The organism is Rhizobium sp. 22-785-1 (genome assembly GCF_053521965.1).
This window is the reverse complement of the sequence record NZ_JBNWDI010000003.1, coordinates 287764-345434: the sequence shown is the minus strand read 5'-3', so window position 1 is coordinate 345434 and position 57671 is coordinate 287764. Positions and strand designations below refer to the sequence as shown.

General features: G+C 56.2%; 52 protein-coding genes (1 of these 52 running past the window's edge). 29 read left to right on the top strand and 23 right to left on the bottom strand.

Features of this window, described 5'->3' with window-relative positions:
* Positions 1-161: 161 nt before the first annotated feature.
* Both ACQZ5M_RS09200 and ACQZ5M_RS09195 read left to right on the top strand, forming a co-directional pair.
* A complete protein-coding gene (locus ACQZ5M_RS09200) occupies positions 162-1214 on the top strand; it encodes a sugar phosphate isomerase/epimerase family protein (RefSeq protein WP_296017448.1) in 1053 nt (350 codons plus the stop codon).
* A gap of 24 nt (positions 1215-1238) precedes the next feature.
* Entirely contained in the window at positions 1239-2426 is a 1188-nt protein-coding gene (locus tag ACQZ5M_RS09195) for a Gfo/Idh/MocA family protein (RefSeq protein WP_449079545.1), read from the top strand.
* A 126-nt stretch (positions 2427-2552) separates the two neighbouring features.
* Here ACQZ5M_RS09195 and ACQZ5M_RS09190 read toward each other — a convergent pair whose 3' ends face one another.
* Positions 2553-2750: a hypothetical protein gene (locus ACQZ5M_RS09190; protein WP_062441777.1), complete on the bottom strand. Its 198-nt coding sequence runs from the start codon at positions 2748-2750 to the stop codon at positions 2553-2555.
* Between the two features lie 288 nt (positions 2751-3038).
* On the opposite strand from ACQZ5M_RS09190, the gene ACQZ5M_RS09185 reads away from it, so the two are divergent.
* Entirely contained in the window at positions 3039-3668 is a 630-nt protein-coding gene (locus tag ACQZ5M_RS09185; RefSeq protein WP_296098175.1) for an outer membrane protein, read from the top strand.
* Positions 3669-3735: 67 nt separating this feature from the next.
* Here the strand turns inward: ACQZ5M_RS09185 and ACQZ5M_RS09180 are convergent, their stop codons facing one another.
* Entirely contained in the window at positions 3736-4050 is a 315-nt protein-coding gene (locus tag ACQZ5M_RS09180) for a BA14K family protein (protein WP_449079544.1), read from the bottom strand.
* A gap of 584 nt (positions 4051-4634) precedes the next feature.
* Between ACQZ5M_RS09180 and ACQZ5M_RS09175 the strand changes: the two genes are divergently transcribed.
* From ACQZ5M_RS09175 to ACQZ5M_RS09155, 5 genes are all read left to right on the top strand, one after another.
* Positions 4635-6185 carry a cryptochrome/photolyase family protein gene (locus tag ACQZ5M_RS09175; protein WP_296017442.1) on the top strand — a complete coding sequence of 517 codons (1551 nt, stop codon included), beginning with the start codon at positions 4635-4637 and terminating at the stop codon, positions 6183-6185.
* Positions 6186-6200: 15 nt separating this feature from the next.
* Entirely contained in the window at positions 6201-6890 is a 690-nt protein-coding gene (locus ACQZ5M_RS09170) for an SDR family NAD(P)-dependent oxidoreductase (RefSeq protein WP_296017627.1), read from the top strand.
* A gap of 302 nt (positions 6891-7192) precedes the next feature.
* The gene (locus tag ACQZ5M_RS09165; RefSeq protein WP_296017441.1) at positions 7193-7417 is read left to right on the top strand and encodes a hypothetical protein; all 225 of its coding nucleotides are present in this window, start codon (positions 7193-7195) and stop codon (positions 7415-7417) included.
* Positions 7418-7595: 178 nt separating this feature from the next.
* Positions 7596-8597, top strand: coding sequence for a glycosyltransferase family 2 protein (locus tag ACQZ5M_RS09160; RefSeq protein WP_296017439.1), 1002 nt, complete (start codon positions 7596-7598; stop codon positions 8595-8597).
* A complete protein-coding gene (locus ACQZ5M_RS09155; protein ID WP_449079543.1) occupies positions 8597-10762 on the top strand; it encodes a glycoside hydrolase in 2166 nt (721 codons plus the stop codon). The genes ACQZ5M_RS09160 and ACQZ5M_RS09155 overlap by 1 nt, the downstream gene beginning before the upstream one ends.
* A 125-nt stretch (positions 10763-10887) precedes the next feature.
* Here the strand turns inward: ACQZ5M_RS09155 and ACQZ5M_RS09150 are convergent, their stop codons facing one another.
* Entirely contained in the window at positions 10888-11976 is a 1089-nt protein-coding gene (locus ACQZ5M_RS09150) for a hypothetical protein (RefSeq protein ID WP_449079542.1), read from the bottom strand.
* Positions 11973-13262: a lipopolysaccharide biosynthesis protein gene (locus ACQZ5M_RS09145; protein ID WP_296080534.1), complete on the bottom strand. Its 1290-nt coding sequence runs from the start codon at positions 13260-13262 to the stop codon at positions 11973-11975. Before ACQZ5M_RS09145 ends, ACQZ5M_RS09150 begins: the two co-directional genes overlap by 4 nt.
* A 118-nt stretch (positions 13263-13380) precedes the next feature.
* On the opposite strand from ACQZ5M_RS09145, the gene ACQZ5M_RS09140 reads away from it, so the two are divergent.
* The 6 genes from ACQZ5M_RS09140 (at position 13381) to ACQZ5M_RS09115 (ending at position 19997) form a co-directional block, all read left to right on the top strand.
* Complete coding sequence (locus ACQZ5M_RS09140) at positions 13381-14850, top strand: GumC family protein (protein WP_449079541.1); 1470 nt, start codon at positions 13381-13383, stop codon at positions 14848-14850.
* Positions 14850-16199 carry an O-antigen ligase family protein gene (locus tag ACQZ5M_RS09135; protein WP_449079540.1) on the top strand — a complete coding sequence of 450 codons (1350 nt, stop codon included), beginning with the start codon at positions 14850-14852 and terminating at the stop codon, positions 16197-16199. Before ACQZ5M_RS09140 ends, ACQZ5M_RS09135 begins: the two co-directional genes overlap by 1 nt.
* A gap of 61 nt (positions 16200-16260) precedes the next feature.
* A complete protein-coding gene (locus ACQZ5M_RS09130) occupies positions 16261-16941 on the top strand; it encodes a polysaccharide deacetylase family protein (protein ID WP_449079539.1) in 681 nt (226 codons plus the stop codon).
* 9 nt (positions 16942-16950) lie between these two features.
* Complete coding sequence (locus ACQZ5M_RS09125; protein WP_449079538.1) at positions 16951-18252, top strand: glycosyltransferase family 4 protein; 1302 nt, start codon at positions 16951-16953, stop codon at positions 18250-18252.
* A gap of 164 nt (positions 18253-18416) precedes the next feature.
* Positions 18417-19631 (top strand): glycosyltransferase family 4 protein, encoded by a 1215-nt coding sequence (locus ACQZ5M_RS09120; RefSeq protein ID WP_296106485.1) that lies wholly within the window; start codon positions 18417-18419, stop codon positions 19629-19631.
* 114 nt (positions 19632-19745) lie between these two features.
* Positions 19746-19997, top strand: a complete 252-nt coding sequence (locus ACQZ5M_RS09115; RefSeq protein ID WP_296017421.1) for a hypothetical protein — start codon at positions 19746-19748, stop codon at positions 19995-19997.
* A 48-nt stretch (positions 19998-20045) separates the two neighbouring features.
* On the opposite strand, the gene ACQZ5M_RS09110 is transcribed toward ACQZ5M_RS09115, so the two are convergent.
* From ACQZ5M_RS09110 to ACQZ5M_RS09085, 6 genes are all read right to left on the bottom strand, one after another.
* Entirely contained in the window at positions 20046-21182 is a 1137-nt protein-coding gene (locus ACQZ5M_RS09110; protein WP_449079537.1) for a ceramide glucosyltransferase, read from the bottom strand.
* A gap of 170 nt (positions 21183-21352) precedes the next feature.
* Complete coding sequence (locus ACQZ5M_RS09105) at positions 21353-21814, bottom strand: hypothetical protein (RefSeq protein ID WP_449079536.1); 462 nt, start codon at positions 21812-21814, stop codon at positions 21353-21355.
* A 43-nt stretch (positions 21815-21857) separates the two neighbouring features.
* Positions 21858-22724: an SDR family oxidoreductase gene (locus ACQZ5M_RS09100; RefSeq protein ID WP_449079535.1), complete on the bottom strand. Its 867-nt coding sequence runs from the start codon at positions 22722-22724 to the stop codon at positions 21858-21860.
* A 133-nt stretch (positions 22725-22857) separates the two neighbouring features.
* Positions 22858-23364 carry an RNase H family protein gene (locus ACQZ5M_RS09095; RefSeq protein ID WP_449079534.1) on the bottom strand — a complete coding sequence of 169 codons (507 nt, stop codon included), beginning with the start codon at positions 23362-23364 and terminating at the stop codon, positions 22858-22860.
* 394 nt (positions 23365-23758) lie between these two features.
* The gene (locus ACQZ5M_RS09090; protein ID WP_449079533.1) at positions 23759-24046 is read right to left on the bottom strand and encodes a hypothetical protein; all 288 of its coding nucleotides are present in this window, start codon (positions 24044-24046) and stop codon (positions 23759-23761) included.
* A 268-nt stretch (positions 24047-24314) separates the two neighbouring features.
* Positions 24315-25142: an alpha/beta fold hydrolase gene (locus tag ACQZ5M_RS09085; protein ID WP_296106476.1), complete on the bottom strand. Its 828-nt coding sequence runs from the start codon at positions 25140-25142 to the stop codon at positions 24315-24317.
* 213 nt (positions 25143-25355) lie between these two features.
* On the opposite strand from ACQZ5M_RS09085, the gene ACQZ5M_RS09080 reads away from it, so the two are divergent.
* Both ACQZ5M_RS09080 and ACQZ5M_RS09075 read left to right on the top strand, forming a co-directional pair.
* The gene (locus ACQZ5M_RS09080; protein ID WP_449079532.1) at positions 25356-27446 is read left to right on the top strand and encodes a carboxy terminal-processing peptidase; all 2091 of its coding nucleotides are present in this window, start codon (positions 25356-25358) and stop codon (positions 27444-27446) included.
* A 226-nt stretch (positions 27447-27672) separates the two neighbouring features.
* Positions 27673-29082: a sensor domain-containing diguanylate cyclase gene (locus tag ACQZ5M_RS09075; protein WP_449079531.1), complete on the top strand. Its 1410-nt coding sequence runs from the start codon at positions 27673-27675 to the stop codon at positions 29080-29082.
* Positions 29083-29115: 33 nt separating this feature from the next.
* On the opposite strand, the gene ACQZ5M_RS09070 is transcribed toward ACQZ5M_RS09075, so the two are convergent.
* The 7 genes from ACQZ5M_RS09070 to ACQZ5M_RS09040 all read right to left on the bottom strand — a co-directional run bounded on the left by ACQZ5M_RS09070 (position 29116) and on the right by ACQZ5M_RS09040 (position 36741).
* On the bottom strand, positions 29116-29850 hold the full coding sequence (locus ACQZ5M_RS09070; RefSeq protein ID WP_449079530.1) for a copper homeostasis protein CutC: 735 nt from the start codon (positions 29848-29850) through the stop codon (positions 29116-29118).
* Between the two features lie 79 nt (positions 29851-29929).
* On the bottom strand, positions 29930-31168 hold the full coding sequence (locus ACQZ5M_RS09065; RefSeq protein ID WP_449079529.1) for an MFS transporter: 1239 nt from the start codon (positions 31166-31168) through the stop codon (positions 29930-29932).
* Between the two features lie 122 nt (positions 31169-31290).
* Positions 31291-32730: a M81 family metallopeptidase gene (locus ACQZ5M_RS09060; RefSeq protein ID WP_449079528.1), complete on the bottom strand. Its 1440-nt coding sequence runs from the start codon at positions 32728-32730 to the stop codon at positions 31291-31293.
* Positions 32731-32744: 14 nt separating this feature from the next.
* A complete protein-coding gene (locus ACQZ5M_RS09055; protein ID WP_449079527.1) occupies positions 32745-34664 on the bottom strand; it encodes a beta-N-acetylhexosaminidase in 1920 nt (639 codons plus the stop codon).
* A 26-nt stretch (positions 34665-34690) separates the two neighbouring features.
* Positions 34691-35473, bottom strand: a complete 783-nt coding sequence (locus tag ACQZ5M_RS09050) for an SDR family oxidoreductase (protein ID WP_449079526.1) — start codon at positions 35471-35473, stop codon at positions 34691-34693.
* Between the two features lie 4 nt (positions 35474-35477).
* Entirely contained in the window at positions 35478-36344 is an 867-nt protein-coding gene (locus tag ACQZ5M_RS09045) for a MurR/RpiR family transcriptional regulator (protein WP_296039622.1), read from the bottom strand.
* 10 nt (positions 36345-36354) lie between these two features.
* Entirely contained in the window at positions 36355-36741 is a 387-nt protein-coding gene (locus tag ACQZ5M_RS09040; RefSeq protein WP_062424125.1) for a RidA family protein, read from the bottom strand.
* A 113-nt stretch (positions 36742-36854) separates the two neighbouring features.
* Here ACQZ5M_RS09040 and ACQZ5M_RS09035 point away from each other — a divergent pair, with 113 nt between their 5' ends.
* Both ACQZ5M_RS09035 and ACQZ5M_RS09030 read left to right on the top strand, forming a co-directional pair.
* The gene (locus tag ACQZ5M_RS09035; protein WP_296017377.1) at positions 36855-37343 is read left to right on the top strand and encodes a hypothetical protein; all 489 of its coding nucleotides are present in this window, start codon (positions 36855-36857) and stop codon (positions 37341-37343) included.
* A 33-nt stretch (positions 37344-37376) separates the two neighbouring features.
* Complete coding sequence (locus tag ACQZ5M_RS09030) at positions 37377-38852, top strand: M81 family metallopeptidase (RefSeq protein ID WP_449079525.1); 1476 nt, start codon at positions 37377-37379, stop codon at positions 38850-38852.
* Positions 38853-38983: 131 nt separating this feature from the next.
* Here the strand turns inward: ACQZ5M_RS09030 and ACQZ5M_RS09025 are convergent, their stop codons facing one another.
* The 5 genes from ACQZ5M_RS09025 to ACQZ5M_RS09005 all read right to left on the bottom strand — a co-directional run bounded on the left by ACQZ5M_RS09025 (position 38984) and on the right by ACQZ5M_RS09005 (position 44418).
* Positions 38984-40102 carry an ABC transporter ATP-binding protein gene (locus ACQZ5M_RS09025; protein WP_296017624.1) on the bottom strand — a complete coding sequence of 373 codons (1119 nt, stop codon included), beginning with the start codon at positions 40100-40102 and terminating at the stop codon, positions 38984-38986.
* A gap of 123 nt (positions 40103-40225) precedes the next feature.
* On the bottom strand, positions 40226-41389 hold the full coding sequence (locus tag ACQZ5M_RS09020) for an ABC transporter substrate-binding protein (protein ID WP_296106605.1): 1164 nt from the start codon (positions 41387-41389) through the stop codon (positions 40226-40228).
* A 95-nt stretch (positions 41390-41484) separates the two neighbouring features.
* Positions 41485-42345: a carbohydrate ABC transporter permease gene (locus ACQZ5M_RS09015; RefSeq protein WP_296017374.1), complete on the bottom strand. Its 861-nt coding sequence runs from the start codon at positions 42343-42345 to the stop codon at positions 41485-41487.
* Positions 42342-43226 carry a carbohydrate ABC transporter permease gene (locus ACQZ5M_RS09010; RefSeq protein WP_449079524.1) on the bottom strand — a complete coding sequence of 295 codons (885 nt, stop codon included), beginning with the start codon at positions 43224-43226 and terminating at the stop codon, positions 42342-42344. Before ACQZ5M_RS09010 ends, ACQZ5M_RS09015 begins: the two co-directional genes overlap by 4 nt.
* A gap of 13 nt (positions 43227-43239) precedes the next feature.
* On the bottom strand, positions 43240-44418 hold the full coding sequence (locus ACQZ5M_RS09005; protein WP_296080583.1) for a Gfo/Idh/MocA family protein: 1179 nt from the start codon (positions 44416-44418) through the stop codon (positions 43240-43242).
* A gap of 469 nt (positions 44419-44887) precedes the next feature.
* Here ACQZ5M_RS09005 and ACQZ5M_RS09000 point away from each other — a divergent pair, with 469 nt between their 5' ends.
* From ACQZ5M_RS09000 to ACQZ5M_RS08985, 4 genes are read left to right on the top strand one after another with little or no spacing between them, the layout of a single operon-like run.
* Complete coding sequence (locus ACQZ5M_RS09000; protein WP_296017367.1) at positions 44888-45637, top strand: GntR family transcriptional regulator; 750 nt, start codon at positions 44888-44890, stop codon at positions 45635-45637.
* 23 nt (positions 45638-45660) lie between these two features.
* The gene (locus ACQZ5M_RS08995; RefSeq protein ID WP_296039614.1) at positions 45661-46683 is read left to right on the top strand and encodes an SIS domain-containing protein; all 1023 of its coding nucleotides are present in this window, start codon (positions 45661-45663) and stop codon (positions 46681-46683) included.
* Complete coding sequence (nagA, locus tag ACQZ5M_RS08990) at positions 46680-47861, top strand: N-acetylglucosamine-6-phosphate deacetylase (RefSeq protein WP_449079523.1); 1182 nt, start codon at positions 46680-46682, stop codon at positions 47859-47861. The genes ACQZ5M_RS08995 and nagA overlap by 4 nt, the downstream gene beginning before the upstream one ends.
* Positions 47858-48775, top strand: a complete 918-nt coding sequence (locus tag ACQZ5M_RS08985) for an ROK family protein (protein WP_449079522.1) — start codon at positions 47858-47860, stop codon at positions 48773-48775. Before nagA ends, ACQZ5M_RS08985 begins: the two co-directional genes overlap by 4 nt.
* Positions 48776-48817: 42 nt before the next feature.
* Here ACQZ5M_RS08985 and ACQZ5M_RS08980 read toward each other — a convergent pair whose 3' ends face one another.
* A complete protein-coding gene (locus tag ACQZ5M_RS08980) occupies positions 48818-49750 on the bottom strand; it encodes a methylenetetrahydrofolate reductase (RefSeq protein WP_449079520.1) in 933 nt (310 codons plus the stop codon).
* 274 nt (positions 49751-50024) lie between these two features.
* Between ACQZ5M_RS08980 and ACQZ5M_RS08975 the strand changes: the two genes are divergently transcribed.
* The 7 genes from ACQZ5M_RS08975 to ACQZ5M_RS08945 form a co-directional block, all read left to right on the top strand.
* A complete protein-coding gene (locus ACQZ5M_RS08975; protein ID WP_449079519.1) occupies positions 50025-52229 on the top strand; it encodes a putative bifunctional diguanylate cyclase/phosphodiesterase in 2205 nt (734 codons plus the stop codon).
* Positions 52230-52240: 11 nt separating this feature from the next.
* Entirely contained in the window at positions 52241-53182 is a 942-nt protein-coding gene (locus tag ACQZ5M_RS08970) for an amino acid ABC transporter substrate-binding protein (protein WP_449079518.1), read from the top strand.
* Complete coding sequence (locus ACQZ5M_RS08965) at positions 53179-54081, top strand: amino acid ABC transporter substrate-binding protein (RefSeq protein ID WP_449079517.1); 903 nt, start codon at positions 53179-53181, stop codon at positions 54079-54081. The genes ACQZ5M_RS08970 and ACQZ5M_RS08965 overlap by 4 nt, the downstream gene beginning before the upstream one ends.
* An 894-nt stretch (positions 54082-54975) precedes the next feature.
* Positions 54976-55197 carry a hypothetical protein gene (locus ACQZ5M_RS08960; RefSeq protein ID WP_449079516.1) on the top strand — a complete coding sequence of 74 codons (222 nt, stop codon included), beginning with the start codon at positions 54976-54978 and terminating at the stop codon, positions 55195-55197.
* Between the two features lie 40 nt (positions 55198-55237).
* Positions 55238-55798: a DJ-1/PfpI/YhbO family deglycase/protease gene (locus ACQZ5M_RS08955; RefSeq protein ID WP_449079515.1), complete on the top strand. Its 561-nt coding sequence runs from the start codon at positions 55238-55240 to the stop codon at positions 55796-55798.
* A 663-nt stretch (positions 55799-56461) separates the two neighbouring features.
* Positions 56462-57142, top strand: coding sequence for a sugar transferase (locus tag ACQZ5M_RS08950; RefSeq protein ID WP_296098249.1), 681 nt, complete (start codon positions 56462-56464; stop codon positions 57140-57142).
* Positions 57143-57258: 116 nt separating this feature from the next.
* Positions 57259-57671 carry the beginning of a polysaccharide biosynthesis/export family protein gene (locus ACQZ5M_RS08945; RefSeq protein WP_296080244.1) on the top strand. Its footprint extends 856 nt past the window's final position, so only the first 413 of its 1269 coding nucleotides appear in the window; the start codon lies at positions 57259-57261; the stop codon falls past the right edge of the window.

The window sequence follows — 57671 nt, the reverse complement described above, 5'->3', positions numbered from 1 at the left end:
ATAAGCCCGTCCGCTCTAGGAGCACTTGTCGCTTGGGTGCATTTAATAGCGGCGGATGCGACATTCAGGGTTGCACGAAATTCTGGAGCGGTTAGCTTGTCCGCGGTTGTGCGGCGGAGGCTCGGTCCGTTCAACTGTATCGATACAGGAGGAAGTCAGAGATGAAGACGATCAAGGGTCCCGGTTTGTTTCTGGGTCAGTTCGCGGGAGATGCCGCACCCTTCAATAGCTGGGACGCGATCACAAAATGGGCCGCTGAAAAAGGCTATGCCGGCGTTCAGGTGCCAACATGGGCAAGCCAGTTGATTGACCTGAAAAAGGCCGCCGAATCCAAGGATTATTGCGACGAATTCGCCGGCGTTGCACGGCAGAATGGCGTCGAAGTCACGGAACTTTCCACCCATCTTCAGGGCCAGCTGGTCGCGGTACACCCCGCCTATGACGAAGCCTTCGATGGTTTTGCTGCACCCGAAGTGCGCGGCAATCCGAAGGCGCGGCAGGAATGGGCGGTTGAGCAGGTCAAACTTGCGCTGAAGGCGTCACGCAATCTCGGCATCGATGCGCATGCGACATTCTCGGGCGCACTCGCTTGGCCTTTCATCTACCCATGGCCGCAGCGTCCTGCTGGCCTTGTAGAAACGGCGTTCGACGAACTTGCAAGACGCTGGACACCTATCCTGAACTTCGCAGACGAACAGGGCGTCGATGTCTGCTATGAAATTCATCCAGGCGAGGACCTGCATGATGGCGTAACATTCGAGATGTTCCTTGAGCGTGTGAAAAATCACAGCCGCGCCAACATGCTTTACGATCCGTCGCACTACGTGCTGCAGTGCCTGGACTATCTCGACAATATCGACATCTACAAAGACCGCATCAAGATGTTCCACGTCAAGGACGCGGAGTTCAACCCGACGGGACGCCAGGGCGTTTACGGCGGTTACCAAGGTTGGGTCAACCGTGCAGGCCGCTTCCGCTCGCTCGGCGACGGGCAAGTCGATTTCGGTGCCGTCTTCTCCAAAATGGCGGCCAATGATTTTGACGGCTGGGCCGTGGTCGAATGGGAGTGCGCACTAAAACATCCTGAGGACGGAGCACGTGAGGGCGCGGAGTTCGTCAAGGCGCACATCATCCGGGTGACGGAGAAGGCCTTCGACGATTTCGCTTCCAGCGGTACGGATGACGCGGCCAACCGGCGCATGCTCGGCTTGTAACAGAACGATTTCGAGGATTTGAAAATGGCAATTGAAGGAAAAACGACCGACAAGGCGTCCAAGCGTATCCGCCTCGGCATGGTCGGCGGTGGCAGCGGCGCTTTCATTGGCGGCGTTCACCGCATGGCAGCGCGTCTCGACAACCGCTTCGAACTGGTGGCAGGCGCGCTATCGTCGACGCCGGAGAAGTCGAAGGCGTCCGGTCTTGAACTCGGTCTGGATGAAGACCGCTGCTACGGCTCCTATAAGGAAATGGCGCAGAAGGAAGCGGCGCGCGACGATGGTATCGATGCTGTCGCGATCGTTACGCCGAACCATGTGCACTTTCCGGCGGCCAAGGCCTTTCTGGAGCGTGGCATCCACGTCATCTGCGACAAGCCGCTGACCTCCAATCTCGAAGACGCCAGAAAGCTGAAAGAGGTTGCGGACACAGCTGACGCGCTCTTCGTGCTCACACACAACTACACCGGCTACCCCATGGTGCGGCACGCGCGCGAACTGGTGGAAAGCGGCGCGCTTGGCGATATTCGTCTGGTGCAGATGGAGTATCCGCAGGATTGGCTGGCAGAGCCGATCGAACAGACCGGAGCCAAACAGGCGGTGTGGAGAACGGACCCCGCACAGTCTGGTGCTGGCGGCTCCACCGGCGATATCGGCACCCATGCCTACAACCTCGGTTGTTTCATCTCCGGACTTGAGCTCGATGAGCTGGCTGCCGATGTACACACCTTTGTCGAGGGCCGACGTCTTGATGACAATGCGCATGTCATGCTTCGCTTCAAGGCGAAGGACGGCAAACAGGCGGCCAAAGGCCTTTTGTGGTGCAGCCAGGTCGCGGTTGGCCACGAAAACGGATTGAAGGTTCGTGTATACGGTACCAAGGCCGGACTGGAGTGGACCCAGGCCGATCCCAACTATCTGTGGTTCACCAAACTGGGAGAGCCGAAGCAGCTGATCACCCGCGGTGGCGCCGGCGCAGGGGATGCGGCATCCCGTGTCACGCGCATTCCGTCTGGCCACCCGGAAGGTTACTTAGAAGCCTTCGCGACGATCTATTCGGAGGCGGCCAATGCGATTGACGCACGCCGCAACGGTTCTGAACTCGACAAGGCCGTCATCTACCCGACCGTGGACGATGGTGTGAAAGGCGTTGCCTTTGTCGATGCGTGCATTCGTTCGTCCAAGGACAACGGCAACTGGGTCAAGCTCTGACGCGTTCCGCGATTTTTCAGGTTGGTATCTTGACCGACAGTTCTGTGTCGATCGTATCGACCATGTCTAAATACAAAAACCGCCGTGCGACAGCCTCGCACGGCGGTTTGCTGAATTACTATGTCCTCAGGCAGCGCCCGCTGGATCGCCTATTGGCAGGAGTGCGGGGTTGAGGGTCGGATCGTTGGGGTTCTTCGTATCGCCCGGATCCTTCACAGGGGGCACTGGCGGCTTTTCCTGAACTCGGTCGGGAATGCCCGGTGTCGATGTAGGACCACGCGGACTGTCGATCGTGGATTCGTCCAATGGATCACGGTTTGGCATGGTACGCTCCTTCGTTTGGGGTTCTCCAAGTAAACAGAAGCCCGCTCCATTGGTTCCCATTTTGCTTGCGTAGCGCCACTTCGTCCAACGGACGCCAATCGTAATTTTTCGTTAACCCCCTGTTAGCCATGCCGTTAAAGTTTTAGCTAAATTCTAACCAAGTTTCTTTTTCCGCCATACCTTCGCGATTATGTTGACCATAACGGCAATCAGACAGGCGCTGTCTACGGTTGCTTTCGGAATGACGCCTCCCGCTCAGGAGGCACGTGGACTTGTATGGAGTTGATAATGTCCTTTAAATTCAGATCTTATAATGTTGCCGCTGTAGCACTTTTGGCCGCAAGCCCGGTCGTCGCTGCAGACCTCACATCGTCTTATGAGGCACCTCCCGCCTATAACGAGCCTGCAAGCTCGTCCTGGACGGGTGCGTACGCAGGCGGTCATATCGGTGCCGCTATGCCAAGCGCGAACCCTTTCCGTGACGGCAAAGGTTTGGCTCTGGGCGTTCAGGGCGGCTACAACTACGATCTCGGCGGTGCAGTCGTGGGTGGTGAACTTGAGGCGACGCATTTGGGTGATACACGCGTATCTGTCCCGAACGGAAATCTGCGCGAGCGTTGGCGCGTTGCTGCCAAGGCAAAGGCTGGCGTTAAGATGGACGACACGCTAATTTACGGTACCGCTGGTCTAACCGTTACAAGCCTTCGCGACGGCGATAATGTGATCGGTCCCGACGGCATGAAGGAAGGCTACCTTCTCGGCGCAGGTATTGAGCACAAGTTCAATCAGCAGATATCTGGCAAGGTCGAATATAATTACGTTGCAACGAACGATGTTCGGACCTTCTCGGGCTCGACGACATCGCGTACCGACATCAGCGACAACGTTGTTAAGGGCGGTCTTAACTACCACTTCTAAGGTTATTGGCGGTATTGAAACCTGCCAATAAGGTGTCTTCAAGCAGGGCGGGCGAAACGCGCCTGCCTTACTTGGAGTGGCACACGGTCCGTACGCCAGATGCGTTGGCGAAAGTGTTGTCTGATGCTTGGTAGGATGGGTAGCGCGTTGCGCACCAGCGGATATGCTGGACCTCTTCGGCAGAAAGAAGAAGAGCTCCGCTTCCTTTCGTCGCGCCGCCATTGCTGAATGCGGACACGGAAACGTTCGTGCCTTCTTCCGCGGACGCTTCGCTCACATAGGCGGGATTGATAACGCTCAGAGCGAGCGATGGACTATTCGCGGCGCATACAAATGCTGCTGCAAAAAAAACTACGGATTTTATGTTTCCTGATCTTGACATTTTGGAAGTTCCTTTTCCGTATCTCGAAAAAGCAACGTAGCGAAGCCTGCTTTGGTTCCGCTGTTAACGAAGTCTTAGAATTCACGTGGCGGTGATTGTTACTTTCTGCTGCCTTTGCCTTGGTGATTCGAGCGGGGGCCGCCAGTATCAAAACATCAAAAGGCGCATGGGGGCTTAGTCGGTAGCTTTGCTATCACGTCCATGTGGTCGCGACTCTGGACCATCAACGGAGACGACGCGTCAGGCGCGGAGGATTTTTTTGGGGTTCCCATACGCGCATTCAACCCTATTGTCGCTCTTCTCGTCATCGGCTGTATGAATTGTTTGCTGGTGGCAATCGCTCATTCGATACGGTTGTGACATTCTCCAGCCACAAGGATGCGACGCTCGTTTGGGCCGTCTCAATTCTCGTCGGTTTGCCTCGTCTATAGCGGCTTGTTTCTTTTTCGCGTAAAGGTGCCGGTCATTGAGACGACATGAGAGGCAGCACACTTTTTTTAGTGGTGACGAAAGCTAAACTTCTAAAATCAGCCGGTGCCGATTTACATTGGGAACGGGACGTGGCGTCCTGACGTTCTGCGGCGATGAAACAGCGCTATCGTAATCTCATCTTCATCCTTGGCGATCAATTGTCCCACTCCATTTCAAGTCTGGAGGGGGCCGATCCGGGCCGAGATATAATTCTCATGTGCGAGGTGCATGAAGAAACGACTTATGTTCGGCACCATCGCAAGAAGATCGTCCTGATCCTGTCTGCCATGCGCCATTTCGCACAAGAGTTACGCGGTAAAGGATTCGATGTTCGCTACATCGAATTGGATGATGAGGCCAACTCTGGGAGCTTCACGAACGAGCTGAAGCGTGCAGTCAAAGAGACTAAACCGGAAAGAGTAATTGTCACCGAACCAGGCGAGTTTCGGGTATCGCAGGCAATGTCAGAGTGGGAAACGTCCTTCAACTTGCCAGTGGAGATACGCCTCGACAGTCGTTTTCTCTGTTCGAGGGAGGAGTTCGCCAATTGGGCCGAGGGACGGCGCGAGCTGAGGATGGAATTCTTTTACCGCGACATGCGGCGAAAGACAGGACTTCTCATGGAGGGCGATAAGCCGGTGGGAGGACGGTGGAACTTCGATGCAGAAAATCGAAAACCGGCCAAGCCAGATCTCTTCCGTCCGTCTCACTTGCATTTTCCGCCTGACGGCGTGACGCGACAGGTGATGACGTTGATTGATGGGCGCTTTGCCGATCATATGGGTGAGGCGGAGGGCTTTGCATTTGCGGTGACGCAACCGGATGCCGAGCGTGCGGCGGACGGTTTTATTGAGCATTTTTTGCCCAATTTCGGCGAAACGCAGGACGCCATGCTGACCAGCGATCCATTTCTCAACCACTCGCTTTTGTCTTTCTACATCAATCTCGGTCTGCTCGATCCCCTTGATATCTGCCGCAGGGCGGAGCGCGCTTTTCTAGAGGGTGAGGCACCACTCAATGCCGTGGAAGGCTTCATTCGACAGATTATCGGCTGGCGTGAGTATATGCGCGGGATTTACTGGCATTTCATGCCGGACTATGCAGCGCGGAATTTCTTCGACGCATCGCGATCGCTCCCATCCTTTTTCTGGGACGGCAAAACCAAAATGAACTGCCTTTCGACGGTAATCGGCGAAACCATCCAAAATGCCTATGCGCATCATATCCAGCGGTTGATGATTACCGGCAATTTCGCCCTTTTGGCAGGCCTCGACCCACATGCCGTGCATCAATGGTATCTGGAGGTGTATGCGGATGCCTTTGAGTGGGTTGAACTGCCGAATGTGATTGGAATGAGCCAGTTTGCCGATGGCGGTTTGCTTGGGTCAAAGCCCTACGCCGCGAGCGGCGCCTATATTTCCCGCATGTCGGACTACTGCGAAACCTGTCATTACGATGTGCGCAAAAAGACGGAAGAGGGCGCGTGCCCGTTCAATTCGCTGTACTGGGATTTCCTCGATAGAAACAGCGAGAAGCTTGGCGGAAACCGGCGGCTCGCTCAGCCCTATGCGACGTGGCGGCGGATGAAGGGCGAGCAACACAAGGCTTACAAGTCCGCTGCGCGAGCATTCTTGAAGAAACTCGATGACGCAGAACCTGTTTAGGAGTTCACGATGGTCATGACTTCGCTTCCCGAGGGGTTTCGGGCACTTGTTATCGGTTCAAGCGGCGGAATAGGTTCCGCTGTGTCCGAGGCATTGCGCCAGTATGGTCGCTGTGCCGAGATCGCTACCCTCTCGCGCTCCGAAGATGGCCTCGACATTACTGATGAGGCAAGTGTTCGGGATGCCGCTGCGCAATTGGAAGGCGAGTTTCATCTTATATTTTGTGCCACCGGCGCTCTCACCATCGACGGCGTCGGGCCTGAAAAGGCGCTTAAGCAACTTCATCCAGACGCGATGATGAAACAGTTTGCGCTGAACGCGCTTGGCCCTGCGCTCATCCTGAAACACTTCGCTACGAAGATGGTAAAACGCGAACGCGGTCTGATCGCGTTTTTATCCGCACGTGTGGGTTCTATAGGTGACAATCATCTTGGTGGCTGGATATCGTACCGTGCATCCAAGGCGGCCCTGAACCAGATCATTCGCACCGCCTCTATTGAATTTGCTCGCACCCACTCACAATCGGTGCTGGCCGCTCTCCACCCAGGAACGGTTGCAACCGGTCTCAGCGAAGACTACTCAAGCGGCCGCGAGCGTTTTCGCCCAGAGGAGAGCGCGGCCAAGATGTTGGCGGTTCTTGACGGGCTTCAGCCGGAGCAGAGCGGCAATTTTTTCGCCTATGACGGATCGAGCATCGAGTGGTAGGGTCTGGGTAGCTAAGGGGTTTCTGCGTTCGCAAATCCTCCCCGCCTTACCTCGTTAATCCGATGCCGTTCGTCGGAGGTCGTCTTGCGGCGTGGCGAGTGCGCCATGCGTAGGCGGCATCGCTGTCATGACTTGCGTCTTGCAATCCGCGCCCCCATCTTCCCACTTTGAATTCCAATCGAACAATGCGTAAAGGCCGATGCGTCCGCAAGGACGGATTGAGCGCGCGCTCGCGGAGGTGGACCATGCAGTCGGCACCAAAATCCTTGCCCGAAATGAATTATGGTGAGAGACAGGCCATAATGAGCACTATAACGGAAGCTCTTTCCGATGCGGCAGAGCATGCAGAAGAAGAGGGGGAAGTGCGTCTTGTCGAAAATTTTCGCGCAATGGCCGCCATGATAGAGGGCGAAAGCGGCCAGCCGTCACCGGACAATTTTGGGGCGCTGGAGTTGATCTTGCAACAGGCCATGACGCTTCTGCAGCTCTACATGGAAAAATCCGCCCATAGCGGAACGCTCCATTGACGACCGTCGCAGTCCTCGCTCGCCGGTCAAAGCTCCGTGGCATTGTCGTATGGTTGCCATAGCCTGAAGAAGCGCTTAAGCCAATCTTCCGGATATTAAGCATATGAGCAATATCTGATTAAAATTTTCTCTCGCGCGAGTATGCTTTTCATGCCCTGTGACATGTATGGATGCGGCTGTGAAATTATCGGTCATTCTTAAGACGCTCAACGAAGAAAAGCGCATCGGCGCAGCGATTGAAAGTGTCATCGCCGCCCTGAAAGCCCTGCCTGACGCCGAAAGCGAAATCATTGTTGCGGATAGTGGTTCGCGCGACAGAACAGTCGAGATCGCGTCTAAATATCCTGTTATTGTTGCACAGATCCAAGCGCCTGCCACAGCCAGTTGCGGTGTCGGTCCGCAACTGGGCTTCCAATACAGTAAGGGTGAATTCATCTGTCTGATGGACGGCGATATGCTGCTGGATCCGACCTTCCTGCCAGAGGCGTTCGATTATCTAGATAAAAATCCGCGTGTCGCCGGTGTCAGTGGCGACATCAACGAGGTCAATCTGGACAATCTGGAGTTCACACGTCGGGTCCAGAGAATTGCTTCGCAGGTCAAGCACGGCGTTCGCGATCGTCTCAATGGCGGAGGCATTTATCGCCGGGTGGCCATTGAAGAGGCAGGATATTTCTCCGACCGCAATCTTCACGCTTTCGAGGAGTTCGATCTCGCGCAACGCCTTCGTCTGCGTGGCTGGACGCTGTATCTTCTGGATCGCCGCTATGTCGATCACTTCGGCCACAGTATCAATTCCTATATCCTGCTGACACGGCGCTGGTCCACCAAGTATCTGTTCGGCACTGGAGAGCTTCTGCGAGCGGCGTGGCGACAGGGCCGATTGAAGGCTGTGATCCAAGAAAATCCGGAGATGAAGCTCTGGCTTGGGGTATACGTCTGGTGGGCGCTGCTAATCGTTTTTTTGATCGGCGGCATTTTCCATCCGGCTTGGCTATTAGGCTTTGCCGTTGTGCTGCTGTTGCCGGTTCTGGTGATGATGCTCAAGAAAAAAAGCGTCTCGCTTGGCCTTTACGCCATCGTTGCGTGGTGCTTTCATGCCGCAGCACTGCCGTTTGGCCTTTTTGCGCCTAGACGAAATCCCACCGATTGGATCGAAAGCAAGTTGTTGAAACCTTGATGAAAAAAAACCTTCTTTGGTTACTGGTCGCCTCGCTTCCTCTGATCCGGCCAGCCTACGCCGAAGAATGGCTCGCTGTGCGAGAAACGTCTCTTGAAGTTCAAGCAGGCAGCCCGCTTGATTTTTCAAGCATTCTTCCTGAAACAAAGATCGACGAGAACACGCGGATCATCATCAATCCCGCTGGCAAACTTGCAATGGCGAACGACGCCACCAAGCCGCAGCGTTTTCTGTGTGCCTCACTCGCGCTCAGTCCAGCGTCCGGTGGATTTCCCGATCACGATGCAGCAGACCGTTATGCGCTTCAGCTCAAAAGACATGGCTACAACATAGCTCGTTTTCATTATGTCGATGCCGCACTGATGGCGGACCGCAGCAAGGATTTCGACTTCGATCCGCAGGTGCTGGACCGCGTCCATTACTTCATGGCAGCGCTGAAGCGAAACGGCATCTACTGGATCATGGACGGTTTGAGCTCCACCCGTGGGGCCTATGGTGGCTACGATGACCGTTGGGATCTGAAAGGCGACCTGAAAGTCGATGCGCAGATTGGTGACGAGGGTTTTAATCACTGGCTGACGTTCCAGAAGGCTTTCTTCAGCAAGGTCAATCCCTATACCGGCATCGCCCCTATTCGCGATCCGGCGCTCGTCGCCATCGTTCCCTTCAACGAAAACGGTCTGGAATTCGATTCCATGGTGCAGGAGGGCGTTCGGGGCAGCGCTTTTCAGAAGCAGCTTCGACCGCTTTTCAATGACTGGCTGCTGAAAAAATATGGCAGCGACGACGCGTTAAAACAGAAATGGGGCTGGTGGACGAAAGAGGGTAGCCTGGAAGACCGTTCCGTTGCGCTGCCAACGAACCGCAACGAACGTAGCGAACGGACGCGCGACCTGCAATCTTTCTTCATCGACGTGGAGCAGAATGCCACACGCCGCATGACCAAGGCGCTGCGCGATCTTGGCTTTCGCGGCATCGTCTTGCCTTACAATAACTGGCCGACGATCCAGACTGGTATCAGCCGCAGCATCCAGGATGCCGTGGCGATGAACACCTATCATGATTGGGTCGGCTCCTACGAGCCGGGCACGAGCATTGAGGGTAAAAGTTCGCTGGAAGATGGGCTGCGCTATCTGAGAACGGTGGGCGCTGCGCGCTGGCTCGGCCGCCCATTCGTCATCACCGAATATGATCATCTGTTCTGGAACGCTTATCGCTACGAAGCAGGTCTTGCCGCACCCGCTTTTGCGGCCTTGCAGGGATGGGACGTTTTGTGCAGGCACGCGCACGGTCCGATCGTTCTCGCTTATGGCGAAGATTTTAAATTTAAAAAGCAGATACTGCCCTACACGATTGCACTCGACCCGGTGGCGCGGGCTGGCGAGACGCTATCAGCGCTCGTCTTTCGTCGTGGCGATGCCAAGAGCGCGCCGCTCGATATCCCGTTCTTGGTGGATGGGCAGAAGGGCCTGCCTCAGGGCGTCAACGATATGGAGCCCGAGCTTTTGACGCGCCTTGGTCTTCTCGGGGCTATCGGCCTTCAATCGATTGCTGAGGCGAAGCCGGGTGTTGTGGCTGTCGATCCCGCGCGAGAGGGCGAGACGCCGATGGCGATCGTGGCAGAGCTCAAGCAAGCAGGACGCCTCGACCCCTCCAGCCCGTCCGATCTCGACAATGGCAAGGTTGTAAGCCAGACCGGTGAGCTGCAACTGGACGCTGCCGCAAAGGCGCTGGCTTTGAGAACGTCGATGACGGAGGCGGTGGCTTTCGACAAAGTAGGAGATGGCGTCGAGCTCGGAACGATCAGTGTTAAAAAGGCGGACGGGAGAGGGCTACTGTCGCTATCCTCTCTGGACGGTGTGCCCTTGGGACAGAGCAAACGCCAGCTTTTGATCCTGGCATCTGATGCGCGCAATTCCGGCATGCGCTTTCGCGATGCCGATCAACACGTCATCGAAAATTTCGGTCATCTGCCTGTGCTGATCAGGCGCATGACGGTTGGTATCCGATTTGAGGGCCCTGGCACCTTCAAGGTTTCGCCCGTCGGTCTGGATGGACGGGTTCGGCCCCCTGTCGCAACCGCAAAGAGCGGCGAGACGATACAATTGTCGAACGATACGCCAAATGGTCCGACGACCTACTTCCTGGTGGAAAGAGCGGAATAAAGCGCGCAGCGATCTTTAGAAAAGCCCGTGCGCTCGGAGTTTTTAATCCGCAAAGGCTGAAGCGGATCGCGATCGTCCAGATACGCCCTTCATGCCTTTGCGAGAACGATATGCTTCAAGGCGGTTTAGTAGAAATCGCGCGTCAGACGTGTCCAACCTTCACCGCCAAGCCCACCAAAATAAGCTTGGCCACTTACCATAGCATCCTTGAACAACGCAGAGCGGCAGGTCGCGGAGATGCCGGTGAAGTAGCGGTACCAGATGCGGCGGTAGCGGGAGAGGGAGCGGATCATTTCGGGTCTTGCCTGCGAGCAGGCATAGGTAAAGCCCGATTGCTGCAAGGCCAGCAAGGCGGCATCGACAACGGCATCCTGAGCGCTGTCTGCGTAAAGAAGATCGAGTATCTGCGCTGAGCCGCCCATTTCGCCCACAAATGAGAAGACGCCGACTATGTTGCCGTTTTTATCCTGGACCTGTGCCAGCATCAGCCTGCCCCGTCCGTCCTCTCCAGCGGAGGCACTGACTGCCCAAGACACGTAGGTTTCGTCATACACGGGGGCGACAACATAGCGTGCCAGATAGCGGTTGGCGTAGTCGGCAAAGACAGCGGGAGTTGCCTCCACCACACTGTGTCCGTCTGGGGTCTTCACATCTTTCGCAAGGGTGTTATCAGGAAGCTGGCCACGGCTGATGAAGCGCGGAAAGCGGTCGAACAATTTCATTCTGAGAAAGCTGATCAGCGCCGGTACGGGTTTGAACATTTTGTACCAGCGCAGCGCTTGCACCTGCAGCTCTATCCCTCCGATTGCCTTGAAGTGGGCCACGGCGATGGGGGCGCCGCTGTCTGTGAAGAGGATATTGTCCGCCTTTGGGCGCGCGCTCAAAAACACGGCCGCTGCTGCCCGTGGGTTAGCATCGGGGGAAGTCGTGAAGCCGCAGGCGAGCCTTGAGATAACGATTTCCTCACCGACACGATAGGTGAGCGGTATAATGTTCAAAACTGTCTTCAATGTTCCTGTCTCATCGGCGGAGACGAGGCTGCCGTTCTCGGGTGTGTAATTGGGGTGCGAGAACAGGATGTGAGACAGATGGGCTTCAAGCGCTTTCGTTTTCGGCTGAGAATTGGGCCGAAACACCGAGCTGAAAAGCGCGCTCATCTGGGGAATATCAGCAAGTTCTGCGGGCCGAAGCTTCGAAGTGGCTTTTGTCGTCATGTTTGAACCTCTTTGCTTGCTGCGATAGAACGGGCGACGAAGGCTCTAACCACGAGCCATGAAGCGATCACGATGCTAAATTCGATAATATATGCCGAAATGAAAATTCCGTAGGGTGGCCAAATCCATGCTGCCACGCCGATAACGAGTGCGCCGACGCCGTTTGCGAGGTTCAAGACCCAGGCGCGGGCTCCGTGTTCGCCGGCCGCTCCGAGAAGGTCGACTGCAACCGACCAGATTGCGATGAACAGGATCAGAGGCGCCAAAATCCGAAGAAACGTCGGCAGGGATACATATTCCGCTCCGAAGATCAGCGGCATAAAAGAGGCGGAGAAGAATATAAACAGCGCTGCGGCCAGTCCGAGAGCGATCGCTATTGCCAGGATACGCATCGTCAGCTTGAAGGCATGATGGATACCGTTGACGCTGGCCACGGCAAGGTGAGGGTAAATGAGCCGGTTGAGCGCATCGACCGCCATATAGCTGCTATCGGTGATACGCCTGGCGACGCCGTAACTGCCTACCATTTCGGGACCGGCCACGAAGCCGAGAACCAGAAGGTCGACATTCTGGCGAAAGGCGCGGAAAATGAACGGAGTGGCGAAGAGAACCCCGAGGCGGATTTCGGGACGTTCCAGCCTGTAGTCCGGGCGCGCGATGCGGAAGGCGATCGAACCATAAAGCACGAGCGTCAGCGCATATGAAATCATCTGCCATGTTGCCCAGCTCTCGACCGTATCGACTTTGAACGCGAGGCAGGCGAGCGCTGCTGTCAGTGTGCGGATAAGCGCAAAGCCCATGATGGAAGCATTGGCTGCGCCGTTTCTGCGGTGGGCCAGGAAGATCGTTTCGCCCAGCATGATCAGGCGCACCAGGACGATGTTCGTCAAAAGCAACTGAAAGGTTATCCAGATATTCGCACCCGACGTTTCTCCAAAACGCATGAAGTGCGGCAGCACGAGCACTCCGAGCGAGACCAATACGGCTCCACTGACCGCGCTGAGTATGATGCTGTGGCCGAAGATACGCGGGAAGCAGGATGGATCTTGCGGCACACGACGGACAAGAGATTCCGATGCGCCCATCCCGCAGAGATGAACGGCGATGCTGGTAATGGCAATAAATGACACATAACGACCGAACTCTTCGGCACCGAATGTGCGGGCCAGTATCGCAAACGTGATGAGCTGCGCGGCGTTAGCAATCAGAAGACTTGCCGAGGATGCGCTATAGGACAAGAGCATTCCAAGCAATCTGGATGTATTTCCGGGTGCGTTTCTTGCCATGTTTCATTCCCTGCCGAGAAAGAGGAAGGGCGTAAACCATTTCTCAGCGGTCTGTGTGGTTTATGGGAGCTATAAGCTGAAAATGTTTCGTTTCGATTGACACAGAGGCCAGTCGCGCATGTACGAGTATCCAACGCAAAAGCGTGTCGAGCGCCCAAAGCCGGAGCCTTCGCCGCGCCCAAACGTCGATATCCGGCCGGCTGCATCCTCAGGTCCGATCATTACTCCCGGCAACGTCTTTCTTTGGCTGCGTCGCGGGCTCTTCATCATTCTGCTCTTCGGTATCATCGGCGCTGTGGGGGGCATTGCCTTTGGCGTCCTCACCAAACCGCGCTATACGGCTTCGATGGATATCCTGCTGCCGCCACCTTCTGGCCAGGTCCTTCCGAACGAATTGACGGCTCCTGCCATTCAGAGTGAAGCCCAAATCCTCGACATCTCCAGCAAAATTCTGCTACTCAACTCAGGTAATGTTCTCAGACAAACTGTCGAGCGCGAGCAGTTGCAGCAGCTTCCAGAGTTCAATCCTTCGCTCGAAGGCGGTTTCAATCTGATGCAGGCGCTCGGCCTGTCCAAGCCGCAGCCGCCGGGGGATCAGACCCTGACGGCGATGAGAATTCTCGACAAGCGCATCAAGGTCGGCCGTGAAGGTGGAACCTACCTCATCAACATCAGTCTCTGGACACGCGATCCGGAGCGCTCGGTCAAAATATTGGCAGCACTCACCGACTCCTTCAAACAGGAACTTGAGGCGGCGCGCAGCGATTTTGCCAAGAGCGCAAGCACTGCGCTCGCAACGCGTCTTGAAGAGCTGAGAGATGCCGCGACACAGGCCGCCAGTGCGGTCGTGGAGTTCCGGCAGAAAAACAATCTTCTCGATCTTGGCAGCGCAGGTTCCGTTAACGTTCAAAGTCTGTCTCAGCTGAACACCCAGTTGAACGATGCCAATTCCAGATTGCAGGACCTTAAGGCCCGTTACAAAAAGCTCAGTCAAACCTCTGCAAATGGTGCTGCCGGTGCCAATTCTCTATCTTCGCCGCTCCTCGACACGCTGCGCTCGCAATATTCGGTTCTCAAACAGCAATATGACGAGTTGGCGCTGACCTATGGGGAACGCTATCCCAAGCTCGCCGCTTCACGCGCGCAGCTTGCGACTCTCAGAACCGAAATCGCGCGGGAGACAGAACGCGTGTTGCAGAGCGTCAAGATCGAAATGGACCAGGCCCAGAGTGCTGTCGATTCTCTTCGTACCCAGATCAATAACGCTCAGGGCCGGGTATCGAACGACGATGCGGCGCAAGTTCAGTTGCAGGATTTGCAGAGAAATGCCGAAGCAAAGGCCGCACTCTACGATACGTTCCTGAAGCGTGCGGGCGAAACGGGAGAGCAGGAACAGCTCAATGTCTCCAATCTTCGCATAGTGACCGAACCGGTGCCGCCTGAAAGGCGTAGCTTTCCGCCTCCGACATCGCTGCTGGCAATCGGCGGCCTGATCGCCGGGCTTCTGCTGGGTGCATTCTTCGTGATCTCGGGCCGCACCGTCATCGAGCTGAGGCGAAACGACTGGCGGTTCGATCGGATCGTGTGATGCAGGTAACGACGGTCCCGGCAGTGCAGGTGAATGCTCAGCATGAAAAGATCAGGGTCGCGATCTTCATGGCCGTATTCCTGTTCTTCTGGATCACCACGAATCCGTTTATCGACCTCGTGCAATTGCAGGCTGCCGGCCTGGATGGGTCGACCGGTTCCAATGTCGTCAACCAGATTACGTTCCTGCTGATCACGTCGCTGACGATCTATGTCGCCGTGACTCATCCCCTGCGGGCGCAGATCTGTCGTCCAAGACTTCTGATCATCGCGCTTCTATCTTGGTTTTTCATCTCCTCCGCTCTGTCGGACTATCCAGTCGATGGGATAAAACGAACGATCCTCGCGACCATGACCTTCTTCAACGCTGGCATGTTCCTGCTTCTTCCCCGTTCGGAGGAGCAGTTCACGCGTCTGCTGCTATATGGAACGTCCATCGCGCTTGGAGTTGCCTATTTCGGCGTTCTCTTTCTACCCCGTTTGTCGATCCACCAGGCGACCGAAGTGCTTGAGCCAATGAACGCCGGTTACTGGAGAGGACATTACCCGCATAAGAATCTCGCCGCGGCGGTGACACTGCAACTCACCTTTTGCGGACTCTACTTCCGCAGTGCGGGCTGGAAAAAGAGCGGGATTGCCATAACCTTCCTCTCCGTGTTCTTTCTCATTCACACGGGCGGAAAATCGTCGACGGCAATGTTGCCGATGATCCTCGTTCTACAATGGATATTCGAGAAATTTCGCTGGACCCGATGGTTTATCGCGGTCGGTGGCATCGTAGCCTTTAACACGCTGATCCTTGGTGCGACGCTCTTTCCGGACTTCCGTGACCTCGTAGCATCTCTCGGGATCGATCCGACCTTCACAAACCGATCGGACATATGGAAAGTCGCGTTCGATGGCATCGCCCGTTCGCCGATCTTTGGCTACGGCTTTCAAGGTTTCTGGCAGACGCCCAACATGATGCATAGCCCTGCCGCCTTGGAAAACTGGGCAGTCAGAGCGTTCAACGGACATAATGCTTACGTTGATACGCTGCTGACGACCGGCATTCCAGGGCTGTTGCTGGCGCTTGCTCTCGTTATCCTGGTGCCGATGCGCGCCATAGCCTGCCTTGACCGAACACCGTCGAACGATCCCGCATTGACTCGCTTGTTTCAGCGCACATGGCTTTGCGTGCTTTACTCCGCCTGCTTGGAGGCTGTTTTCTTCCAGAACGGAAGTGCAGTGTTCTTCGCTTTCCTCATCTCCATTTTCGGATTGGTTCTGCAGTCGAGGATGAGTCTCGTAAAAGAACACGTCGCAGCCAGGGAGGGAAGCCGTGGCGTTTCTATCCAAGGCCAGCTGTAAACTCAATTATTTGCGCGATCGCTTGGCCGAAAGGGCAGTACGCGCTTTGCCGGCCTCGACAATGACTGTCACCTGCCGCCGTCCCGTCGTGTCTTTCACCTTCGACGATGTTCCCTGTACGGCATTGAGTGCGGGTGCGCGGATCCTTGAGGAATATGGTGTTCGCGGTACGTTTTATATAGCAGGAGGGCTGCTCAATCAGGTGGAGCCGGATCGGAATATGATCTCAGTCCAAGGCTGCCACGAGCTTGCTGAGGCGGGTCATGAGCTTGGTTGTCACACCTTTGGGCATGAGATCGTACATACCCTGTCAGGACGCGCCTTACGTGAAAATCTCGATCGCAACGGCGCCTTGCTCGACACCTTTGAGCGCCCGGTGAAGAAACGGAACTTTGCTTATCCCTATAATCAAGGATCGCTACGGCATCGGCAACTCATCGCCGATCGATATCAGACGGCGCGCGGCGGCGGCGATCGCATCAATCGGGGCACGGTCAATCGCGGCTTTCTATGGGGAATGGAAATCCGCCAACCGGAACAGGACGCTCTGGCACTGGTTCGGCAGATCGATGAGGTCGTGAAGAATCCGGGCTGGCTCATCTTTTTCACCCACGATGTCAGCGATACGCCGACACCCTATGGATGCACGCCTTCGACCTTTTCCACATTGGTGAGATACGCGGTGTCGAGCAATTGCCTCGTGCTTCCGGTGCGTGATGCTCTCGAACATGTTTGGGGCTAGGGAGAAAGAATGAACGGCAGGCTTCTGGCAATCAACAATTATCACTATCGCCGCGGTGGCGCGGATGCGATCTTTCTTGACCAAATGGACATGTTCGCCCGCGCCGGGTGGCAAGCCGTACCCTTTTCGATGCAGCATCCGAACAACCTGCCGACGGAATGGTCGTCTTATTTCGTTCCTGAAATCGAATTTGGTCATCAGGGCGGTATACTGACGAAAATAGGTCATGGGATCGAGGTCATCTATTCTCGCAAGGCTCGACGCAGCCTCAGCGCACTGATCGATCGGGTTCGGCCGGACGTGGCTCACGCCCATAATGTCTATCACCACATCTCGCCTGCGATCTTTCCACTTCTGAAACAGCGCGGGATCCCGACCGTGATGACGGTGCACGACCTCAAGCTTGCCTGTCCCTCCTACAAGATGCTGGCACCTGATGGTGTTTGCGAAAGATGTAAAGGTGGGCGCATCCATAACGTGCTGCTCCATCGATGCATGAAGGGCTCGGTGGCACTCAGCGGGCTCGTGATGGTCGAAACGGCAGTTCATCGAGCGCTGCGGCTCTATCGTGATCACATAGACAGGCTCGTCGTGCCGAGCCGGTTTTACAGAAACAAGCTGATGGAGTGGGGCTGGCCAAGCGAAAAACTGGTCTACATTCCCAACTTCGTTGAGCATGCGATCAGCAAACAGCGCCTTCAGGCCGACGAAGGCGACTATTTCCTTTTTGCCGGACGTCTTGCGCCTGAAAAAGGTGTGGCTACCCTCATTCGTGCGGTGGCGCGCGCGAAAAAGCGCCTGCTCGTCGCCGGCACCGGTCCGGAACAGGCATCGCTTCAGGCGCTGGCGCGAGAGGAAGGGGCCGATGTGCAGTTTCTGGGCTATCTCTCGGGGACAGCACTGCATGAGACCGTGGCGGGCGCCAAGGCGCTTGTTCTGCCTTCGGAATGGTACGAAAATGCGCCTGTCAGTCTTCTGGAAGCCTACGCTCTTGGCCGCCCTGTCATTGGAACGGATATCGGCGGGATTCCGGAACTGATTCAGCCTGACCATACAGGCCTCATTGCAAGGTCTGGCGATCCCGACGACTTGGCTCGTGTGCTGGCGCAAATGGATGCACTGTCGGCCGCAGAACGCAAGCAGATGGGCGCGCACGGTCGCGCTTGGGTTGAGCAGGATTTTTCGCGTCAGGCATTCTTCGACAGAACGCTCGACCTTTATCGTGAACTTGGCGTTTCAAGACCGACAGATCCCGTGAGGGATGTCCGACGAGGCAAACGCGACGCTGATGGAAGCATTTTATCAATATAATCGGAGTAATATCCGAATTCAAACCCGCTTGGCACAAGCGAATTTTAGCGATAACTAAGTTTAGATCGATGAATGATTGCATGCCTGGGCGCGGAGAGGGCGCTTGAAACTGTTGGTACAAGCGTAGCTGAGTAAAGGGTAGGATGCCCGGGAGGAAGAGCGTCATGAACGACGTCGGTGCCAACAAGCTTATGCCGGATGCGTCGTTGTCTGCTAAGACGACATCCGTGGCCGAGTTTTGCACTCTGGAAGGCGTTCGTATCTGTATTATCGGATTGCGCGGCGTGCCGGGTGTGCCCGGCGGTATTGAAACGCATGTCGAGCAACTCGCTCCAGGATTAGTCGATAAGGGAGCGGAAGTTCACGTTTTCGCTCGAGAGAATTATGTGGCCGGCAAGATACCATATCTTTGGCGTGGCATTACCGTTCATCCCGGCTGGGCGCCGAACAATATGCGGCTGGAAGCAATCGTTCACACGCTTTTTGCGCTTTTTAAGGCCAGACTGCTCAAGCCCGATATCGTCCATATTCACGCTGTCGGCCCTTCCCTCGTGGCGCCCTTGGCACGTCTGATGGGGTTGAATGTGGTTTTTACCCACCACGGCTACGACTACGATCGGGAAAAGTGGAACGCGGTCGATAAGAAAATCCTGCGACTTGGGGAATGGGCAGGCATGCGCTTTGCGCAGGGGCGTATCGTTATTGCCAGACATATAGCCGACGCCATGCAGGCCAAGTTTAAAAGAGACGTCAAGTTCATTCCGAACGGGGTTCAGGTCGATCTCAGTGCGGTTGATAACGGCATTCTAGAGACGTTCGACTTGACCAAAGGTCGCTACGTTCTGCTTGTGGCACGTCTTGTGGCGGAAAAGCGTCAGACAGATCTGATCGACGCGTTCTTGAGTGCTGATCTGCCTGACACGAAGCTTGTTCTGGTGGGTGGTGGTGACGCGCGAAGTGGCTATGCTGAGATGTTACGCTCGCGCACCAAGGCTAATCCAAACATCGTTTTGACGGGCTCACAATCGGGTGCTCAACTCGCCGGTCTTTTCGCCAATGCAGGCCTTTTCGTCCTGCCGTCGAGCCATGAGGGCATGCCTATCGCGCTACTTGAGGCTATGGCATATGGCCTTCCAGTGTTGGCAAGCGATATCGAAGCAAATGTCGCTCTCGAGTTGGATCCGTCTTCCTACTTTCCGCTTGGCGACGTATCCGCTCTGTCACGAGCTATGCGCGTAAAACTTCTGGAACGGCAAGAGTCCTCGCCGAAACCGGCTGAGGCGCAGGACACCGGTAGCAAGATCATGTCGCGGTACAATTGGCGCACGATTTGCGAGCAAACCGCAGCGCTCTATCTCTCCGTCCTGAAGCGCCGTTGACGAAGCCTATGTTCGCGACCTTGAAGGCTGTCTCGAATCAAAACGTCCTGTAGCAGTTGAACGATAGGCGCGTTGAGGCGTTGCTTCACAATAGCAACCTCGAGGAGGACTGGGGTGGTTTTCGATGCGCAAGAGGCACGATGCAGGTTTGGTGACAGTCACACGACGGTCGTTCTGTGGCAGCGCTTCGAGGTCGCGCATCGCCAAATGTTCGACTCTCTCGATGCTGCTCTGGTCTTTCTGCGCAACAACATGTTTCGCCCCACGCGTACAGAACTTCACATCCATCGCGGCGGCCATGACATATTGATCACAGGCGAGGAACTGGCTCAACTCGTGGAAATGCAAACCGAGCCAGAGGCGTGATGGCTCTATGCTCAACTGCCGCTTCCAGTTTTGCTTAACCAGTGTGGTCTAGCCGAGTGTGCTTTCCTGAGTTCCCACTGTCATCATGTTGCCGCGCCAAGACACGGACGACCCCATCCAGCTTTTTGCCCAGATGATCGGCAGAAGGGCGTCACGCATTATCATGGCTGGAAGGCTGGCCCAGGAAACGTGCCAGCCTTTTGCCTTTGCGAGGGCCAGTTCCGGCAGGTACATGATGCTCGGAACGGCAATCGCAACGGCAAGCAATGTCGTGGCATCTGCATCTGCCAGGAAGCCTGATGCCAGCGCCAGACAAAGCGCAGGAAGGGCGCCGACGAGAATTTCCGGGGCGAAGAAATGCGGGAAGGTCACGCGACGCAGCCTCGCCCAACGTGTTTGTCTAGACCATATGTCCTCAAAGCTCCGCTTGCCGAGCGGCTGTTCGAAGGGAGAGGGAACGAGATGAACTTTTCGGCCGCTCGCACGAACGAGTTTGGTTGCCGCCGCGTCTTCCGCGATCTCCGCGCCCAAGGCTTCAATGCCGCCAAGCGAATCTAGCAGCGGCTTGTTCCAGAGCATCGTCTTACCCTGTGCGAAGCCCTGTCCCAAAGTTTCTGCTGCATATTGATAACGGCACTGAAAAGTATTGAGGAAGGTGCATTCGAGCTCGGACCATATGTCTTCCGGACGCGATCCACGTGGCGGAGAGCAAACAAGCCCACTATCACTGCGCCATGCCGCCATGAGTGTCGATATGTAGTGCTGCGGCATCAGCACGTTTGAATCTGCCAGAATGACCCACTCGTGGCTGGCAGCCCGCCAGCCTTTCACACAATTGTTGAGCTTGGGATTGGCGCTGATCCTGTCATCGCCGATGAGTATTCTTGCTCTGATGTGAGGGAAGAGGGCGATATTGGATTTGACTTGGGGAATGACCGGGTCCAAGGGATCCGCGACGCAGAAAAGAATTTCGTAATCCGGCCAATCGAGACGAAAGGCACTCGGAATTGTCAGAGCCGTGAAATTCTCTATGCCGCGCAGTGGGATGACGAGCGATACGGGTGGTCGGCTGGTTTGCGGCACCGCCGGAGCTTCATCTAGCCGGATACGAAAAGCCGTCAGAGCAATACTCACCAAATGCACGAATATGAGCGCAATCGCCACTGCGGCCAGGATGATATCCATTTGCAACCAGCTCCAACCTCCGGTTCATCGACCCGGCGTTCCTGTCCATATCGCAACTATAACGCCTCCATGACAGGCGCATGTCATGAAGGGTATGACTGTCATATACCCTTCATTTCGTTGTGGACGGGCTGGCTTGTCGCACCTACCGTTCGGTGCGCTTTATTGACCTATCGTGTCATTCCCCAGACATATCCCGCCAGTGCAGCCAATCCGAGGGCAGACAGCGGGTGCTCGCGAACCTGATCGGCAATCGTCTGTCTGACCGAGCGGATCTCCCGTCCAGCAATCCTGCCTGATGCCGAAACCGCCTCTTGCGCAGAGCCCGTTATTCGTCCCAGTTCCGACCGTAAAGCCTTGATCTCTTGCCTCGTATCCTCTGTCATCGGGGTGTGGGAGCGTGCTCGTACCGCAGCAAGCGCTTCGTCAACCTTGGGTGTGTCTTCCATGTCGTCCGTATTCTCAGACGTGATGGTCGGCGTTGCGGTCGTCGTCATCGTATGGGAAACGGGATCGGATGCGGGAAATGTGTCCTCCAGTCCCTGCTGAAGTTGCCCATCGTCCGAGCGTTGTTTCGCCTGCTCGTCGTGAAGCGACGAAACAGCGGGCGACGTGGAGTTTTGGTTGGACATGTCGGTTCTCCGTCAAGATTGATCTTATTCGTGCTGGTGCAATTCACATCATGATCTCGCCGCCCGTCACGGGAATGACGGCTGCGGTCATGTAACTGCTGCGCTCGGACGCAAGCAGAACATACGCACCCGCCAGCTCTGCAGGTTGTCCCGCCCGCCCGATCAAGGTCTGTTCGCCGAACGATTTGGTCTTTTCTGCTCCCATGGTCGAAGGAATGAGGGGCGTCCAAATGGGGCCTGGGGCTACCGCATTGACGCGAATGCCTTTCTCGGCAACCATTCCCGCCAGTCCAGCGGTAAAGTTCAGGAGCGCGCCCTTGGTTGAGGCATAGGCTAAAAGGTGCGGCGAGGGCTGTTTCGATTGAATGGACGCCGTATTGATGATCGAGCTTCCTGCCTTCATGTGAGTTACGGCTGCTTTCGAGAGGTAGAATGGGGCGTAAATGTTGGTCTTGAAAGTTTCATCCCATTCGGCGGCATCGATATCGCCAATATCCGCATAGGTGCGTTGAAATGCGGCATTGTTGACCAAAACATCTATTTTGCCGAATTCATTCACTGTGCGCTGCACCAGCGACTTGCAATGTTCTTCGGAGGTGATGTCGCCAGCGATCGCTATCACTTTACGGCCCGCGTCCTCGATCCACTTCACCGTGTCGCGTGCATCCTCTTCTTCGTCGAGATAGGAAATCACAAGATCGGCGCCCTCACGAGCGAAGGCGATGGCGACGGCTTTTCCGATGCCCGAATCCGCACCGGTTATGAGAGCGACCTTACCCTCCAGCAGGCCGCTGCCCCTGTAGGATTCTTCCCCGTGGTCAGGCTTGGGGTCCATCTGATGCGTCGTGCCGGGCGGTGTCTGCTTCTGTTCCGGGTAGGGTGGCGTGGGACGGCGAATATCGGCGGTCATCTATGTGCTCCGTTGCTAGGTATGAAGCCCAAACCCGATTTTGGCGTTACAGTTCCCCGATTTTAACCCTTAGCCGAACGCAACGACTGTTCTTCACATTAAACGCGTATTCCTCACAGCTAAGTTTTAGCGGTCACGAGCTGACCGAAACGGAGGGCAGGGAGAGCGCCCGTCTGGCCAAGTCGTCGGCGCTTTCGTTCCATTCCAGTCCTACGTGCCCCTTGCACCATTGGACGCTGATCATTTCGCTTTTTAAGAGGTGCAGGTCGATCAATTTCCAGATCTCCATATTGGCGACATTCCTGCTCCGGCCGCTGCCGTTCGGCGCCCGCTTTCTCCACCGGTTCGTTCTCCAAATGTGGCGCCATCTGTTGCAACCATTGACGGCATAGACGGAATCCGACCAGATGATCGCGACCTCCCCTGCAGCGTTCTGCTCTAGCCAGCGGGCAGCCTCGAGTAACGCGGCGAGTTCGGGCTTGCTGCTGTCGGCACATATCAAACTGCCGTAATGGCGGGTAACCTCGGCATTGTCGCGCACAACGAGCACCCCCCATCCGCCTCTTCCCGTGGTAGGGTCATAGGAGCCATCCACATAGAGGTGAAACTCACCTGCTACGGTCTGTCCGGTGTTTGCCAAAGGAGTGACCTTTCTAAAGCCTGAGCATCAATATCGAGCGTGATCGTTTTGTCGTTTCTCGCCGCTGTTGGTCTACTCTCTCAAGAGTACATGAAGGCTGATTCCAGATTGCCCATTTTCGCATCAATATTCGCCCGGCAATATCGTCTATCCCGGTTAAGGTATGCAACTATGCATACCTCTCTTGCGATAAACGGCATTTATCTCAGGGAAGGGCCGGAATATACATTGGTCATCGAAGCGATGCACCTCCTCCCGCAGAGCTTCGATACGCGAATGTCCTTATCCTCCTCCCAAAGGGCATTTGCTGGAATGGCAACACTCCTCCTCCCAGTTGCCATTCGGTTCTTTTCGAAAGCCTGCCGCACCTCCTCCCGCGGCAGGCTTTTTCGATTCAGGCGGTCTTTTTCTTGCGTAGGGTCAGGAAGGTCACCACCGCCGCCAGAAGCCCGTACATCGTCCATTTGAACGGAAGAACGTCTGCAGTTTCGCTTCGGATGGGTAAAGCCGCAATGGTACCAGGCGAGGATTCATAACCTTGCTTGCCTTCAGCCTTCGCCTGCTCGATCTGTTGTGGTGAGACCACCCATTCGGCGCCTTGTGATTTATCAAGCATCATGAATGCGGTCCCAACCGCGATGCCGACGACGAGGGCGATAATCAAGCTTCTTAAATTCTGCATGTGTTACTCCTGATTGCACGGAGTGTCTATTTTTCTCGTCGTCCCTATGCAAGCCGATGACAACGGGAATATCGCCTGTCATTTTGGCCAGCGTCACTGTAGGGCCAGAGTAAGTCTAAAGCGCGTGTCGATCTTTGAGGACGCTCACGTGCTTTAGGGTTTTGCTTTATTGCAGCGGATGTCGCGTAGTTGTTATACACTTTTTTGGCGACCTGCTTTTAGGCGCGGTAATATGGAACGCCGCTTGGTAGGCGGCGATCACGCACCATTACTTCTGCAGGAAATTAAGCAGATCCGAGGTGAGACGCGGACCGTCCGTCTCGCTCAATCCATGGGGAGCTCCGTCATATTCGATGAGGAGTGATTGTTGGATACCTGCTGCCGCGGCGCGCGCCGACGCGTCAATCGGAACAGTCTTATCGGACGTTCCGTGGATGATGAGCGTTGGTACGCGGAAATGAGGCATGTCCGGGCGAAAGTCCGTGGTCGCGAAGGCTTGGGCGCAGGCGAGGGTCGGTTTCAGTCCTGCGGTCATAGCGATTGCCGTAGCCGTGGCGATGACCTCATCGCTGACAGGCTGGGAAAGCAGTCCGACACCGAAAAACTGCGGAAAGAATGTCGACTTGAAGAAATGTGCCCGGTCTTTCTTGATGCCGTCGGCAATCTCGTCGAAAACCTTCTCCGGGGTTCCTTCGGGATTATCCTCCGTTTTCAGCATGTAAGGAACGACAGACGCAATCAGCGCTGCAGAGACTACGCCTTTTCCGCCATGCCTGCTCATATAGCGGGCGACCTCGCCGCCACCCATGGAGAAGCCGACGAGGCTCGCATTTTCTGTCGCGCCGAGCGCCTGCATCACATCGGCAAGATCGTCTGCCAAGCCATCATATGTGTAACCGTTCCACGGTTGACCGGATCGGCCGAAGCCGCGACGATCATAGGCGATTGCCCGATAGCCGGCCTCGGCTAGCGCCATGGCTTGAGCATCCCACATATCTGATGAGAGTGGCCAGCCATGCAGCAATATGACCGGGCGTCCTTCACCCCATTCCTTTACGTAGATATCTGTTCCGTCGCGCGTCTTTACATAGGCCATATCGATCTCCTTTTCTGGCTGGAGTGAACGGCTGTTTGAAGCGGCGGTTCCTTATGAGAGCAGATATCAGATCGTCTGCGCCAATTCTGGCCGATATCTGAACGGCGGGAGAGCCCACAGTATCAATATGTTTTGATACCGCTTTTAAAATATCGCAATTTTGCCCCAGAATAAGATAAGACGCGTATGTGGAATAATAAGGAACATGTCGGGATGCGCTTCAAGCCCCTTTTCGTCGGCCTTCTCATCGGAGTTGCCTCTGTCGCGCAGGCACGCGAACCCTCCCGCCTGCCTGTGCTGGAGCCGACTGCGCCCCAGGCAGAAGCGGCCCTTCTCAGCGCACAGTTTCTTGAGCGTTATGCCTACCGTCCGGTGCCGCTAGACGATGCGCTCTCGATCAAGATCATGAACAAGTATATCAAGTCGCTCGATCCCGACCGCATGCTGTTCACACAGGCCGACATCGAAAGTTTTGCCAAGCAGAGCAAAAAACTGGATGACGCGATCGTCGACAAGAATCTCAAGATTCCCTTTTCGATGTTCGATATCTACAATCAACGCGTGACCGAGCGCATGACTTATGCGCGCAGTCTGTTGAAAGACGGCTTCGATTTCACCGTGCAGGAAGATTATCCGCTGTCGCGCGAAGATGCGCCCTGGGCGAAGACTGAAGAGCAGGCAAACGAGCTTTGGCGCAAGCGGGTTAAAAGCGACTGGTTGAGGCTGAAGCTCGCCGATCAGGACGATGCGAAGATCCGCGACACGCTCGACAAGCGCTACAAGAATATCCTCGACCGCGTCGATACCTATAAGGGTGATGACGTGTTCCAATCCTTCATGGCGGCTTTCACCACTGCGGTCGATCCGCATACGGATTATTTCAGCGCCAAGGCATCTGCTGAGTTCGACATTTCGATGAAGCTCTCCCTCGTCGGCATCGGTGCCGTGCTGCAGGAGCGTGATGGCTATACGACGATCCGGGAGCTGGTTGCCGGTGGTCCGGCTCAACTGTCCGGCAAGCTTGCCGTCGGAGATCGTATCATCGGCGTCGGTCAGGGCGAAGAAGGGTCGATTAAAGAGGTCGTCGGTACGCGTCTCGATGAAGTCGTCCAGATGATTCGTGGTGAGGTCGGGTCGGTCGTGAGATTGGACATCCTTCCAGCCGATGCTGGCAATGCCAGCGGACACCGCGTCATCAGTCTGGTGAGAGATAAGGTCAGCCTGGAAAAACAGGCGGCAAAGAAGTCCGTCGTTCCGGTTAAGCTTGGAGACCGGACTTTGAAGATCGGCGTCATCGCTTTGCCGACATTCTACGAGGATTTCGATGCACGCCGCAACGGCGACAAGGATTACAGGAGCGCCAGCCGCGACGTCGAGAAACTTCTTGGCGAGTTGAAGCAGGAGCAGGTCGATGGCATCGTGGTAGACCTCCGCGATAATGGCGGCGGATCGTTGACGGAGGCTATCGATCTGACTGGCCTGTTCACCGGCAAAGGTCCGGTTGTCCAACAACGCAATGCCGCCGGCAAGGTAGAGGTGGAAAGCGATAACATCGCTGCCCCGGTATGGGACGGACCGCTCGGCGTTTTGATCAATCGCGGGTCGGCTTCAGCGTCGGAGATTTTTGCCGCAGCGATCCAGGATTATGGCCGCGGCGTGATCGTCGGTGATCCAAGCTTCGGTAAGGGAACTGTGCAGACGGTGGTCGATCTTGACAAGGTGGCGGGCAAGCAGGAGCCAGAGCTTGGCCAGCTCAAACTTACGATTGCGCAGTTCTTCAGAATTGATGGTGGGACGACCCAGTTGCGCGGTGTGACGCCCGATATCGCTACCCCCGGCGTGCTCGACCCAAAGACTTTGGGCGAATCGAGCTACGATAACGCATTGCCCTGGACGACGATCAAGCCCGCCAAGTACAGCAAACTGGGCGACATGGCCGGCCTCGTGCCTCAGCTGGAAAGCCGTCACGAAGCGCGGGTGAAAGACGATAAGGACTATCAGCGCTTTGTCGCCGATGTGGTAGAGTTGAAAGCGGAGCGGGAAAAGAAGACTATATCCCTCAACGAGGCAGAGCGTCGCAAGGAGATGGCGGCTGCGGCTGCCAAATTGAAGGCGCGTCAGGATGAAGGTGGAGACGTCCTTCCGAAAGATGATGGTCTTCAGGCAAATGAGCGCAGCCTCAGCGCCAACCTCGCGCTCGAAAATGCGCGCAAGAATGCCAAAGACGTTCTCCAGACCGAGGCGGCTGCGATCGTTGCCGATGTGGCCGATCTCGCACCAGGAAAACAGCGGGCCGCGCGATAATGTCAGAGGCGGGTGTGTGAGCGGGTCATCCGACCCGTCTCTCTCGTCACTGAAAGCGAACTGGTTGCAAGGATATTCTTCATTAGGGCGATTTCTTGGCTCGATGCCGAACTGCGCAGGGCTAACGCGTAAATGCTTAACCCTTTCCAGATTATCGTTCCGACCGATAACAGTCCGTGAAGGGTCGCTGATATAGATTTGTTGCGTGTTGCAAACGGAATTTCCTATGACGATGCGCTTCAATCATGCCAGGTTTATCGGCCCCATCGCCATTATTGTGGGGCTGTTGTTGCTCGGCCTTGCCACTGTTCTTTACTTCGGTGCGACACGGCTGGATGCGGAGGCGCGTGAACGTCAGGAAACGCTTGTCAGGCGCAATGTCGCGACGTGGATTTTTGACACGGAAGTGGCGCTGACATCCTGGACAATCTGGGATGAAGCGATTGAAAAGCTTAACAATAACTTTGATCTCGACTGGGCGGAGCGCAATCTCGGCAAGTCCATTCTGGGCACGTCGAGCGTTCGTTCTCTCGTCGTAATCGATGGCAGCGACAAGATCATCTATGCCAAGACGGCGGATGATTTTAGCGACCACTCTTTTTTAAAGAGAGGCCCTGATGCCCTCGTGGCGGCGGCTCGTCCGCTTGTGGATCTCGTTCGCGTGCACGAGCATCAACCAAAGAAACAGGGCATTCCCGCCAAGATCGCTTTCAGCAGGATGGAGGTCGTTGGCGATGATGCCCTTTTGTTGACCGCCAGCCTCTTCCAGGCAGATATCGGAACGGTGGCTCCGACTACGGATCACGCTCCTATTCTCGTCTCGGCGATTCCCATTGCGGGCAACCTTCAGACGTTTTTCGGTGAGCGCTTCATGCTCGACGATGCGACGGTCGAACCCGCAGCCTCGGTAAAGGTTGGGCGCGCCTCCGTGGAAATAGCGACTGCACCAAATGGCCAGGTGCAGGTTTTGTCATGGCACGCGGATAGTCCGGCGCACGATCTGCTTCGTCAATCCCTTCCAATCGCAGCGGTGACTCTCTGCATCTTTGTCGCGAGTTGCATTTTCGCTATTTTAACATCGCGCCAGGCATTGAAGATGTTGTTGGATGCCGAACGTCGGATGCGTCATGCAGCGACACATGATTTCCTGACCGGTCTTGCAAACAGAACTCTCGTTTCGACTGAGTTCAGCCGACTGTTGCAGCAAGGGCCGCTGACCATCGTCTGTATCGATCTCGATGGTTTCAAGGCAATCAATGATCGCTTCGGACATGCTGATGGAGACGACGTTCTGAAACAGGTCGCGGAACGGCTGCGCGCCGGATGCGGGAAGGACGATATCTGCTTCCGGTTGGGAGGCGACGAGTTTGCCGTGATGATGCCGAGGGTTGTGGAAGAGCAGGCTGAGATACGATGCAAGCAGATCGCGGCGTTGATTTCCAAACCTTACGAGGTCCACGGGACGATCATGACGGTGGGCGCATCCTATGGAATAAGCAGGGTGCTGAACGGAGAAACCTCGCCAGATCCGGTCTTCAAGCGTGCTGACGAGGCGCTCTATATTGCCAAGCGTTCCAATCGTGCCGTCGCATCTCCCCTCAGGGATGAGGTCGATCTGGCAGCCTCTTCCTCCTGATGCTCGTCGCGCAACGTTTTGTAACGAGCTGCTTCAACTCTCCAAAAGGACGGTTTTTAAAGCCCGGACGACCTGAGCGCTTGTTCGTCTGCGCTGTTGCGGCGCAAAGCCGAATTCCACCAGGAGTTCCTCTTCGTTCGATGAGGCGCTACCGGAGGCATGGATTTGATTGAGGCCGGATGACGCAAGAAGCTCGGGCACCAGTTCCACGCTGACGCCGCCACCCGGCATGATGGCGATGCGTCCGGCTGCTTGTTCCGCCAGCCTTTGGATAGTTGCTATGCCAAGTGACACGCTTCTTGCGCCTCCGGAGGTGAGAATGCGCGATATGCGAAGTTCAATTGCGGTTTCGAGCGCTTCGACCGCATCGTCCACCATGTCGAAAGCCCGATGCAGAGTGATATCCAGACCCTTTGAGGTTCCGATCAATCTTTCCAGCACCCGCCGGTCCAGTTTGCGATCGTTGGTAGTGGCACCGATAACGACACCCGGCAGCCCAAGGTCACGTGCCTGCGCAATGTCGGCTTCCATGATGGCGACATTGGAGGCATCATAGACAAAGTTGCCGGCCCTCGGTCTGATCAGGGGATAGACCGGGATCGGACTGATGCGCTGCGCATATTGCATCAGACCATAGGGCGGGGTCAGTCCACCGACGCCAAGTGCCGAGCAGAGTTCGATGCGGTCAGCGCCACCTTCGATGGCTGCGGCGAGACCCTCTGCGCTATCGACGCAGATTTCGAGCAACCGCCCGCTTCGATCAGCCATGATGTTCACTTTCCTTCTGGTGTCGTCAAAGTGACGTCCGTCGTGTTGGATGCACAACGGACATTCTATGCTCTTTACTCTAGATATCGTGACTTGCGAAAATCGATTCCGCTTTTCGCGCGGGCGGACGGTTGTGGAGAAATGCGAGCAATGTCACGCCGCACAAACCCGCAAAGGCGCCGAGCATCGCCGTGTGAGAATAATCGCTGAGAGCGGTCCCAGCAGAAAAGAGCAACGAGCTCAAACCTCCGCCTAGAAAAATGTTGACGGCAATCAGAGAGCTCCCAAGACCTGCACGTTTTGCGATCAGATTTTGCAGATAGGTAATTGGGAGGGAAATGATGCCAGCTGCCCCAAGACCGGACAGCGGGGTGAGGAGATAGACCGTCATGGGGTCGCTCGCCAATCCAAGGCCCAGCATATAAACGCAATAGATGAGCGCACTTGCACCAATGGCGACGGCCGCCGACGTCTTGGTTTCGACCCAACCCCAAAAGAAGATAAAGATGATTTCAAGAAGCGCAACGATACCGACGATTGCGCCGACATCCGAAGGTTGGCCTTCCGCCTTTCCTGTCACGACCAGCGGTAGGACAATGCCGTTGACATGGAGCGTCGACGAAATCAGCGCAATGGCAAGTACGAAGGGCCAGATTGCGCTTGATCCGAGATGGCGAATGGATGCGAGAAAGGCATAGCCAGGCTCCGTTCGTTCGGTATGCGCTATGCTTTCCTCTCTCATGAACTGAGCAAAGAGAAAGAAGCAGAAGGCACATGCGAGCGCTGCCAACAGGAACGCGGGAAGCATACTGGTTCTGCCAGCCAGGGCGTAACCGACGATGCCTGGAACCAGCACCCAGGACAGCGAAATCGCGGCACGTACGGCGGAGTTGACGGCGATCAGTTCTCGCGGCGGCATGCTGACACAGCTTGCACGCACATAGGCGAAAATCAGAGAATTGAGCGCGCCATAGATCGGGATTGGAATGAGCAGAGCTAGCGCGAAAGTCCAGATGGTGGGAAAGGCGAAGACCACGCCATATCCCAAGACACCGGATATGCAGGCTCCCAGAATGGGTAGCTTGTAATGTCCGAGCCGGTCCGAAAGGATGCCCATGCTGATGCTGGCCGAAACGTTGACGAGCGCAGCAACGAAACTCAGGATCGAGAACCCGGCATCCGTCAGGCCGAGTTCGCGAATGCCAATCAGCGACATGTAGGGCGCGGTCGCTGCCCCGGTAAACCCAAAGACGAATATGCCCGCAGCAGAAAGCCGCAGCTGGCTATGTCGATAAACGAAAGGCAGTGCCGACAGCATGGATCGTCCAGTAGCAGGGTCAGCCTGCGAACACGCAGGATCGATGAAGTATGGAGCGCTCGGCTATAATCGGGCGCGAAAAATGATCTGGCCGCCGGCGTCTTTACCCTGCTTTCAGGGTATTAACGCCATCGCGCCGAGGCATTTGCAACCGGGGTATAATCGAAATCCTTAGCGAAAGGAAATATCGGTTGCACCCTGCGCTCTGACGTTAATTTCTCGATATCCTGGTTGATGACGCCATCCGTCAGAGCCATCAGGTTCGGGTTGGAAAGGGGTTGAAGCTCCGGCGACAGATACCCGGATTTTACCACCAGCAACCTCAGCTTGGCGGGATCTATGCCATGGCGGGTAAAGTCCGCGATATTGTGGTAGGGGCGACGACGTGCGGCCAGAATGAGGGTGTTGCCGCCAATCTTCACCACTGCCTGCCGTTCGGCGGCGGGCCCTGGGTCGTCAAGGCTGATGATCTCTGCTCCCACTTCAATAAAGGGGCTGGCCGGGTCCAGCGAGCCGCCGATCTTGAGGCTCAGCGTCTTGCCGACGCCTGCAGCGAAGCAGGCCTCTACCGCCGGGCGATCCGTGATGCCGCCAATCACGGCACCCTCGAAGCCACGAATGATGAGCGATTTCAACACGTCGGCACGATCGCCAACGCCACCACCGGTAGGGTTGTCCCCGGAATCGGCAAGAATGACCGGCTTCGTGTCGGCCTTTTCAGCCAGGTCGAGCATATCGTCGAGGTCACCGGTGACGGGACCGAAGCGAAACTCCTGCCTTGCCTGCCAGTAGGAAAACGCAATCTCTTCCGCCGCTCGCTTTGCCGCCTGATAATCGGAGCCCGTCACCACGGCGCAGGCCGTCGCGCGGGGCTCGTCCGCCCAGACATAGCCGACCATGAGATTGGCATCCCACACACCATCGATCCGGTCATGCTCCGGCAGGCGGTGGTAGAGCGATTTGGCCGGCTCGTCTTCGGTCGAGGTTTTCTCGCCCGGCAGGAGAACCGGGATCGGCGCCCAGGCGACACCTGGCTTTTCTCCCGTTTTCAGCGTCCGGACGAGCATCAACCAGGCCCGTTCCATCGTTTCGCGCACATCGATATGCGGGGCTGTACGGTAGGCCGCGAAGATGTCGATTTGATCGACGATCTTCTGGGTGACGTTTCCGTGCAGATCGTAGCTGACGGCGAGCGGAATATCCTGCCCGATGATAGAGCGCGCATTAGCAATCCAGTCGCCTTCGGCATCGTCCATGCCCTCGACATTCATTGCGCCATGCATGGCAAGGTAAAGACCATCAAGGGGCAGGGTCGCCAGCAGCTTTTCGGAAAACTCTTTTCTGAAGCCTTCATAAGCAGCGCGAGAGACCGGCCCGCCTGGGATTGCACGGGCGTGAAGGAGTGGATGGATTTCCACATCCTCGGTTGGCAGGAAGCTGAAATACTCCGCGCCCGTCAAATCGTCGCCGCGCAACACGCGAAAATCCTCCGGCTGCATCAGAACCGGAGAATAGGTGGAGCACTCCGTATGAATGCCGCCGACTGCTATGCGTAACACCATCGAAATGTCTCCTGTCACAGCGTAGGGCTGAGGCGCACGAGCGCCGAGAAGCGATCCCAATCCTTGCGCTCACGCGGCGTCCATGCGGCTTCCGCAACTGCTGGCAGGCGCGGGAAGACCAGATGGTTGAAGTAGTCGCGGTTGAGAAAATGTTCGGTCCAGATGCAGGCCTGTACGCCACGAAGGCGCGGCTTCAGGTCTTCGGGAAAATCGCCCACCGCCTCGTAGTGATAGGTGTGGTGGGGTGGGACGGTCCCGGCCCAGCTGGCGCCGGGCTCCTGCCAGGCTTCGTCCTGCACCATGTCGAGATAATAAGCCTGTCCCGGCGTCATCACCACGTCGTAGCCTTCTTTAGCAAGCTCAACGCCGACTTCGGGTGCACGCCATGCCATCAGCAAGGTACCGTTAGGATTGACGCCGCCACCGTGGGAAACTTCGTCCCAACCTGCCATGCTGCGGCCTCTGTCGGCCAGCATTTTCTGAATGCGTTTCATGAAGTGGCTCTGGAGCCCGAAGGTCCCGTCGAGCCCTTCCTTCTCCATCAGCTTGCGGGCGAGCGGTGAGGCCATCCAGGTGTTGTCGGCCACTTCGTCGCCACCAATATGGATGAGCTTTGATGGGAAGAGTTCGACCATTTCATCGAACACCTTGCCGAGAAACACATAGGTCTCTTCGATCGCAGGATTGAGCGCGTTGTTCGGGAAGCCTTGAACGGAGCGATAGCTGTCCGGTGCTTCCTGTCCATCGACCAGTTCGGGAAGAGCGGCGAGAATGGCCGTGCTGTGACCGGGGATGTCGACTTCCGGCACGACTTCGACATTGAGCTCGGTCGCATGGGCGATGATGGCGGTAACGTCGGCCTGGGTATAAAATCCTTCCACTGGTTCGGCGGCATTGCCAAGCTGCGGCAGCATAGGCTCGTCCGGTCCACGTCTGACGCCGACGGTGGTCAATTGCGGATAGGCACGAACCTCAAAGCGCCACGCCTCGTCATCGGTCAGATGCCAATGGAACACGTTCATCTTGTACCAGGCGAGAATATCAATGAGACGGAGCACGTCTGACACCGGAGAAAACTGGCGCGACACATCGAGATGACATCCGCGCCAGCCGTAACGCGGTTCGTCGTTGATGGTGCCGGATCCGGGAAAGCGAAAGAGCGCGGCGTTTCGGCGCGCACCATCATGAAGCTGTGCAAGCGCTGTCAGGCCATACTGACGACCGGCATCGCCGCCAAAGGAAAGCAGGATTTCATCCTCGGCGAATGTGAGCGCATATGCTTCAGCGGCAAGTGAATCGCTTTGCTGGAAACGAACAGCCTTGCCCTGTTCAACGGCGGCCAGCGAGAACGGTTGATGGGCCGCGGAAAACAGGCGGCGATGGAGACCGAGCACAATGTCCATTGCTTTCACATCGGCAAGCGCGCTGCCCTCTGCCGGATACATGGCAACCGGCGTGTCACCGGCTTGCACATTCGCCTGCTTGGGCCAGGGTAAAAGGGAAAACGGCTCGGTGACACGCCCTTCCGGCAGGAGCGGCTTTTGCGGTTCACTTGGCCTTCCTTCCAACATCAGGTCAGCAACGTCGATTGTGTGATGGGTGTTGTCGGAGAATGTCAGATAAGCGGATTTCGCTCCGTCTGTCCTGTGCTTGGCAGGCCGCCAAAGGCCGCGCACGGAAAAGCGCCAGCTCGCACCCGGCTCCAGAACGAAACCAGAAGGCGGCGCGTATTGGTGGAAATTGGCGTTGCGAAGCAGGAAGGTCGCATTCTCGCAAACCGGATTGTCCATGACGCGGGTCAGCGCGGTGTAGGCGAGTTTGAAGTCGCTGACCGGCTTGTCTGTCAGATTGATGAGGGTAAAGGCGAAGCCGCCTGACGCATCACCTTCGATAGGATGCCATGCGTTTTCGAGGCGAAATCCGGTCTTGCTCATCGTCGTTCCCTTGATTTTATGCGTGTTCAGTAGTGTTTGGATTGAGAGAAGGTGTGCGCCAGCTCAGCCTGGCCCGCCGTCAGCCCGCAGTCGACCGGCAAGCAGACGCCGGTGATCGCCGCTGCCTGTTCGCTTGCCAGAAAATGGACGGCATTGGCGACATCATGCGTGGTCGCGATGCGGCGCAGTGCGTACCAGCGTTTCACGTCTTCGAAGACGTTTGGATTGGCTTCGGCGCGCGCTTCCCAGGCTTGGGTGCGCACGGTTCCGGGTGCCACGGCGTTGGCTCGGATCCCGAATTTTCCATATTCGACCGCGATCAACTTTGTCAGATGGATCAAGCCTGCCTTCGCGGCGCTGTAGGCTGGATGGCCAAAAACCGCCATGCCGTTGACGGAGGCAATGTTGACGACGCACCCTTGCATGTCCTTGAGGTCTCGCTCCAGAGCGCGGAAGGTCAGGAAGGCAGCTTCCAGGTTGAGGCTCGAATCCATTCGCCAGATTTCCGGCGTCGTGTCGTGCAGCGAGACAGCACGGGCTGCACCGGCATTGTTGACGAGGGTTACGACCTTGCCGAGCTTTTCGAGTTGCAACGCCAGAGCTGCGAGACTGTCCGTGCTGGTGACATCCGTCGCGACAGCGACGTAAGACGATCCGCCGCCAAGCGTTGCCACGGCGTTTTCCAGCGCGTGGACGTCGATATCGACGAGTGCGATCAGGTCATGACTTTCTGCTAGCCGGGCTGCAATGGCGCGTCCGATATCGCCGGCAGCACCCGTGACCACGGCGATGTGCTTCTGGGTCGTCATGTCGTCAGTCTCCCAATATCTGGCGATCGTCCCCGCCATCGCGATGCTCCAGCAACTGCTGCTTGATCTGGCGCAGCGTGACGGTGGAGTGTTTGCGGTTCTTATAGGCGACGAGGCTTGCGATTACGTCGATCACCGCAAGATAGGCAAAGCGCGTCGAGGTGGGGCGATAGATGTTATCGCCCTCGGGCAGATCGATGCCTATGACATGATCCGCAAGCTTTGCTAGCGGGCTTTTCACTTGAGTGAGCGCGATGGTTCGAACGCCGTTTTCTTTAGCCAGCTTGAAGGAGCGCATCAGTTCCTGGTTGCGTCCCGAGAAGGATGACCCGATGATCACGTCACCCTCTTGGGCCGCCGCAGTCAGCATCAGCTGCATATTATGATCGTTGCTGGCGGTGATGCGGGTGCCTAGCCGAAAGAGCCGGTTCTGCAACTCCGTCGCCACCATGGACGAATTGCCGCCGGAGCCGAAGGCATAGACCATGGTCGCGGCAGCGATCCGCTCGGTCACAGCATCGAGCACCTGTGGATCGAGCGCACGGTGAACCATAAAAAGCGCGTTCTGCGCCTTGGTGATGATGTCTTCGGCGACATCGACCGCCGACGTGCTCTTGGCCTCGGGGTTCAGATAGCGCACGCCGACAAACGCCGTTTTAGCGAGACGCACCTTGAAATCGGCGAAGTTTTGACAGCCGAGCCTTCGGCAAAAGCGGGTCACGGTCGGCGGAGAGACATCCGCTTTTTCAGCCAGCTCTATGATCGACGCGCCGACGGCAAAGTCGAACTCGTTCAGCAATATCTCCGCGATGCGCTGTTCGGATGGTGAAAACTGCGCTCTCTCATCCTGGATGGTCGCAAAGATATCCATTGGACAGCGCTCAGGACTTAGGTTTGTAGGCGATGCAGTCGATTTCGACTTTGCAGTCCACCATCATCGATGCCTGGACGCAGGCGCGTGCTGGCGGATGTTCGCCGAAATAGCTCTGATAGATGCGATTGAAGGTCCAGAAGTCACGCGGATCGTCCAGCCACACGCCGCAGCGCACGACATGCTCGACGCCATAGCCCGCTTCGTGCAAAATGGCGATCACGTTCTCGATGGTCTTGTGAGTCTGTTCGATGATCCCGCCGGAAATGATTTCGCCATTTTCCATGGCGACCTGGCCGGAAACATGCAGCCAGCCGTCCGCTTCGACGGCGCGTGCAAAAGGAAGGGTTTGTCCACCTGCGCCGGACTTCTCAGCGCCGTATCGTTTGATGCTCATGTGACGGCTCTTGCAAATTATTTTCGTTATTCATTGACAAGTGACCATAGAAAACGGATTTTTGCCAGAGTTTTTTGGTTGTCATGAAAATAATTTAGATACGGAGCCTTCGGATGCGCGATCCTTTTCTCAATCCGTTTCCTGCCTCGGATGCTGCGCGGCATTCCATATGGGAAATGCTTGTGCCGCGCGATATTGATGCGTTTCTGGCCGCAGACTGGTCGATGGTCGCTGGCGATTTCGTTGAAGAGGGGTTTATCGGCATCAGCGGCAATCGCGAGCCGAACCCGGACAAATGGACCCTGGCGTTCCCTGATCTGCCCGCCTATCGGGACGAGTGGTTGAAGCAGGCACGCGAATTTGCCGAGGGAAGCTACGGCGAAGATCCACGCACCGCCATCTTTACCACCACGACCCTGGAAGAAATCGAAATTTCCGGTGATACGGCGCTGGTTCGCAAGAAGTTCGACGGCGGCATCAAGAAGCCCGACGGCTCGGTCGATGTGATGAAGTGGCAGACGCTCTATTACTGCCGTCTGCACGAGGGCCGCTGGAAGATTTCTGGCTTCACCGGTTATCTCCCAAACCCTATGGGCCAGTAAACGTCCCGCCCTTCAGCAAAAAGGCCCAAGTCCTTGCGCATCTTTACCGCGGCTCTCGCCACAGAAACCAACACATTCGCGCCAATCTGCATCGATAGGCGGGCGTTCGTGGAATCGCTATATGCCCCTCCGGGCCAGCACCCAGCAACGCCCACCCTCTGTACAGCGCCGATTACCGTCGGACGCGCCGTTTGTGCCACAAAGGGATGGACGCTGATCGAAGGAACAGCTGCCTGGGCGGATCCTGCTGGCCTGATCAACCGTCAGGCGTTCGAAAGTTTGCGCGATGAAATTCTCGATCAGCTGCGGGCTGCTATGCCCGTTGATGCTGTGGTGATGGGTCTCCATGGCGCCATGGTGGCGGATGGATATCTGGACCCGGAGGGCGATCTCCTGGCGCGGATCCGCGAGATCGTTGGACCCGACATTCTGGTCTGCGCGGAACTAGATCCGCATAGCCATCTGACGCAGAAGCGCGTCGATGCCGTGAACTTCTTCGTCGTCTTCAAGGAATTTCCGCATACCGACTTCGTCGATCGCGCAGAAGATCTGTGGCGGATCGCCGTGGATACGCTGGAAGGTCGCGTCAAACCGATCATGTCCGTATTCGATTGTCGCATGATCGACGTGTTCCCGACCTCGCGCGAGCCAATGCGCGGCATTGTCGATCGCATGTTTGCCCTGGAAAAGCAGGATCCAGAGGTCCTGTCGCTATCGGTTATCCATGGCTTCATGGCGGGCGATGTGCCGGAGATGGGAACGAAGACGATCGCGGTCACCGATGGCAATGAAGCCAAGGGGAAAGCCCTGGCGCGCTCGATCGGGCTTGAGCTCTTCGATAAGCGTGGCACCTTTATGATGCCGCAGATCGGTGAGGCCGAGGCTGTGGCGCTTGCGATGAAGGCGGATACCTCTAACGGACCCGTGGTCATTGCCGATGTGTGGGACAATCCAGGCGGAGGTACGGCCGGTGACGCCACGGTGCTCCTGCGGGAACTGATGGCGCAGGGTGCTTCAAGTGTTGCCGCCGGTCTGGTTTGGGATCCGATTGCAGTGCAAATCTGCATGGCGGCAGGCGAGGGCGCTGAAATCCCGTTGCGCTTCGGGGCAAAATCCGCACCCAATACCGGTGACCCGATCGACGCCTTGGTCAAGGTGGTGAAGGTCGCCTCCAATGCTGAGATGAAGTTTGGCGACAGCATCGCCCCGTTTGGCGACGCAGCGCATATTCATTTTAACGGCATCGACGTGATCCTGGGCACGGTGCGGGTTCAAAGCTACGATCCGTCGCTCTTTACAGCCCTTGGGATAGATCCTCTGTCAAGGAAGATCCTGCTGATCAAGTCGACCAACCATTTCTACGCGGCTTTCTCCAAGATCGCGTCGAAGATCCTCTATTGCTCCGCCGGCAAGCCTTATCCGAACGACCCTGCGACGAATCCATACCGCAGGGTCCGGCGCGACATCTGGCCAATCCTGCAGGACCCGCATGGGCACAAGGCGGCCTGAAACGTCGTTCATGGATTCGAGGGCAGTGGCGGGTTTCTTTCGTTGCCCATACGCATGATGACATAAGTGAGGGTGTTCCCTAAGAACAAGGAAACACTCTCAAATTTTTGCTATTCGCCTTGAAACCAAGCTCAGGCTAGAACAGGCATTTCCTGTGTCTTCCAGTCGATGCGGCGTTCCAGCGCATTGCCCTCGCCATCGAACAGATGGCAATCCGCACCGTTGATCGCGACCGAGACGGGCTGCTCTACCGCAACCGGTGCAGAGCCTGGAAGCAGGGCGCACCACTGCTGGCCGGAAGAGAGTGTGGAATAAGAAATCGTATTGATGCCGAGCCTTTCGATGACGGTTGGCACCGTGGTAATGGTCATGTCGCCGGTGCCGAGGCTTAAGTGTTCCGGGCGAATACCAAGTGTCAGCGTATCGCCAGCGCGGACCTGGCCGCGCGCAACCGGCACCGTTAGCTGCTTGCCTTCGTAGGCGATGGTTACGCCAGTGTCCGAAGCTTCCACACAGGTGACGGGCAGGAGGTTCATCTTGGGATTGCCAATGAAGCCCGCAACGAAGAGATTATCCGGCTTGTGATAGAGCTGAAGCGGCGAACCGACCTGGGCGATAGAACCACCGTTGAGTACGACGATACGGTCCGCCATGGTCATGGCTTCGACCTGGTCATGTGTCACATAGATCATCGTTGCTTTCAGCTGGCGATGAAGCTTCGTCAACTCGATCCGCATGTCTGAACGCAAAGCCGCGTCGAGGTTCGACAGAGGCTCATCGAAGAGGAATATCTTCGGTTCACGGACAATGGCACGACCAATGGCGACGCGCTGGCGTTGGCCGCCTGAGAGCATACCCGGTCTCTGCTCCAGCCGATGCTCGAGCTGGAGGATTTTGGCGACGGCATGAACCTTTTCGCGGATTTTATCTTCCGCCATCTTCTCCACACGCAATGGAAAGGCGATGTTCTCGAAGACCGTCATGTGAGGATAGAGCGCGTAGGACTGAAAAACCATGGCGATGCCGCGCTCGACGGGCGGCTTGTCGTTGACGCGGATACCATCAATGACGATGTCGCCGTCGCTGATCGATTCCAGCCCAGCAATCATGCGCAGCAGCGTTGATTTTCCGCAGCCTGATGGGCCGACGAAAACGACGAATTCTCCATGCGGAACATTAAGTTGCACGCCTTTGAGAACTTCAAAGTCGCCGTAGAATTTTTTCACGTTGTTGAGATGAAGCTGACCCACGATCGTCTCCAGAGGGCCGTTTGCATTCTGTGCATTCGGCAGCGCTGTTTCTTCTACCGCAAGGGTTTTGACACCTGCGGTGGTGTCGAAGGGGGCGTCAGGCAACGCCCCCTTCGTTCGGCATCACTTGTACTGCTCGAGGTCTGCCGAAGCTTTCTTCAGCGCGGCTTCAGGCTCAGCCTTGCCGGTGACGACAGACTGGACCATCTCGATCATGGTGTTCTGGAAGCCCTTGTAATCGGTGAAGAGCGGCTCAGGACCACCATAGGTGATGCCATCGATCAGAGGCTTCCAGTAAGGATCCTTTGCAACGAACTCATCGACCTTCGGCGAAGGACGAAGCGGTGTCAGGCCGGCATCACCCTGAAGCTCATACTCGCCCTGTGGACCTGGAGAGGTGATGAACTTGGCGAATTCAATGGCCTTGTCTTCCACGCCCGAACCCTTGAAGATGGCAAGGCTGTCGGTGATGAGCAGGGTGCCTGGACCTTTTGCCGAAGGGCCGAGCGGGAGTGTGGCAATACCCCAGTTGATGCCGGTCTTCTGCAGACGCGAAGCCGCACCAGAACCAGCCTGGATCATGCCGACCTTGCCGTCGAGGAAGATTGCGCGGATTTCGTTCTGCTCGTAGGCAGTCGCGCCTTCAACGGAGTAAGGGGTGATGTCCTTGTATGCCTTCAAAGCTGCCAGCACTTCAGGGCTGTCCATGACGATCTTGTCGCCATCGATGACCTTGCCGTTGTTGGTGTAAACCCAGTGCATGAACTGGTGCATCGTGTTGTCGAAGGTCTTGGCAGGCAGGCCGTAACCGGCGACGCCAGTCTTTTCCTTGATCTGCTTGGCGAAAGCGATTTCTTCTTCCCAGGTCTTCGGCGGCGTTTCCGGGTCAAGACCCGCCTTCTTGAACAGGTCCTTGTTCCAGTAGAGAGCCTTGGTGGAGAAGGCGACCGGAACGCCCCACTGCTCGCCATCGACCGTGACGGTGTCGACGATGTGCGGATAGTAGGACTTCTTTTCCTCGTCCGTCATCGGGACAGGAACGATCATGTCGTTTTCAGAGAACTGCTTCAGCGTGCGCGAGCCGACATAGGCCATGGCTGCTGGAGAGCCCGATGCTGCAAGCGTTGTCGCCTTGTCCTGGCATTGTTCCCAGCCAACGACTTCCGGCTTGACGGTCCAGCCTTCGTTCTTGCTTTCCCATTCCTTGATGTACTTCTCATGGATCGGGTCGATCTTGTCGCCGCAATAGATCCAGGAAATTTCCTGGCCGGCAGCCTGTGCGGACATGGCGCCCAGTGCCGTGGAGGCGGCAAGGCTCAGCGCGTAAAGGGTAAACTTGAATTTGGTATTCACGGTCAGTCTCCCATTCTCTGGTGGTTATCTTATTGTTTCACCGCGCCTGCGGTCAGGCCGCTGACGAGATAGCGTTGCAGGAAGAAGATCACGATCATCGCCGGTGCTATGCCGACGAAACTTGCGGCCATGAGTTCGTTCCAGATGACCTCCTGGCGGCCGAAATAGGCAAACAGGCCGACTGGCAGAGGCATATATTCGGATTTCGAATTGAAGGTGAGTGCGTAGATGAACTGCTGCGCGTAAGAACCGATGAAGGTGGTGATCGCTACGACCACGATGCCAGGCATCGCAATTGGTATGATCACGCGGCGCAGCGTATAAAAGTAGCCAGCACCATCGACATAGGCCGCCTCGTCCAATTCTCGCGGAATGCGCATCATGTAGGTTCTCAGCAACCAGATGGCCGACGGGATAAGGAAGGCGACGCCCGGCACGATCATCGCCAAATAGGTGTTCAAAACACCAATCGAGCGCATCAGGCGAAAGAGCGGGATCAGCAGAACCGCACCTGAGAACATGTTGACGGCGAGAAACGCGCCAAGCAGCAGACCGCTACCGCGAAACTCGAAGCGGGCAAACGCATAGGCGGCCGGAATGACCAGTGCCAAGACGATGACTGTGACGATCCCGGAGATGAAGAACGAGTTGAAAATGTAGCGGGCAAAGCCAGGCACGCTGACCCACATCGTCCGATAGGCTTCGAAAGAGCCGTTTTCTGGCCAGAAGCGATAGGGTGACGAGAAGAGCTGGCTGAGCGGCTTCAGCGACACCAGAAAGCCTTCGACGAATGGCGACAGCACGAAAATCAAGAAAAGCGCGATGCCGCAATATATCGCGAGGATCTCGTACCATTTGTAACGGTTGATCAGTGCGGGAGGAGGTGTCATCGCTTGTCTCCGGCGGATAGCTTGCTGACAATGCGGAAGTAGGCAATGCAGAAGATGGACAGGAAGATGCAGATCAACACGGCGCGCGCAGCACCTTCACCATATTTATAAGAACCGATCGCGGTCTTATAGGTATCGATGATCATCGTCGTGGTTTCGCCATTCGGGCCACCGCGCGTCAAAATCCAGATGATGTCGAAGGAGTTGAATGTCGAGATCAACGAGAGCATCGACATGGTGATCATGGACGGAACCAGCAGCGGAAGGGTAATGCGGCGGAAGCGATAGAAACGTCCGGCACCATCCACCCATGCAGCTTCGTAGAGATCCTGCGGAACGGCCTGCATGGCAGCGAGGAGATAGAGCGTCACCATCGGCACGCCGATCCAAACGTCGGTGATGACGGTTGCCCAGAATGCGGTGGAACCCTGCGCCAGAAAGGCGATCGGTCCGTCGACAAGGCCTGCACGCTGAAGCATGCCTGAGATCATGCCGAACTGACCATTATACATCCAGCCCCACATGAAGATGCCGATCGCCATCGGAACGATCCATGGCGGCATGGTCAGGATGCGAAAAATCGCGCGGCCCGGCACTGCAGCATTCAACATTGTGGCGCCGAAGGTGCCGATGATCATCTTGATGGCGACCGAGAAGAACGTCCAGATGAAAGTGCGGATAATAACTTCCGCGAACGTAGCGTTGAAAATCTTGTCGTAATTGGTCCAGCCGACCCAGTTGGTGGCCTTCTTCAGCGATGCGTCGGTAAACGAAAGAATGAAGGTATCGACGAGCGGATAAGCTACGACGGCAAGAACATAAAGAAGTGCTGGCGCCAAAAGCAGCCAAGCGAAGAAAACGGCGCTTCGTCTGGTGTCCATGATCACCCTCTCATCAGGCGGAGCGCTTTTGCGCGTCTTCGGTGCCGTGAAGGCAGGCGTCGTATTTTGTCCAGACGGGTGCGAGATCGACGACCTTGCGGGCGGCGCGTGCCTCATCCATGGCGATCGCCAGAATGCCAGCCTCAATGGCGTCGAGCGCCGATACCGGAAGTGCTGCACCTGTCGTGACGTGGGCGAACACATCGGCTGCCATCTGTTCATCCGCGCCGTAATGGTGCGACTTCACCGACGGTGCCTGATAGGTGTTTCCGATCAGCTTGGCGCTGTCATGAGCGCGGTGAACGTCGAGGAAGCCGCGGACGAAATCGCCTTCAGCCATGCCTTTTGCGCCGACGACGCAGAAGCGGCGGAATTCGTCGGGCACATTCAGGTTGGTGTGGAATGCCAGTGACGCACCGTTTTCGTATTCGACGATTGCCGTCTGGAAGTCGATGATATCGCCATCGCTGTCGAACACCTTGTCGGCGCCCATCCAGCCGCTCGGCTTGCGGAAGTAGACATCGAGATCGTTGACGCCGCTATTTTGCGGAGCGTTTTTCGGCACGAAGCTGCGACGTCCGCCGAAGCTCGATACATAACGAGGGCGCACGCCCATCACGCCGTTGTAAAGGTCGAGGTCGTGGCAGCACTTTTCCAGCATGAAGCCGCCTGCCAGCTTGTCGTATCGGCGCCAGTCTCGCATGAAGAACGCGCCATGATAGGGAGCAATATGCTCGGAGGCCTCGATCGAGGCGATATCGCCGAGAAGTCCTTGCGCCTGTGCCTGTCGCAGGTCGCGGTAAAGCGGCGAATAACGGAGAACGAGACCGACCATCAGGTGGTCCTGGCCATACTGGTTCAGCAACCGAGCAAGCTCGAAGCTCTCTTCGATCGTCGTGACGATGGGCTTTTCCGTGAAGACCTTGAGGCCAGCTTCGAGGCCAATGCGAATATGTTCAAGATGGAATGTATTGGGCGAGCCGATCATAAGAAGATCGAAAGTCTCTTTCGCGATCATCTCCTGCGGGGTTTCGTAACGGCGGCCGGCGGAAATGTTTTCTGCTTCAAGCTGCTTCAAGCCTGCCGGCTCGGGATCGACATGGGCAACGATCTCAAAATCAGGATCGATCTCCGTGAAGACCTGGCCGAGATAGCCAAGGCGGAACCCGAGTCCGATTATCGCGACTTTCATGGCCTTAAAGCTCCCCTTTTCGTAATTTATTTTCGTAGCCTCTTGCAAATCTTCCTGATGGTCAATCAGAAAAACCGCGTTTGACTTCCGCTATGAAAATAATTTTCACGCGGTGGTTATGCTTGTCCAACTCATGCATGTTGAGCATGAGCGGATTGATCGAAACACTGAAGTCTTGGGCATTTCCCCTTCGCCGACCACTTTCGGTTTCCCGCAGGTCAGTCATGATTGTTAATATCTAATACCAAAAAAATACCGCGTGTCCACTGTGGAATAAAAATTTCTCGAATTCCACGTCTGGAACATATGTTCATCATTGAAAACGTTCGTTTTTCAGCAAAATTGATGGATTATCCCCGCGCCTTGCCAAGGTGGATTTGTATTGGTATCTATTTTGGTATGGTGTCTGCGCTGTGTGTCTTTTGCAAAGGGCGCGCCGATATCGACAGACACGGAACGGAGATGCGCAATGGACGGTGATTTGCCGTTTGGTGAATTGCAGGCATTAAGGGGCGGGCCGCTTTATCAGAAATTGCGGCGTCTGATCGAAGATGCTGTGTCCAGCGGACGCCTGAAGCATGGGGATGCGTTACCGGCCGAGCGAGATATCGCCGATGCTGCGGCCATCAGCCGCGTGACCGTACGCAAGGCAATCGACGATTTGGTCGAGCAGGGGCTCCTCGTGCGTAGGCGCGGTTCCGGCACTTTCGTCACCAAGCCTGTGCCGAAAATGCAGCAGCCGTTGACGCGGCTCACCTCCTTTACCGAGGATATGCGCCGCAGGGGAATGGTGGCGGGCTCGCGCTGGCTGGAGCGCGGACTGTATTTTCCAACACCAGAGGAAACCATGATGCTCGGCCTTTCGGGAGGCGCGCGCGTCGCAAGAATCCTTCGCCTTCGCACTGCCGACGATACGCCCATTGCGCTTGAGAGGACAAGCCTTCCCGACGATCTTCTGCCGGAGCCGGAGCAGGTCGAGGGATCGCTGTATCTGGCCCTCGCAACTCGGGATATTCGTCCAGTTCGGGCCAATCAAAGAATTTCCGCCGTTCTGCTGCGGGATGACGAGAGCGAACTGTTGGAGGTCGCTCCCGGCTCCGCAGCCCTTTCAGTGCAGCGCATCGCCTATCTGAACACCGGGCGCGTAATGGAGGTCTCCACAGCGCTTTATCGCAGCGACGCTTATGACCTCGTCGCGGAACTTACGATCGGCGCCTGATCAAAAACATAAGGGCTTTACTGATGACGACTATGATGCGACGCGAAATCAATGAAATTCCACAGGCTGTCGCCCGGCTGCTGGATCGTGGAAAAGACGATGTGGCACGGGCAGGAAGCGCTCTTGCCGCGCGTGATCCCGCATGTGTCGTCACCATTGCCCGAGGATCTTCGGATCATGCGGCCTATTTCCTCAAATACGCGATAGAGCTCGAGCTTGGCCTACCGGTCGCCTCACTCGGCCCATCGCTGGCGTCGATTTATCAGGCGCCGCTTCGCTTGCAACGTGCTGCAGCCTTTGCGGTATCTCAGTCGGGGGCGAGCCCGGACATCGTTGCCATGCTTGAAGGCGCTAAGGCAGGTGGCGCATTGACCGTTTCGCTGGTGAATACGACACCATCTCCTCTCGCAGATGCTGCTTCCATCGCTGTCAACATTCAGGCTGGACCGGAGATCGCGGTGGCAGCCACGAAGTCGTACGTCAATTCGATTGTTGCCGGTCTTGCTGTTTTGAGCGAGTGGAGCGGTTCGGCCACCTTGAAAAAAGCTGTGGCAGCGCTCCCTGATCATCTCGACAAAGCGCTGTCACTCGATTGGAGTGTGCTGGTCGAACCTTTGGTCAAGGCCGAATCCCTCTACATGCTCGGTCGCGGCCCGGCGCTCGCCATTGCAATGGAAGCGGCGCTGAAATGTAAGGAAACATGCGAGCTACACGCGGAAGCCTACTCATCGGCCGAGGTTCTGCATGGTCCAGTGTCGCTGGTGGCAGAAAGCTTCCCCGTGATTGCCTTTGCCGCGCGCGACAAGGCAGAGGCGTCGATTGCCCAGACAGCGTCGGGTCTCGTGACCAAGAATGCCAATGTCTATCTGACATCAGATCAGGGTAAAGGCGCCACCGTTCTGCCTTTTGTCGAAACGGGCCATCCTTTGACCGATGCGCTGGCGTTGATCGTTCCGTATTATAGCATGGTCGAGGTCCTCTCTCTCGCGCGCGGCTTCGATCCCGATAGGCCGGTTGCGCTCAAAAAGGTCACGGAAACACGATGAGTGGTTCATTTGCACTGTGCGGCGGTCGGGTTTTTGACGGCGTCGGGTTCCTTGAGGGGCAAGCGTTGGTCGTGAGCAATGGTCGCATCGAAGCCATTGTGGCGCAGGCCGATCTTTCGCCTTCAATCGAAAGGCGTGACGTGGCGGGTAGCCTCCTCGTTCCAGGCTTCATCGATCTTCAGGTGAATGGTGGCGGCGGTGTGCTGCTGAACAACCAGCCTGATCTCGACGGCATTCGCACCATCTGTTCAGCGCATGCAGCTTACGGCACGACGGCTCTTCTTCCCACCGTCATCACCGATACAGCCGAAATCCGTGCGAGAGCGGTCGAGGCCGGTATTGCCGCATATTCGCAAAAGGTGCCCGGCTATCTCGGTTTGCATCTGGAAGGCCCCCATCTCTCGGTGGCGCGCAAGGGAACCCACGATCCATCCTTGATCCGCCCGCTTGAACAGCCCGATCTCAGTTTTCTTGTGGAACATGCGGGACGTTTTGGCGAGGCCCTCATCACGCTCGCTCCCGAAAGTGTTTCTCCTGGCGACGTCACAGCATTGGTTGAGGCAGGATATGTCGTCAGTCTCGGACATACCAATGCCAAGGCGCGCGACATTCTTCCCTATGTTTCGGCCGGGGCGTCGATGGCCACGCATCTCTTCAACGCTATGAGTCAGATGGAGAACCGCGAGCCGGGTCTCGTTGGCGTCGCGCTCGCCAATGGCCGCTTGTCCTGCGGCCTTATCGCCGACGGATTTCACGTGGATCCGATGGTCATGCAAGTTGCTCTGGCCGCAAAGAAGGGGCCGGCTCGGATATTCCTGGTGACCGACGCTATGTCGACCATCGGCACCGACGAGCAGGGCTTCCTGCTGAATGGCCGTGAGGTCTTTCGCAGGGGCGGACGATTGACCCTCGCTGATGGTACGCTTGCCGGTGCCGATATCGACATGCTGTCTTGTGTGCGCTTCGTTCATGAGCATCTTGGCCTGTCTTTGGCTGACGCTTTGAACATGGCCTCGCTTTATCCGGCCGAGGCCATCGGCTGCGCAACGAAAGGCACTCTCGCAGTGGGAATGGATGCGGATCTGCTCGTGCTGCAAGAGGACCTGACCCTGAGAGCGACTTTTATTGGCGGTAGATGCGCCTATGGCGAAGATTTTGCAAAAGGGGTTGCTGCGTGATCGTCTGCTTCGATATCGGCGGCACGGCCATCAAGGGCGCCGGCGCGTGGGCGGTTGACGATGTTCGTCCCGTGGCCCGGCGACAAACGCCAATCCATGATTTCGATGCCTTCATCGGCGTGTTGAAAGACGTGATCGACGAGATTGGCGAGACGCCGACCTGTGTGGCGCTTTCGATTGCGGGCATTATCGATCCCGATACTGATCGCGCCGTTATCGCCAATATTCCCTGCGCCCATGGGCGTCTTCTGCGAGCAGATCTGGAAGCCGCTCTTGGCCTTCCGGTTCTGATTGCTAATGATGCCGATTGCTGTGCGCTCGCCGAATACGGTGCGGGCGCCGGGCGCGGGCATCGGGTGGTTTTTGGCGCTATTCTGGGAACGGGCGTCGGCGGCGGTCTCGTTGTGGATGGCAAGCTTATCAATAGCGCAGGCGGCTTTGCCGGCGAATGGGGTCATGGCCCGGTTGCCGCCACCCGCGCTGGAAATCCGCCTGTGGAACTACCTCGCTTTGCTTGTGGATGCGGGCTTGATGGATGTGTGGACGCCATCGGTAGTGCTCGTGGCATGGAAAAGCTGCATCGTCATCTGGCGGGCTCCGAGTTGAAGGCGGAAGACATCCTCGACGCCTGGCAGACCGGCGATGTAGATGCAGCCCGCACGATAGACGTCTATATCGACATTCTTTCCGCGCCACTGGCGCTCGTCGTCAATATGACTGGCGCGACGATCGTTCCGGTCGGCGGCGGCCTGTCAAATTCAATGCCGCTGATCGAGGCTCTTGATCGCGCCGTGAAGGCCAGAATTCTCCGCAAGTTTCAGCGGCCGCTCGTGGTGCGCGCTGAATGTGCGATAGAGCCGGGCCTTGTCGGAGCCGCAGTCCTGGGGGCGGCCTTCGCTTCGTCTGAAGCGTAGTTCTCGGTTATTGTCATCGACAGCCGGTCTGTAAACGCTCCTTCACAAGGTAGCGGTCGCTGGTCGCGGCTGGGTGATGGTATTGTCGGCCACCCATCTGGCCGCAGGTTCGATGCCACCCAGTGGAAAGAGATGGAACTGGGATATCAGTGTCTGAGGATTGTCGCGGACATAGTCCGTCAGCGCGCCGACCATGTCGCCCGGCTCGTATGGAAGCATCAACCGCGTCACGTCCAGTGCTCGTTTTTGCAAGACCTTCAGCGAAGGGCCGACACCGCAGGAGAGCGCGAACTTGATCAGGGTCTGGAGTTTCGCTGGGCCCGCAATTCCCACATGAATGGGAAGTGTGATTCCTGCTTCGGCAACACGTTCAGCCCATGTTGTGATGACGGTCGGATCGAAGCCGAACTGCGTTACGATCGCCATGTGGGCGTCGGTCAGACCGGAAAAATCCGTCTTCCACTTTAATGCGCTGTCGACATTGCGCGTCGTTCCGTCCGGATCGATATCGCGGCTTCCTTCCGGGTGGCCTGCGACATGCAGGCGTTTGAATCCATATCTGTCGAACAGTCCGCTTTCCAGTAGCTGAATAGAACTCTCGACAGTGCCGACCGGACGCGTTTCTCCTCCACCCAGCAGAAGCGCCTCCGTCACATCGGCCTCGTTACGGTAGAGCGAGATCCAGCTTTCCAGTGTCGGCACGTCGGGAATGCTGCGTGCGGGAAAATGTGGCATGACGGCGAAGCCATCCTCACGCAGCCGCCTTGCGGTGGCGACCATGTCGCTGATCGATGTGCCAGCGATATGGGCGATGTACACGCGTGTTCCGGAGGGCAGAAGAGCTGAAAAATCGTCGATCTTTGCTGCGGTACGCGGTGTCACCTCAATGGAGTAAGGATGCAGAAGTGAGCTTGCGTATTTTGCGACCGCGCCACCATTGTTCTTCGATCGATCGATGAATTTCAATATTGCCATGTGCTGTTTTTTCCTGCCTGCCCAAAGGGCAGTCTCTTCTTGATCGCGGCCACCGTAACAGGGCTTTTAGATCCAACGACGCAACGAATAATCCATTCCGACCAAGCTGTTTTCTCTTTTTTAGCCATGCCGTCAAATCATGTCGGTGGATGGCAGGATATCTTTACTATCTTCGCCAACAGTGCGGCTCTCAACCTGCGACGTGTCGAGACGCTAGAAGATAAGTTGGCCCGGTTTATCCCTCGTAAGAGGACAACGTGAAAGTCAGAAGCCCTTGAGCGCCGAGAGTCCGCACCATTTCGAGGCAGTTGCTCCAGCACGACCGACCAGAATTGTCTGGTACCAGTCATTATTTTGGAAGATAACTCTTTTTCTCGTTTCCAGCGTCGTCCTCGCCTATCTTGTCGGCGCTGCTGTCGGCTGGATCATGGTCGAGAGAGACTCGCGCGATCAATGGCATCGACAGGCCGAGCTCAACGCGCAGGTGACGAGTTCGTCCATCCGCACGATCTACACGTTCATTTCCATAGAAAGCGACCAGGACGGGCAGATCGTCAAAATCATAAGTGACAGGCCGCTTGGTGACGAAGCGTCGATCCTCGACACGGGTTTTAATCCGGGCGATGTCCTTGCCCTCGCAGCCGCGCAAACCAAGAACAACATCTGGATTTTCCAGAATGACGCGGCAAGTCATGTTTTTGTCAGCTCTGCGGATGCGATGGGGGAAGCCAACAGAATACCGCTTACGTTGACCGAAGGCGCGACACTCAATCGTTTTTACGTCGGTTTCGCCGAACTGGGCGACGTTAAGTATTATATTGCCTATGTTCCGGTTGTCGATCAGGCGGGGCGCCTTCAGGGCGGAGTGGTAACAACCATCGGCAAAGCTTCCGATCTGTTCGAAACGCAAACGAAGCTTCTGCGTAACTCTCTCATTCTTTTAGTAACCATCCTTGTCGCTACAGGCGTAATCGTTACGGTTCTGATGCGTAAGGTCTTCATGCCGGTCCCCTCCTTGATCGAGGCTTTGACGAAAATCGCTCATGACGACACTCAGTCGGTCACGCCGTTTCAAGGACGCAATGACGAGATCGGTCGCGTTGCGGTGGCAATCGAGAAGGTGCGCGAGGCCGTTGTCGAGCGGGAAAATCTGCGCGTGATGCGCGATGTTGCAAGACAGATGGAGCATCTTGCCCATCATGATCCGCTGACAGGGCTGCCAAACCGGGCTTTCTTCAGCAAGCGCTTGGATGGCGATATCGGCGAACTGGGCAACGGCCTTCGTTTCAATCTCATGCTTCTTGATCTCGACCGCTTCAAGGCCGTTAATGACGTGATGGGGCATGCCAGTGGAGATGCCCTTTTAACGGCTTTCGCGGAGCGCCTGCTGCAACTGATCGGTCCGCAGGACATGGTGGCGCGCCTCGGCGGCGACGAGTTCGCGGTGATCCAGGTCGTGCGAAAAAATGCTGTGCGGGAGGCAAACCGGCTGGCGGAAGGCATCGTCGCGGCGGCATCACGTCCCTTTATCCTGTTCGGCAAGGAAGCCAGCGTCGGCACCAGCATCGGCATTTCCATGGCTCCTATTCATGGGACTGACAATTCCGAGCTTCTCAAGCATGCCGATGTGGCTCTCTATTGCGCAAAGTCTGAAGGGCGCGGCAACTTTCGCTTCTTCGAAAACGGCATGGAGATGTCCCCGGAACAGGATCACGAACTCCAGCAGGACGTGGATCTTGCGATCCAGCGCGACGAATTCGTTTTGCACTATCAGCCGATTTTTTCTTTCTCGGATTCGCAGCCAGTGACGTTCGAGGCTCTTGTCCGCTGGCGGCATCCCCTTCGCGGTTTGATCAATCCGGATCAGTTCATTCCTATTGCCGAGAAGACCGGTCAAATCTGCGCTATCGGCGAATGGGTTCTGCGCCGCGCATGCGTGGAAGCCATGCAGTTCTCCAATGATGCGGCGGTCGCGGTTAACATTTCAGCAATCGAACTTCAGCAAGGTAACCTTGTGGCCAAGGTGAAGCGGGCGCTCAAAGACAGCGGCTTGCCTCCTTCGAGGCTGGAGATTGAACTGACGGAGACTGTGCTTCTTTCCGATATGCAGTCGAAAAAATGCCTGGAGGACATCCGCGCGCTCGGCGTTAAAATCGCCCTCGACGATTTCGGCACTGGTTATTCAAGCCTTGCTTATCTGACCAAATTGCCGGTGAGCAAGATCAAGATCGATCGTAGTTTTGTTTCCGAAGCGATGACGAAGACCGAGAGTCTTGCGATCATTCAAGGGCTCATCCACATCGCTAAAGGCCTGGGGCTTAAGACAACGGCAGAAGGCGTCGAAACGCGAGAACAGCTTTCCCTGCTACGCGCCGCCGGTTGTGATCTGGTGCAGGGATACCATCTTGGCCGTCCCATGGCTCTCAAAGACATCGAAAGTTGGCAGCATTCCAGTGACGTAAAAATTGTCCACGGTTAGGAGTAACGATCGTGCAGCATAGTGATACCAGGCTCCGCCTGTCGAAGTGCTTCAGTCTTATTTCGATTCTATGTGCCGCGGTCATTTTCGCCCAAAGTGTTTCACATCCTGCCGCCGCTGAAGACCTGAAGAGTCCGACGCTCGAGAAGATCGTGCGGACAAAGACGATTACCATAGGTCATCGCCAGGACGAGTTGCCGTTTTCTTATGTGACGCCGGATGGCGTGGCGCGCGGATACTCGATCGATCTGTGCCGGGAGATTGCCGAACATGTCCGTCAAACGCTCAAGCTCGATACGATCAAGATAGATTATGTGGTAGCAACGGCGGCCACGCGGTTTCTGCTGGTCAAATCCGGCAAGATAGACATGGAGTGCAGCGCGACCACCAACAACGCCGAACGGCGTGAGCAGGTGGCCTTCTCCTATCCTCACTTCATCACCGCCACCCGTTTCGTGTCGAAAAAATCGAGCAGCCTCAACACCATCAGGGACCTTGCAGGTCGCACGGTCGCCTCAACGACAGGCACCATCAACATAGCGCAGCTGCAAAATCTCAACAGAGTGGAAAAGCTCAATATCTCAGTTTTGATCGCGAAACTGAATTCGGAAGCATTCGCGGCGGTAGAAAATAACCGAGCATCCGCCTTCGTCATGGATGATGTTCTACTGGCCGCCAACGTGGCATTCTCGAAGTCGCCCGAAGACTACGTGATTTCCAAAGACGCGTTCGGCCCGCCCGAGCCCTATGGCATTCTTTTGCCCAAGGACGACGAAGCGTTCAAAACTCTCGTCAATGAAGCCTTGTTCTCGATCTTTACCAACGGTGGGGCTGAAGCGATCTACAATAAGTGGTTCATGTCTCCCGTGCCGCCGGACAATCGCAATTTCAATCTTCCTCTCTCCCCGGAGTTGAAGGCTGTGTTCAAGGAGCCGAAGGAGTATCTGCAATGAAAATGCATATCGTCCGTTGTCTCTTGCTGGTTTCGTGCCTTGGTGTCGCTATTGGGGTAAAGGCTGAAGACAAGAAATTCGACACACCGACCCTCGACAGGATCGTCCAGACCGGCAAGATCAGGATCGGCTACGGGTCGACTGCGCCTTTCTCGTTTCTCAACGCGGATGGTCAGGTCGTAGGTTACTCGATCGATCTCTGCCGAGGGATTGTAGAAAAGCTGAAAGACCGTCTGAAACTACATTCTATCGATATCGAGTTCGTGCCGCGCACACCCAGCAATCGCGTGCAGTTGTTGAATGACGGTACAATGGACATAGAGTGTAATGCCAGCACCAACACCTCGGAACGGCGCAAGAGCGTCGCTTTCGCCTACAGCCACTTCTATGGTGCCACGCGCTACGTTTCCCTGCGCAAGAACAACCTCAAGCAGCTGGATGATCTGAAGGGACGGTCCGTCAGTGTGGCGCTGGGAACCGTCAATATCAACGAGATCAATGAGATCAGCCGCAAACGCAAGCTGAATATTTCAACCGTTCCGGTGGACAGTCTGCAAGCTGCCTTCGACATGGTGACGGACGGACGCGTTGCAGCCTTTGCGATGGATGAAGTTCTTTTGAAAACGATGATTGCCCGTACGCAGTCACCCTCCGATTACGTACTTTCCGAAGAGCAGGTGACGGAACTTCAGCCGCTTGGCTTCATGATGCGCCTGAACGACGAGGCTTTTGTTACAGCAGTCAACCAGGCCCTAAACGAAATCTACAAGTCAGAGGCGGTCAAGGGGATCTACAGCCGCTGGTTCGAGGAGCCGATGCCCGGGCTGAACATCAATCTTGAACTTCCCATGAGTCCATGGCTGATTGAGGCGCTGAGAAGCCCTCAAACGTTGAAATAATGCGACGTCGGAATGTCTAGAAGGACCGTTTGGCATCTCCTGTGACTGGTAATATTTGAGACGGCCCGGCTTGCGCTGAGCCGAGCATCATTTCCGGTCAAGAACACCAAAAGGTTTGGATCAATGACCGTACAGCAGTCACCGATGCCGTGCGACCGACGCCTAAACGGTAGTCGAATCGTCGCCACAGATCACGGCAGGTTTCATGGCCCTTTGTTCAAACGTGTTCGAAGGTGGCTCCGCAATCGGCGTTGCGTTCCGCGCGATGCACATGCGCATCGTAACATTGACGGGAGGCAATCCAGCCCAAGCATTCCGTGATGCGGGCTTGATCACGCATCTACCGAGGCCAAAAACTTTCCGCCGGGAAAAGATGATGCAATGAAATTGAGAGTGGCTGGGCTTTCGGTGAGCATGCAGCCATCGACACTGATCGCTGGCACGTAGTCTTGGGGACTAGTAGAGACAGTCTCATTTCCGTTGTTCGCCAGATGTGGGGTCGATGCGGACAGGCTCTAAAGGAGCGCCAGTTTCCGCCAGCACGATAGTTTGTGCAACAGAACAAGCGCCGACGCTACAAACCCACGCGTAGGGATGTCGGAAAGACTATCTTTCGCCTAGTTCAAGGCCTTATCGCTTGCTCGTGCTGACGGAGGCCGGGATCATTCGTCGGCGCTCAGCTCTGCTTGTTCCTGGCCATTTCACTTTAATTTTTCCGGAACCAATGCTGGAGGGCTACGTTCGAATTGGCAGGAGACGCGCCGTGTCAATCGGACGCGATGGTGCTGAAGGACATCGGGATTTTTCCGTTTTCTCTCGGTGGCCAACGAATGGGCAGACGAGCTTCTTATCCATCCGGCCGTCTCCGCTTCACTCTGCCAAGGAGGTTTGGACGTGGAAAAGACCGAAACGCGAAAGCTTGCGGAAGAATACATGCTCCTCGGTGGCACCCGCCAGGTCATGATCGACGACAACAAGACATTTGTCCGACAGTACGACCATGAACCGGTAGAGGCCGAACGCTTCTGGCAGGAGCGCATCGCGACGCTCGACAAAGAGCGGATTGCGGATGTCGAGTTCTTTCTGCCCTCGGTTAACTCCGATGTGGAGCCCTAATCACATCCCGTTGAAATCAGAAACTAGGAAGGAAATTCTTATGACTTCGATTAATTCTGCAAAAATCGTCATTCTTGCGACAGATGGTTACGAGCGCTCCGAGCTGCGTGTTCCATACGAGCAGCTGAAGAACAAGGGTGCAGACGTCAAGATCGCCTCCATCAAGGACGGTGACATCAAAAGCTGGGACGAGAAGGACTGGGGCGATTCCATCAAGGTCGATCTCCTTGCCAAGGACGTGCGTATCGAGGATTTCGATGCACTGGTGCTTCCCGGCGGTCAGATCAACCCGGACGTCCTGCGTACCAGCGACGACGCGATGCGAGTGGTTAAGGACTTCGTCAAGTCCGGCAAGGTCGTCGCGGCTATCTGCCACGCGCCATGGCTTCTGGTTGAGGCCGATGCCGTCCGTGGACGCGAGGTAACGTCTTACGGTTCGATCAAAACCGACGTGAAGAATGCTGGCGGCATCTGGAAGGACGAAAAGGTCGTTTGCGACAAGGGCATCGTTACATCTCGCAATCCAGATGACTTGGACGCTTTCGTTGCCAAAATCGTCGAGGAGGTCGAAGAGGGCCGCCACGATCGCCAGGCAGCATAAGCTATTCTTCATAGGTTGAAGAACACGAAGGGCTGGTGCGCCGTATGCGTGCCAGCCCTTTGCGTTGTGCGCTTTATGTGCGGCTGAGGTGAATAGGGATGCCAGAATAGGGAAGCGCACCACTCACGAGTCGGAAGGCCTCACCCACCCATGATCAATCGCGCCACATTTTTGCCTTATTTAGGCCACGCTTTGGTCTTGGAAACGTTTCAGGCGCGGTCAAAATTAATATTTCCCAATAAAAACGGTTTATTTTTAATTATTTTTTATGTGCGACGCCGTAAATTTGCTGCGCTGCATATAAGAAATATTATGTGCTTCTTATTCGCCTGTATCATACGAAGTTGATCCACCAGACATAGATGACCAGTAAACCGGAAGAACAGTTTTAATAAAGACGGCCGGGCAATACATGCAAATGTCGATCATGCGCAAATTGCATGGCACGGCCTCGTACTTGTTCCTTTTATAGGCGTTCACCAATAGTCTCAGTCAACATCATGTGAGGAATTTGGGGCGGCCGTTTTTGAGGTGCCGGGTCAGCGTGCCTCACAAAAAATTCAAAAGCACCAAATTCCGACCACAGACTTGTTATCTCATGAAGGCTCAATGACGCGCCCAACGGGTACCGACCTATCGCAAAACATAAATGGAGTTCTCTCTATGAAGTCCGCGACTCGATCGGCTGTTTCGCCGCTTAGTGGTTCTGAAGAGTCTGATGTGAGCTTTCCCATCGGGGGCATCGTGAAACGCAGTTTCGATGTGTCCTCGGCACTGCTCGCGCTTCTTGTCCTCAGCCCGATCTTTCTCATGATCGTGGTCTTGGTCAAACTATCCGACAAGGGACCTGCTTTTTACGGCCATCGCCGTATTGGCCATAATGGCCGTATGTTTCATTGCCTGAAGTTCCGCACGATGGTCGTGAATGGAGATGAGGTGCTGAAGCAATATCTGGCTTCCGATCCGCAAGCAGCGGAAGAATGGCGCCAGACCAGAAAACTGAAGAACGATCCGCGCGTGACTGCGGTCGGCAGCGTTCTTCGCAAGCTGAGCCTCGATGAACTGCCACAGCTCATCAACATCATTCGTGGTGAAATGAGTGTTGTCGGTCCTCGTCCTGTCGTGGACGAAGAGCTCAACTACTACGAAAGTGCCGCGCGCTACTATCTCAGCACGCGTCCTGGTCTCACCGGTCTCTGGCAGATTAGCGGTCGTAATGACGTTTCCTACAAGGAACGCGTGGATTACGACACGCAATATGTTCAGAACTGGTCGATGATGAAGGACATTTCCATCATCATGAAAACCGTGCCTGCTGTCTGTATGTCCCGCGGCAGCTATTGAAGCCAGAATAGACACTTGGCATGCCGCAGGACTCCCACCTGTGCCATGCCTTGCGGCTGCGACCGGACTAGCGCCGGTCGCGCATCCACTTTCAAGGCATCAACATGGAGTTTTACATGGTTGGCACTGCCGACGAAGCCCTCACTAAAACATTGCGCAAGGGTGCCGCTTTAGCTTTCGCTACGGCCCTGTTGCTAACCGCTCCGTTAGCTGCGTTCGCACAGGATGGACAATACCGCCTCGGAACCGCTGACAAGCTTCGCATCCGCGTGGCCGAATGGCAGCCGGCAGATGGCACCATCCGCAACTGGGATGTGATCAATGGCGATTACTCCGTTGGGCCGTCCGGCACGCTTTCTCTGCCTTTCATCGGCCAGTTGGACGTTGCCGGTAAAACCCCGGGGGAGGTTGGAGATGCGATTGGTGCGGGGCTTCAAAGCAAATTTGCGCTGCGCAACCTCCCGTCGGCTTCCGTTGAAGTTGCCCAATTCCGCCCGGTTTTCCTGACGGGTGACGTCCAGACGCCAGG

What these genes read in the sequence shown, in the direction of transcription:
- ACQZ5M_RS09085 (WP_296106476.1), bottom strand. Translation starts at nt 25,142, where the DNA reads ATGGCCTATGTAAAGACGCGCGACGGAACAGATATCTACGTAAAGGAA.
- ACQZ5M_RS09135 (WP_449079540.1), top strand. Translation starts at nt 14,850, where the DNA reads ATGCAGGTAACGACGGTCCCGGCAGTGCAGGTGAATGCTCAGCATGAA.
- ACQZ5M_RS09060 (WP_449079528.1), bottom strand. Translation starts at nt 32,730, where the DNA reads ATGGTGTTACGCATAGCAGTCGGCGGCATTCATACGGAGTGCTCCACC.
- ACQZ5M_RS09140 (WP_449079541.1), top strand. Translation starts at nt 13,381, where the DNA reads ATGTACGAGTATCCAACGCAAAAGCGTGTCGAGCGCCCAAAGCCGGAG.
- ACQZ5M_RS08965 (WP_449079517.1), top strand. Translation starts at nt 53,179, where the DNA reads ATGAAAATGCATATCGTCCGTTGTCTCTTGCTGGTTTCGTGCCTTGGT.
- ACQZ5M_RS09000 (WP_296017367.1), top strand. Translation starts at nt 44,888, where the DNA reads ATGGACGGTGATTTGCCGTTTGGTGAATTGCAGGCATTAAGGGGCGGG.
- ACQZ5M_RS09190 (WP_062441777.1), bottom strand. Translation starts at nt 2,750, where the DNA reads ATGCCAAACCGTGATCCATTGGACGAATCCACGATCGACAGTCCGCGT.
- ACQZ5M_RS09130 (WP_449079539.1), top strand. Translation starts at nt 16,261, where the DNA reads ATGACTGTCACCTGCCGCCGTCCCGTCGTGTCTTTCACCTTCGACGAT.
- ACQZ5M_RS09180 (WP_449079544.1), bottom strand. Translation starts at nt 4,050, where the DNA reads ATGTCAAGATCAGGAAACATAAAATCCGTAGTTTTTTTTGCAGCAGCA.
- ACQZ5M_RS08950 (WP_296098249.1), top strand. Translation starts at nt 56,462, where the DNA reads ATGAAGTCCGCGACTCGATCGGCTGTTTCGCCGCTTAGTGGTTCTGAA.
- ACQZ5M_RS09075 (WP_449079531.1), top strand. Translation starts at nt 27,673, where the DNA reads ATGACGATGCGCTTCAATCATGCCAGGTTTATCGGCCCCATCGCCATT.
- ACQZ5M_RS08995 (WP_296039614.1), top strand. Translation starts at nt 45,661, where the DNA reads ATGACGACTATGATGCGACGCGAAATCAATGAAATTCCACAGGCTGTC.
- ACQZ5M_RS09145 (WP_296080534.1), bottom strand. Translation starts at nt 13,262, where the DNA reads ATGGCAAGAAACGCACCCGGAAATACATCCAGATTGCTTGGAATGCTC.
- ACQZ5M_RS09105 (WP_449079536.1), bottom strand. Translation starts at nt 21,814, where the DNA reads ATGTCCAACCAAAACTCCACGTCGCCCGCTGTTTCGTCGCTTCACGAC.
- ACQZ5M_RS09035 (WP_296017377.1), top strand. Translation starts at nt 36,855, where the DNA reads ATGCGCGATCCTTTTCTCAATCCGTTTCCTGCCTCGGATGCTGCGCGG.
- ACQZ5M_RS09100 (WP_449079535.1), bottom strand. Translation starts at nt 22,724, where the DNA reads ATGACCGCCGATATTCGCCGTCCCACGCCACCCTACCCGGAACAGAAG.
- ACQZ5M_RS09150 (WP_449079542.1), bottom strand. Translation starts at nt 11,976, where the DNA reads ATGACGACAAAAGCCACTTCGAAGCTTCGGCCCGCAGAACTTGCTGAT.
- ACQZ5M_RS09200 (WP_296017448.1), top strand. Translation starts at nt 162, where the DNA reads ATGAAGACGATCAAGGGTCCCGGTTTGTTTCTGGGTCAGTTCGCGGGA.
- ACQZ5M_RS09045 (WP_296039622.1), bottom strand. Translation starts at nt 36,344, where the DNA reads ATGGATATCTTTGCGACCATCCAGGATGAGAGAGCGCAGTTTTCACCA.
- ACQZ5M_RS09120 (WP_296106485.1), top strand. Translation starts at nt 18,417, where the DNA reads ATGAACGACGTCGGTGCCAACAAGCTTATGCCGGATGCGTCGTTGTCT.
- ACQZ5M_RS09040 (WP_062424125.1), bottom strand. Translation starts at nt 36,741, where the DNA reads ATGAGCATCAAACGATACGGCGCTGAGAAGTCCGGCGCAGGTGGACAA.
- nagA (WP_449079523.1), top strand. Translation starts at nt 46,680, where the DNA reads ATGAGTGGTTCATTTGCACTGTGCGGCGGTCGGGTTTTTGACGGCGTC.
- ACQZ5M_RS09015 (WP_296017374.1), bottom strand. Translation starts at nt 42,345, where the DNA reads ATGACACCTCCTCCCGCACTGATCAACCGTTACAAATGGTACGAGATC.
- ACQZ5M_RS09110 (WP_449079537.1), bottom strand. Translation starts at nt 21,182, where the DNA reads ATGGATATCATCCTGGCCGCAGTGGCGATTGCGCTCATATTCGTGCAT.
- ACQZ5M_RS09065 (WP_449079529.1), bottom strand. Translation starts at nt 31,168, where the DNA reads ATGCTGTCGGCACTGCCTTTCGTTTATCGACATAGCCAGCTGCGGCTT.
- ACQZ5M_RS08980 (WP_449079520.1), bottom strand. Translation starts at nt 49,750, where the DNA reads ATGGCAATATTGAAATTCATCGATCGATCGAAGAACAATGGTGGCGCG.
- ACQZ5M_RS09125 (WP_449079538.1), top strand. Translation starts at nt 16,951, where the DNA reads ATGAACGGCAGGCTTCTGGCAATCAACAATTATCACTATCGCCGCGGT.
- ACQZ5M_RS09055 (WP_449079527.1), bottom strand. Translation starts at nt 34,664, where the DNA reads ATGAGCAAGACCGGATTTCGCCTCGAAAACGCATGGCATCCTATCGAA.
- ACQZ5M_RS09080 (WP_449079532.1), top strand. Translation starts at nt 25,356, where the DNA reads ATGCGCTTCAAGCCCCTTTTCGTCGGCCTTCTCATCGGAGTTGCCTCT.
- ACQZ5M_RS09185 (WP_296098175.1), top strand. Translation starts at nt 3,039, where the DNA reads ATGTCCTTTAAATTCAGATCTTATAATGTTGCCGCTGTAGCACTTTTG.
- ACQZ5M_RS09175 (WP_296017442.1), top strand. Translation starts at nt 4,635, where the DNA reads ATGAAACAGCGCTATCGTAATCTCATCTTCATCCTTGGCGATCAATTG.
- ACQZ5M_RS09165 (WP_296017441.1), top strand. Translation starts at nt 7,193, where the DNA reads ATGAGCACTATAACGGAAGCTCTTTCCGATGCGGCAGAGCATGCAGAA.
- ACQZ5M_RS09090 (WP_449079533.1), bottom strand. Translation starts at nt 24,046, where the DNA reads ATGCAGAATTTAAGAAGCTTGATTATCGCCCTCGTCGTCGGCATCGCG.
- ACQZ5M_RS09070 (WP_449079530.1), bottom strand. Translation starts at nt 29,850, where the DNA reads ATGGCTGATCGAAGCGGGCGGTTGCTCGAAATCTGCGTCGATAGCGCA.
- ACQZ5M_RS09170 (WP_296017627.1), top strand. Translation starts at nt 6,201, where the DNA reads ATGACTTCGCTTCCCGAGGGGTTTCGGGCACTTGTTATCGGTTCAAGC.
- ACQZ5M_RS09010 (WP_449079524.1), bottom strand. Translation starts at nt 43,226, where the DNA reads ATGGACACCAGACGAAGCGCCGTTTTCTTCGCTTGGCTGCTTTTGGCG.
- ACQZ5M_RS09155 (WP_449079543.1), top strand. Translation starts at nt 8,597, where the DNA reads ATGAAAAAAAACCTTCTTTGGTTACTGGTCGCCTCGCTTCCTCTGATC.
- ACQZ5M_RS09195 (WP_449079545.1), top strand. Translation starts at nt 1,239, where the DNA reads ATGGCAATTGAAGGAAAAACGACCGACAAGGCGTCCAAGCGTATCCGC.
- ACQZ5M_RS09050 (WP_449079526.1), bottom strand. Translation starts at nt 35,473, where the DNA reads ATGACGACCCAGAAGCACATCGCCGTGGTCACGGGTGCTGCCGGCGAT.
- ACQZ5M_RS08955 (WP_449079515.1), top strand. Translation starts at nt 55,238, where the DNA reads ATGACTTCGATTAATTCTGCAAAAATCGTCATTCTTGCGACAGATGGT.
- ACQZ5M_RS09005 (WP_296080583.1), bottom strand. Translation starts at nt 44,418, where the DNA reads ATGAAAGTCGCGATAATCGGACTCGGGTTCCGCCTTGGCTATCTCGGC.
- ACQZ5M_RS09020 (WP_296106605.1), bottom strand. Translation starts at nt 41,389, where the DNA reads ATGTCCGCACAGGCTGCCGGCCAGGAAATTTCCTGGATCTATTGCGGC.